The sequence below is a fragment of the Vibrio sp. D420a genome (genome assembly GCF_030248625.1).
Taxonomy (GTDB): domain Bacteria; phylum Pseudomonadota; class Gammaproteobacteria; order Enterobacterales; family Vibrionaceae; genus Vibrio; species Vibrio fortis_A.
Genome location: NZ_JAHGAN010000019.1, coordinates 1 through 57,671, shown reverse-complemented (window position 1 = coordinate 57,671; position 57,671 = coordinate 1). Strand labels below are relative to the sequence as shown.

46 protein-coding genes are annotated in these 57,671 nt (G+C 44.0%); 18 read left to right on the top strand and 28 right to left on the bottom strand.

Annotated elements, in window-relative coordinates:
* Positions 1-737: 737 nt before the first annotated feature.
* Positions 738-2,201, top strand: coding sequence for a hypothetical protein (locus tag KI743_RS13940; protein WP_285466864.1), 1,464 nt, complete (start codon positions 738-740; stop codon positions 2,199-2,201).
* A gap of 298 nt (positions 2,202-2,499) precedes the next feature.
* Here KI743_RS13940 and KI743_RS13935 read toward each other — a convergent pair whose 3' ends face one another.
* On the bottom strand, positions 2,500-4,716 hold the full coding sequence (locus tag KI743_RS13935) for an AAA family ATPase (protein WP_285466863.1): 2,217 nt from the start codon (positions 4,714-4,716) through the stop codon (positions 2,500-2,502).
* Positions 4,717-5,209: 493 nt separating this feature from the next.
* On the opposite strand from KI743_RS13935, the gene trxB reads away from it, so the two are divergent.
* From trxB to azu, 6 genes are all read left to right on the top strand, one after another.
* Positions 5,210-6,169 carry a thioredoxin-disulfide reductase gene (gene trxB, locus KI743_RS13930; protein WP_032549248.1) on the top strand — a complete coding sequence of 320 codons (960 nt, stop codon included), beginning with the start codon at positions 5,210-5,212 and terminating at the stop codon, positions 6,167-6,169.
* A gap of 154 nt (positions 6,170-6,323) precedes the next feature.
* Positions 6,324-8,108, top strand: coding sequence for a cysteine/glutathione ABC transporter permease/ATP-binding protein CydD (gene cydD, locus KI743_RS13925; RefSeq protein WP_285466861.1), 1,785 nt, complete (start codon positions 6,324-6,326; stop codon positions 8,106-8,108).
* Positions 8,101-9,822 carry a cysteine/glutathione ABC transporter ATP-binding protein/permease CydC gene (gene cydC / locus KI743_RS13920; protein ID WP_285466860.1) on the top strand — a complete coding sequence of 574 codons (1,722 nt, stop codon included), beginning with the start codon at positions 8,101-8,103 and terminating at the stop codon, positions 9,820-9,822. The genes cydD and cydC overlap by 8 nt, the downstream gene beginning before the upstream one ends.
* Positions 9,823-10,604: 782 nt before the next feature.
* Positions 10,605-11,297, top strand: a complete 693-nt coding sequence (locus KI743_RS13915; RefSeq protein WP_285466859.1) for a redoxin family protein — start codon at positions 10,605-10,607, stop codon at positions 11,295-11,297.
* 154 nt (positions 11,298-11,451) lie between these two features.
* Positions 11,452-12,870 (top strand): hypothetical protein, encoded by a 1,419-nt coding sequence (locus KI743_RS13910; protein WP_285466858.1) that lies wholly within the window; start codon positions 11,452-11,454, stop codon positions 12,868-12,870.
* Between the two features lie 246 nt (positions 12,871-13,116).
* Entirely contained in the window at positions 13,117-13,566 is a 450-nt protein-coding gene (gene azu, locus KI743_RS13905) for an azurin (RefSeq protein ID WP_032549254.1), read from the top strand.
* 84 nt (positions 13,567-13,650) lie between these two features.
* Here azu and KI743_RS13900 read toward each other — a convergent pair whose 3' ends face one another.
* The 8 genes from KI743_RS13900 to KI743_RS13865 form a co-directional block, all read right to left on the bottom strand.
* Positions 13,651-15,534: a methyl-accepting chemotaxis protein gene (locus KI743_RS13900; protein ID WP_032549255.1), complete on the bottom strand. Its 1,884-nt coding sequence runs from the start codon at positions 15,532-15,534 to the stop codon at positions 13,651-13,653.
* Positions 15,535-15,814: 280 nt separating this feature from the next.
* Entirely contained in the window at positions 15,815-17,386 is a 1,572-nt protein-coding gene (locus KI743_RS13895) for a BCCT family transporter (RefSeq protein WP_285466857.1), read from the bottom strand.
* Between the two features lie 327 nt (positions 17,387-17,713).
* Positions 17,714-18,352, bottom strand: coding sequence for a response regulator transcription factor (locus KI743_RS13890; protein ID WP_032549257.1), 639 nt, complete (start codon positions 18,350-18,352; stop codon positions 17,714-17,716).
* Positions 18,345-19,700: a cache domain-containing protein gene (locus tag KI743_RS13885; protein ID WP_150872097.1), complete on the bottom strand. Its 1,356-nt coding sequence runs from the start codon at positions 19,698-19,700 to the stop codon at positions 18,345-18,347. The genes KI743_RS13890 and KI743_RS13885 overlap by 8 nt, the downstream gene beginning before the upstream one ends.
* 151 nt (positions 19,701-19,851) lie before the next feature.
* Positions 19,852-21,135, bottom strand: a complete 1,284-nt coding sequence (locus KI743_RS13880) for a TRAP transporter large permease subunit (protein WP_032549260.1) — start codon at positions 21,133-21,135, stop codon at positions 19,852-19,854.
* Positions 21,136-21,145: 10 nt separating this feature from the next.
* Positions 21,146-21,679, bottom strand: a complete 534-nt coding sequence (locus KI743_RS13875) for a TRAP transporter small permease subunit (protein WP_032549261.1) — start codon at positions 21,677-21,679, stop codon at positions 21,146-21,148.
* 181 nt (positions 21,680-21,860) lie between these two features.
* Entirely contained in the window at positions 21,861-22,955 is a 1,095-nt protein-coding gene (locus KI743_RS13870) for a TRAP transporter substrate-binding protein (RefSeq protein ID WP_032549262.1), read from the bottom strand.
* Between the two features lie 454 nt (positions 22,956-23,409).
* Positions 23,410-23,802 (bottom strand): hypothetical protein, encoded by a 393-nt coding sequence (locus tag KI743_RS13865; RefSeq protein ID WP_032549263.1) that lies wholly within the window; start codon positions 23,800-23,802, stop codon positions 23,410-23,412.
* 221 nt (positions 23,803-24,023) lie between these two features.
* Here KI743_RS13865 and KI743_RS13860 point away from each other — a divergent pair, with 221 nt between their 5' ends.
* Positions 24,024-24,782 carry a DUF2982 domain-containing protein gene (locus tag KI743_RS13860; RefSeq protein ID WP_285466856.1) on the top strand — a complete coding sequence of 253 codons (759 nt, stop codon included), beginning with the start codon at positions 24,024-24,026 and terminating at the stop codon, positions 24,780-24,782.
* 53 nt (positions 24,783-24,835) lie between these two features.
* On the opposite strand, the gene KI743_RS13855 is transcribed toward KI743_RS13860, so the two are convergent.
* The 15 genes from KI743_RS13855 to nrfB form a co-directional block, all read right to left on the bottom strand.
* Positions 24,836-25,489 carry an MBL fold metallo-hydrolase gene (locus KI743_RS13855; RefSeq protein WP_032549265.1) on the bottom strand — a complete coding sequence of 218 codons (654 nt, stop codon included), beginning with the start codon at positions 25,487-25,489 and terminating at the stop codon, positions 24,836-24,838.
* Between the two features lie 138 nt (positions 25,490-25,627).
* A complete protein-coding gene (locus KI743_RS13850) occupies positions 25,628-26,176 on the bottom strand; it encodes a YcbK family protein (protein WP_150872082.1) in 549 nt (182 codons plus the stop codon).
* 173 nt (positions 26,177-26,349) lie between these two features.
* Complete coding sequence (locus KI743_RS13845) at positions 26,350-27,894, bottom strand: murein L,D-transpeptidase (RefSeq protein ID WP_285466855.1); 1,545 nt, start codon at positions 27,892-27,894, stop codon at positions 26,350-26,352.
* Between the two features lie 82 nt (positions 27,895-27,976).
* Positions 27,977-29,065, bottom strand: a complete 1,089-nt coding sequence (locus KI743_RS13840; RefSeq protein WP_285466901.1) for a DUF1513 domain-containing protein — start codon at positions 29,063-29,065, stop codon at positions 27,977-27,979.
* Complete coding sequence (locus tag KI743_RS13835) at positions 29,055-30,113, bottom strand: imelysin family protein (protein WP_285466900.1); 1,059 nt, start codon at positions 30,111-30,113, stop codon at positions 29,055-29,057. The genes KI743_RS13840 and KI743_RS13835 overlap by 11 nt, the downstream gene beginning before the upstream one ends.
* A gap of 145 nt (positions 30,114-30,258) precedes the next feature.
* The gene (locus KI743_RS13830) at positions 30,259-31,647 is read right to left on the bottom strand and encodes a di-heme oxidoredictase family protein (protein WP_285466854.1); all 1,389 of its coding nucleotides are present in this window, start codon (positions 31,645-31,647) and stop codon (positions 30,259-30,261) included.
* 226 nt (positions 31,648-31,873) lie between these two features.
* Positions 31,874-33,133, bottom strand: a complete 1,260-nt coding sequence (locus tag KI743_RS13825) for an imelysin family protein (protein ID WP_032549270.1) — start codon at positions 33,131-33,133, stop codon at positions 31,874-31,876.
* A 170-nt stretch (positions 33,134-33,303) separates the two neighbouring features.
* Entirely contained in the window at positions 33,304-33,903 is a 600-nt protein-coding gene (gene ribA, locus KI743_RS13820) for a GTP cyclohydrolase II (protein WP_032549271.1), read from the bottom strand.
* 227 nt (positions 33,904-34,130) lie between these two features.
* Positions 34,131-34,307: a hypothetical protein gene (locus KI743_RS13815; RefSeq protein WP_032549272.1), complete on the bottom strand. Its 177-nt coding sequence runs from the start codon at positions 34,305-34,307 to the stop codon at positions 34,131-34,133.
* Positions 34,308-34,397: 90 nt separating this feature from the next.
* Positions 34,398-34,832 carry a heme lyase NrfEFG subunit NrfF gene (gene nrfF / locus KI743_RS13810; RefSeq protein ID WP_032549273.1) on the bottom strand — a complete coding sequence of 145 codons (435 nt, stop codon included), beginning with the start codon at positions 34,830-34,832 and terminating at the stop codon, positions 34,398-34,400.
* Positions 34,829-35,398: a DsbE family thiol:disulfide interchange protein gene (locus KI743_RS13805; RefSeq protein ID WP_285466853.1), complete on the bottom strand. Its 570-nt coding sequence runs from the start codon at positions 35,396-35,398 to the stop codon at positions 34,829-34,831. Before KI743_RS13805 ends, nrfF begins: the two co-directional genes overlap by 4 nt.
* Positions 35,376-37,310: a heme lyase CcmF/NrfE family subunit gene (locus KI743_RS13800; RefSeq protein WP_285466852.1), complete on the bottom strand. Its 1,935-nt coding sequence runs from the start codon at positions 37,308-37,310 to the stop codon at positions 35,376-35,378. The genes KI743_RS13805 and KI743_RS13800 overlap by 23 nt, the downstream gene beginning before the upstream one ends.
* Positions 37,311-37,365: 55 nt before the next feature.
* On the bottom strand, positions 37,366-38,340 hold the full coding sequence (gene nrfD, locus KI743_RS13795; RefSeq protein ID WP_032549277.1) for a cytochrome c nitrite reductase subunit NrfD: 975 nt from the start codon (positions 38,338-38,340) through the stop codon (positions 37,366-37,368).
* Between the two features lie 2 nt (positions 38,341-38,342).
* Positions 38,343-39,029, bottom strand: a complete 687-nt coding sequence (gene nrfC, locus KI743_RS13790) for a cytochrome c nitrite reductase Fe-S protein (RefSeq protein ID WP_150872066.1) — start codon at positions 39,027-39,029, stop codon at positions 38,343-38,345.
* A gap of 3 nt (positions 39,030-39,032) precedes the next feature.
* Complete coding sequence (gene nrfB, locus KI743_RS13785; protein ID WP_032549279.1) at positions 39,033-39,617, bottom strand: cytochrome c nitrite reductase pentaheme subunit; 585 nt, start codon at positions 39,615-39,617, stop codon at positions 39,033-39,035.
* Between the two features lie 481 nt (positions 39,618-40,098).
* Here nrfB and nrfA point away from each other — a divergent pair, with 481 nt between their 5' ends.
* Both nrfA and KI743_RS13775 read left to right on the top strand, forming a co-directional pair.
* Positions 40,099-41,529, top strand: a complete 1,431-nt coding sequence (gene nrfA, locus KI743_RS13780) for an ammonia-forming nitrite reductase cytochrome c552 subunit (RefSeq protein WP_285466850.1) — start codon at positions 40,099-40,101, stop codon at positions 41,527-41,529.
* A gap of 171 nt (positions 41,530-41,700) precedes the next feature.
* Positions 41,701-42,045 (top strand): rhodanese-like domain-containing protein, encoded by a 345-nt coding sequence (locus KI743_RS13775; protein WP_285466849.1) that lies wholly within the window; start codon positions 41,701-41,703, stop codon positions 42,043-42,045.
* Between the two features lie 92 nt (positions 42,046-42,137).
* On the opposite strand, the gene KI743_RS13770 is transcribed toward KI743_RS13775, so the two are convergent.
* Both KI743_RS13770 and gyrA read right to left on the bottom strand, forming a co-directional pair.
* A complete protein-coding gene (locus KI743_RS13770) occupies positions 42,138-42,764 on the bottom strand; it encodes a tetratricopeptide repeat protein (RefSeq protein WP_285466848.1) in 627 nt (208 codons plus the stop codon).
* Positions 42,765-42,925: 161 nt separating this feature from the next.
* Positions 42,926-45,556, bottom strand: coding sequence for a DNA topoisomerase (ATP-hydrolyzing) subunit A (gyrA, locus tag KI743_RS13765; protein WP_285466847.1), 2,631 nt, complete (start codon positions 45,554-45,556; stop codon positions 42,926-42,928).
* A gap of 258 nt (positions 45,557-45,814) precedes the next feature.
* Between gyrA and ubiG the strand changes: the two genes are divergently transcribed.
* The 4 genes from ubiG (at position 45,815) to yfaE (ending at position 50,852) form a co-directional block, all read left to right on the top strand.
* Complete coding sequence (gene ubiG / locus KI743_RS13760; RefSeq protein WP_285466846.1) at positions 45,815-46,558, top strand: bifunctional 2-polyprenyl-6-hydroxyphenol methylase/3-demethylubiquinol 3-O-methyltransferase UbiG; 744 nt, start codon at positions 45,815-45,817, stop codon at positions 46,556-46,558.
* A gap of 505 nt (positions 46,559-47,063) precedes the next feature.
* Positions 47,064-49,340 carry a class 1a ribonucleoside-diphosphate reductase subunit alpha gene (nrdA, locus tag KI743_RS13755; RefSeq protein WP_152468531.1) on the top strand — a complete coding sequence of 759 codons (2,277 nt, stop codon included), beginning with the start codon at positions 47,064-47,066 and terminating at the stop codon, positions 49,338-49,340.
* A 100-nt stretch (positions 49,341-49,440) separates the two neighbouring features.
* Positions 49,441-50,574: a class Ia ribonucleoside-diphosphate reductase subunit beta gene (gene nrdB / locus KI743_RS13750; RefSeq protein WP_285466845.1), complete on the top strand. Its 1,134-nt coding sequence runs from the start codon at positions 49,441-49,443 to the stop codon at positions 50,572-50,574.
* Positions 50,574-50,852, top strand: coding sequence for a class I ribonucleotide reductase maintenance protein YfaE (yfaE, locus tag KI743_RS13745; protein ID WP_150872047.1), 279 nt, complete (start codon positions 50,574-50,576; stop codon positions 50,850-50,852). Before nrdB ends, yfaE begins: the two co-directional genes overlap by 1 nt.
* 101 nt (positions 50,853-50,953) lie before the next feature.
* Here yfaE and KI743_RS13740 read toward each other — a convergent pair whose 3' ends face one another.
* Positions 50,954-52,189 carry a CinA family nicotinamide mononucleotide deamidase-related protein gene (locus KI743_RS13740; protein ID WP_285466844.1) on the bottom strand — a complete coding sequence of 412 codons (1,236 nt, stop codon included), beginning with the start codon at positions 52,187-52,189 and terminating at the stop codon, positions 50,954-50,956.
* A 210-nt stretch (positions 52,190-52,399) separates the two neighbouring features.
* Between KI743_RS13740 and KI743_RS13735 the strand changes: the two genes are divergently transcribed.
* From KI743_RS13735 to KI743_RS13720, 4 genes are all read left to right on the top strand, one after another.
* Entirely contained in the window at positions 52,400-53,308 is a 909-nt protein-coding gene (locus KI743_RS13735) for a DUF3943 domain-containing protein (protein WP_152468529.1), read from the top strand.
* Between the two features lie 217 nt (positions 53,309-53,525).
* Positions 53,526-54,038 carry a glycine cleavage system protein R gene (locus KI743_RS13730; RefSeq protein ID WP_152468528.1) on the top strand — a complete coding sequence of 171 codons (513 nt, stop codon included), beginning with the start codon at positions 53,526-53,528 and terminating at the stop codon, positions 54,036-54,038.
* A gap of 221 nt (positions 54,039-54,259) precedes the next feature.
* The gene (locus KI743_RS13725) at positions 54,260-55,876 is read left to right on the top strand and encodes a Calx-beta domain-containing protein (RefSeq protein WP_285466843.1); all 1,617 of its coding nucleotides are present in this window, start codon (positions 54,260-54,262) and stop codon (positions 55,874-55,876) included.
* Complete coding sequence (locus KI743_RS13720) at positions 55,876-56,418, top strand: DUF1566 domain-containing protein (RefSeq protein ID WP_285466842.1); 543 nt, start codon at positions 55,876-55,878, stop codon at positions 56,416-56,418. Before KI743_RS13725 ends, KI743_RS13720 begins: the two co-directional genes overlap by 1 nt.
* Positions 56,419-56,474: 56 nt before the next feature.
* On the opposite strand, the gene nspC is transcribed toward KI743_RS13720, so the two are convergent.
* Positions 56,475-57,614 carry a carboxynorspermidine decarboxylase gene (gene nspC / locus KI743_RS13715; RefSeq protein WP_285466841.1) on the bottom strand — a complete coding sequence of 380 codons (1,140 nt, stop codon included), beginning with the start codon at positions 57,612-57,614 and terminating at the stop codon, positions 56,475-56,477.
* Positions 57,615-57,671: the final 57 nt, after the last annotated feature.

Sequence of the window (57,671 nt, the reverse complement as noted above, 5' to 3'; positions counted from 1 at the left end):
AAGATCTGGTTAAATCAACTTTAAACAACCATTTATTCTGCTGTAGAGATAAATTTAAAACTTAATACCAACTTGAATTCAAAAACCAGTGATTAAAACCAGTTCAAAAGTTGGGCACCTTTAAAATTCAGCACACTTCACTGGCTAGTTTTATTCACTATTTTTAATTAAAAAGGCAATGTTTAATTTGGCACGCTATTCTCAAATTTTCTGCGCAGCGTTGTGTTTTGAAGGGAATGGATGAAGAATTTGGATGAGCAGAAATGGACAAACATGATAATGATTGCCAACAAAAACGGTTACAGACTGAAATGCGACACACCTAAAGAAGCAGCAACTATTAACCATTTACACAGTGATAGCACATTGGTTAATTTATCAACTGTAAAGTATCCAAACGCCTTTGCTTGCGCGTCTGGAACAGGTCGAGTTCGGGGGGAACTCGGCCGCCCTAGCGTTACATTTACTTCCGTTGGGTATTGCTCGCTTTCCAATCTCGATAGCATTTGTCTCTTAGGCTGATATCGAGTCTGGTTGAATCAAAGCACTACCTTAAAACACCGCTAGATCACACATTTAAATTGTTGAATTTACTACGGAGTGACGATAGTAAAAGCTTCTGATAAGGTTAATTTTTTGGTTATAAAATTGTGATTAGATTTATAATTTGCCTGACTATAATATTTAGTCTTAGTGCGTGTAATAGCGTACCATTTCATGATTATTCTGACTGTTTGTTGCCTAAAGTTGCAACTAAGCCAAACTGGGCAAGTGTCCAACTCCCTGAAGATAATGAATATATATATTCTTATGGTATATCTGATGCTTTTAATAAAAGTTTCACTCAAGCTAGAAAAGAAAGTATAAATAATGCTCGTCATGAACTAGCAAATGTAATTAGTGCGAAAATTACAAGTGATTTTGTAAAGTCAACAACAGTGACAAATGTTGAAGATATTGAAATTATTAAAGAAAGTGTTAATGATACTGTCTTGGTCCAGAGCCATGTATATCTTCCGAATACATTTTCAGATGGATATTGGGTTGACTACGAATATTGCTTTTTATGGACAAGAATAAAGCTAAATAAAAAACACTATGCTGAAGCCAAAGAACAATCTGAGAAAAAGTCGTTAGATTTATTAGAAAAAAAGATTAACTCAGTAGACAAAAAAATTGATTCGGTAACTAAAAAAATATCTAAACTAAAAAAAGAAACAAGTGACAATCCAAAAAAGGAGTTAATGAATCTAGGTATTGAATACACTGATAGAAATTTATTGTTAGCTGTTCGGAGAGGCGACATACAAGCATTAACATTATTTTTAGACTCAGGAATGTCATTGGGTGATGTTGACTTACATAGCCCAATTAATAATATGTTAACAAGTCATCGGTTAGACAAGTTTGAAAGTCTATTACATTTATTAACATCTCACCCAAACTCTGATTACGATATTAATAATACTTTCTATTGGTACATATTTGAATCTTTGTCTAATTTAGAGCAAGATAAAATAAAAGCTTTGATAAAGTTTGGTGCGAAGCCTGATGTGAATTATTCCGGACTTGTGCTCTCTGAAAAGCATCCAAAGAAAAAAATGTTTCGACTATATGATGTAAACTCTTATTGTGCATTGTCAATGATTCGCCAAACCAACAACCTTCCTAAGCGAGAACAAAATATTAATAAAACGGAGAAGTTAATAAACTCCAAATTAAATTATGATTCTGATCGAATTGAGATATCTAGCTTTGATATGAAAAATTTAGGATATGATATATTTAGCTGCAAGGAAAATAAATTCATTAGAATAAATAGTGCTAAAATTGACATGAAAGAAAAATGCCTTAAACATGTTTCTAAGATTGATCATAGTTTAATGGCTGAGAAAATAATTCGTGATGCGAAGAGCAATGCTTACGATTACTCTTATCAAAATTCTGATGTGAAATTGGCATCAAAGTTCATGTCATTTAATAATCTTAGTGAAGCTGCATATTCTCATGTATATCCAGCTCTTTATGAAAATAAACAGTACAATCCGGAAATTGTCATTGAAATGTTAAAGCTTGGTTATGCAATGTCATGTGATATCTTTCAGTACTCTTTATGTTTAGAGCCCAAAAAAGATGGTGAATTTCCATTTTGTCATACATACGATAGGAATATGGTGCACCCAAATTTAAATAAAATATAGTGCATAACATATACCGTGCATTCATTTTGTTGTGGATATAAACATCTGAATTTGCTATAAATGTGCTGGGGCTACCTCCTACCAACAACAAATGCAACAGTTACAGCTTGTAAATGGTTTGCAAGAGTTGTCAGTGACTATCACTGTCGCAGATATGCGAGGTGGCTAACATGAAACCTAAAGTGGTCAACGTTAGAAAATATCAACGCTATCGCCTAGGAAAATGGGAAGATGTTTGTCAACATCTCCGCTCACTCCCTAGACGATAAGTGTCATCGGTAGCCCCATCCAACTTCAATTAAGCGGACTCTGCTTCTGCGACAATTTCAGCTGTGCTTTCAATCCCCATCATGCTGTTGTAGTGTTCTTCGAAACCAGTTTCTACAAATATCTGTTTAAATTTCTCAATGTATTTTTCTGCATTTATCTTTTCAAAATCAGCTAGGTTAATCGAATCAGAATGGGACTCCCTATTTATATACCTAAATAGAGGCTTAAAATCTGACTCCGTTTGCCCTAATTGCTTCAAGGTTTGCTTTAGCGACTCTTTCTTATGAACAAAATTGAAGTAGTGCTCCAGTATATTTCTCATTGCGTTGGGCAGCATGTGTGCGTAGCTTGGATTAGAAGTGCTGTCTTTGACGACTTGCCAATACATCTGGTAATCATTTTGAAGTTCATCCCTCTTTAAATCATGTACGAGGCTAAACCTCGATTTGGCAACTCTAAACAGTTTATATCCAGCAGGACATTTGTTAGATGCGTTCTTGAGCATCAGTAATTCGTGGAAAAAGAATAGGTTATGGGTCAATAGGAAAACTTGTTTGAAGTCTTCGCTAAAGACTTTGTGATGTATTAGGGCTGCAATGTCATAGACGTAGTTGTGTGACAAGCTTGAAATAGGATCATCAATTACAACGATTCGGTTGTTCAGCAAAACAGGAGAGGATTCGTTTGTTGAACCTGAAGCACACTCTAGGAAGTAAAGAAAGCTAATGAGTGTCTTTTCTCCTTCACTAAGAGTGTTATATACATCAACACTTTCACCTGTAGGACGGGCAATTTTGTAACGTTGCTGGTCGTCTGCTGCTTTAACAATTTTAAAACTGTGTATACCTAGCTCAGCAAGTTGTTGATTGATGTTGTTTATCGATGAATCAATGTTGGTTATTTTTTTCTGATTTTCAGTGATGATATTTCTTTGAGTATTCTTTTGGCTATGAAACAGCTTGATATCATCGGATATTTGTTTTACTTCACCTTGAAGGTCATTAACCTTTTGATCTGAAGCTGCGATAAGCGCACTAAACTGCCCATTCAGGTTTATCCAGAACTCCGAAGCTATTCGTTCCAAATGGCTTTTCTTGTTTCTAATTTTATCGTTGAATAAATCTATGTCTCTTTGTATTTCGGCTATCGCAATATTAACATCTGCCACTAGATCACTTGTATCGGTAAGCGAAACTACCGTACTCGGATTTCTGATTTTGAGGTCAATTTGAGACAAGTTGGTTGATAATTTTTCAAGTAGTAACTTTCGCTTATCTGCGAAGCCATATGTAATTACATCGTCTTCAAAAGTGTATTCTGGAGCCGATAATTTGCTCTCAATATCCTCAACTAAAGCTCTGTAACTGTTAGATAACCCTTCTATCTGGCTGACTTTTTGGGAGTATGTATCATCAAACAGTTGATTGATCGCTTCAGTAATCGATGAGCTTAACTCTTGCTGACAGAAAGGACACGGATTATCGGGCTTCATGTATTCTAGACCTGATTTTACCCAGTCAGAATTGCCCAGTTGTTCGACTAGGTCGGATAGATATGAGTCCGTAGATCCCACGATAACTTGAGTCAAAATCGGATCATTTTCAAAGTTACTGACATCAAAATTAATCTTGGGTACGCTTGGAAGTAGACTACCGTCTTGTCCAGATAACTCACGAGCCTCTTTTTGCAGTGATTCAATTGTAGATGTGACACTTCCACTACTTGATCTTACCTTTTTCAGAAAGCCAACTTTGTTTCTCCGTAAGCCATCTAAACAAAAATCTAGTGCACTATTTTCATATATGGTTTTTGCTTTCCAGACAGATTCCTTTAGTGAGGTCTCTTCATTCTCTATGTCATTTTTTTTGTGACTTATCTTTGTTTCGGAAACTTCGATGTTTTGACTTAAGTGAGATGTATTCTCTGCTGCTTCTTCAATCGCTTGTTCGGCTTCTTTGTTTTCTTCGCTCAGAGTGAAAACACCCTGAAAGTCGGGAATTTCATAGAAGTTGCTACGTATAAAGTCTTGATTGTAAACCAAGATATCTTCATCCAACTTATTAGGCTGAATGGAACAGTTTCGGTATTCTGGTAGTTCAGGAGAATGTAGAAATTTACCTATTGTAGACTTACCTGAACCATTTAAGCCATAGAGCAGGTTTATCTTCTTGCTGTCAGTTTGAATAACCACTGGCGAAGTTGGTGAGTAACTAGCTACACCTTTTAATGTTATGGTGTTAATCATTTTTAACTCTTTTATAATTTAACGCATATTTGCAATCAGTTGCATTCTTATGCTTCTCACCTCAAAAAGCCGTGACGTAGATCAGCTCCTGTGCTTTTGGTATTTACGCAGAATGAACGCAATATTTTATCTAGTCCATAACTAACTAAATTTAGTAAATTGCGTAATTAACTTTTGTCCAATTATACTCCATTAAACTCACATAGCCCCTCGCACGCTTCGCTACTTCGCTTTTACAGCACTGTAGTAAGGAATAATTTGGCTACCGTAATCTAAGTCCACTTAACGCACTAGCTATTGTCCTCCCCTGCCACACCTCAAAACTTGGGTTGTTCTCACCGTTCTCATGACTACGATAACGTTTGTCTCGGTTAAGTTCTAACCTATAACGATTAATTACATTTGCGCCCTTGTTAAAACTTTAATTGCCCTCATATTTTCCATACAATCATCAGCGATTATAAATAAAAACGAATTCAACCTCGGAGTCCTCATGAGCGACGTAAAGCATTGTAATTTATTGATTCTTGGTTCTGGCCCTGCCGGCTACACTGCTGCTGTTTACGCAGCTCGTGCTAACCTAAACCCAGTTCTTGTTACCGGTATGCAGCAAGGTGGTCAATTAACAACAACCACTGAAGTTGAAAACTGGCCTGGCGATGCAGAAGGCCTAACAGGTCCAGGGCTTATGGAGCGTATGAAAGAGCACGCCGAGCGATTTGAAACTGAAATCCTATTCGACCACATTAACGAAGTTGATCTATCAAAGCGTCCTTTCACACTAAAAGGTGACTCAGGTGAGTACACTTGTGACGCATTGATCATCTCTACGGGTGCTTCAGCGAAATACCTAGGTCTTGAATCTGAAGAAGCATTCAAAGGCCGTGGCGTATCAGCGTGTGCTACATGTGATGGTTTCTTCTACCGCAACCAGAAAGTTGCAGTAGTTGGTGGCGGTAACACAGCCGTTGAAGAGGCACTTTACCTTTCAAACATCGCGTCTGAAGTTCACCTAATCCACCGTCGTGACACATTCCGCGCAGAGAAGATCTTGGTTAAGCGTTTAATGGACAAAGTTGAGAACGGTAACATCGTACTTCACACAGACCGCACGCTAGACGAAGTTCTTGGTGACGATATGGGCGTTACAGGCGTTCGCATTAAAGATACTCAGTCTGACAAGACAGAAGATATCGACGTAATGGGCGCGTTTATCGCTATCGGCCACCAGCCAAATACTGGCATCTTCAAAGGCCAACTAGAAATGAAGGACGATTACATCATCGTACAATCTGGCCTAGAAGGTAACGCGACACAAACCAGTATCGAAGGTGTGTTTGCTGCGGGCGACGTAATGGATCACAACTACCGTCAAGCTATCACATCAGCGGGTACAGGCTGTATGGCGGCACTTGATGCGGAACGTTTCCTAGACGGACTGACCGATAAGTAAAACCTCAGTTTTCAATTTTGCCGATTGGCACGCTAAATACTGAGTTTAAATACACTTTGTTATAATTCCCTAGAACCCCGTGGTATATCCACGGGGTTTTCTTTTGTATACTAGCCGCCCTCAACCGAATAATAATTATCATTAAGCCTTCATAATGGATAAGAAAAAACAACGCAGCTTGAATAAATGGCTTAAGCAACAAAGCGGCCTCGCAAAGCGCTGGCTCATGATTGCTATTGGCCTTGGCGTACTTTCAAGCGTGTTCTTGGTGGCTCAAGCTGCCCTTCTCGCCTCTATTCTTCATCAACTGATTATCGAACATGTCGATAAATCTGAGTTAGTCGGCCATTTTGCTGGTCTGGCTCTGTCGGTTGTTGGTCGAGCTGGTTGTACTTGGGGGCGAGAGATCGCCGGTTACCGTTGTGGTGAGCAAGTTCGTGTTTATATCCGTCAGCTGATTCTCGATAAGCTTCGAGAGCTTGGCCCAGCCTACATCAAAGGCAAGCCAGCAGGCACATGGGCAACGCTGCTTCTAGAGCAAGTCGAAGACATGCAAGACTTCTTCTCGCGTTACCTGCCTCAGATGTCTCTTTCGGTGATGATTCCGTTCGTTATCTTGGTGGTGGTGTTCCCAGTGAACTGGGCAGCGGGTCTTATCTTCCTAATCACTGCACCACTGGTTCCAATCTTTATGGCACTGGTAGGTATGAAGGCAGCCGATGCCAACCGCAAGAACTTTAAGGCGCTGCAACGATTGTCTGGTCACTTTTATGACCGTCTTCAGTCAATGACCACGATTCGCCTATTTGACCGCACATCAGCGGAAACAGAAGTGCTACACGGTGCATCAGAAGTGTTCCGTACGCGCACTATGGATGTACTAAAGATCGCTTTCCTATCTTCTGCGGTTCTAGAATTCTTCACGTCGCTTTCTATCGCGATGACTGCGGTTTACTTCGGTTTCACTTACATTGGTGAGCTGAACTTCGGTCACTACGGTGCTGGGGTTACTCTATTCGCAGGTCTATTTATTTTGATTCTTGCGCCTGAGTTTTACCAACCTCTGCGCGATCTGGGTACCTTCTATCACGCGAAGCAGCAAGCTGTAGGTGCTGCAGAGAGCATTGTTGAGTTCCTAGAAACAGACATCAACAAAGTAAAATCGGGTGATACGCAGCTAAACAGCGACGCTGGAATATCCATTGAAGCTCAAGACCTTAAAGTGTTGAGTCCAGAAGGTGTTCAGTTAGTTGGTCCTATCAGCTTTGCGCTTAATACTCAGCAATCCACTGCCCTTGTAGGCCCAAGTGGTGCGGGTAAAACGAGTCTGATCAATGCCATTCTTGGTTTCATGCCATATGAAGGAAGCTTGAAAATCAATGGTGTTGAGTTGAGGGAGCTTGATCTTGCGTCTTGGCGTAAAGCAATTAGCTGGGTTGGTCAAAACCCACTGCTGCTGCACGGCACCATCCGTGACAATGTCACGCTAGGTAAACAGGACATCAGTGATCAAACTGTTCAACAAGCGCTAGAGCAATCTTTCGCGGATGAGTTTGTTCAAGAGCACGGACTAGATTACATGATCTCGGATCGCTCTGGAGGCTTGTCTGTCGGTCAGTCTCAGCGTTTGGCACTTGCTCGTGCGATGATTCAAAATGGTCAATTCTGGTTGCTGGATGAACCAACTGCCAGCCTAGATACGCGCAGTGAAAAACTGGTCATGCAAGGCATCAACAACCGCATCCAAAACAACACTGCCCTACTCGTGACGCACCAACTTGCGCCGCTGCAATCGGTAGACAACATCCTAGTTCTGCGCGACGGTACGCTCGTAGAGCAAGGCAACTTCAATGAACTGTCTCAGTCTGGCGGTCTGTTTGAAGAGATGCTAAACGCGAATTTGGCTCAACAAGATAATGAGGGTAATTTAGATGCGTGATTTACTGCCTTACCTGAAACTATATAAGAAACATTGGTTTGGGCTGTCTTTGGGCATGCTACTAGCCTTCTTAACCTTAGCCGCTTCTATCGGTTTGTTGACTCTGTCTGGTTGGTTCATTTCTGCTTCTGCGGTTGCTGGTCTGACGATCGCTCGTGAAACCTTTAACTACATGTTGCCAGGTGGTGGCGTGCGTGGTCTTGCAATGAGCCGTACCGCTGGCCGTTGGGGTGAGCGTGTGGTGAGCCACAATGCGACCTTCAAGCTGTTGACTGACCTACGTATCTTCTTCTTCAAAAAGCTAGCACCGCTGATCCCAGGTCGTATTTCAAACCTGCGTGATGCTGACCTGCTGAACCGCTTGGTTGCTGATGTGGATGCGATGGACCATGTCTACCTGCGACTAGTAAGCCCTGTGACTGTGGGTGTGTTGGGTATCTTCTTCCTAACAGCATTTTTAATGTGGTTTGATAGCTCTCTAGGCTTAATCTTAGGCTCTATCCTATTGATCATGTTGATCATCTGGCCGGTATTGTTCTACAAGCTGGGTCAACGCAACGGTGGCGAGCTAACTCAGAACAAAGCAGAGCTACGTGTTACAACATTGGATTGGATTGAAGGCTACAGCGAACTAACGCTATTTGGCGCTGAAGAACGCTACCGCAATGCGATTCTGAACACGCAACAAAAGCTCATGGCGAACCAGTTCGTTAATGCCAACCTAACGGGTATGGCTTCAGCGGCATTAATGCTGTTCAACGGTTTAACTTTAGTGTTGATGTTATGGCTTGCTGCAGACGGCGTTGGCGGCAACGCACCAGACCCACTGATCGCGTTGATGGCGTTCGCAACAATGGCGAGCTTTGAACTGCTAATGCCTATCGCTGGCGCGTTCCAACACTTGGGTCAAACATTAACTTCGGCGCGTCGCTTGAATGAAGTGATTTTGTCTGAACCAGAAGTACAGTTCAGCGATAACAGGCTTGATATTGACCAGCCGTTGGATATTCAATTCAACGCGGTTTCATTCCAGTATCCAGATTCTGAGCGCACGGTATTGAACTCGGTTGACCTATCGATTCCGGCGAACAACAAAGTAGCGATTGTCGGCCAAACAGGTTCAGGTAAGTCGACTTTGATTCAGTTGCTGACTCGCTATTGGGATCCAAAACGTGGCGTGATTTCTATTGCAGGTATCGACCTAACCCAATGGAATGAGAGCCAGCTACGTGAGTCGATTAGTGTGGTAAGCCAGCGTGTTGATATCCTCAACGGTAGCCTGCGTGACAACCTACTGATTGCCAAGCCGCAAGCTAGCGACGAAGAGCTACAAGGTATCTTGTCGAGCGTTGGCCTTGAGAAACTGCTTGAAGACAACGCACTCGATGCATGGCTCGGAGACGGAGGTCGTCAGCTTTCTGGTGGCGAGAAGCGTCGTATCGGCATTGCACGTGCCATTCTCCACGATGCCCCTATCCTACTGTTGGATGAGCCTACCGAAGGCTTAGATAAGCAGACAGAAAAAAGCATCATGGCGCTGTTTGAGCAGCACTTCGAAGGCAAGACGGTTATCTTCATTACTCACCGTTTGATTGGACTAGAGAAGATGGATTCTATCGTCTTGATTGAGCAAGGTGAGATTGTAGAACAAGGCTCCCATAGTGAGCTGCTATCGGGTGAAGGTCGTTACTTCCAACTTCGACAAGCTATCTAAAACAGCGTCTCTTTTCTCAAGATAAAACGACAAAGCCCGAGCACAATGTACTCGGGCTTTTTGTTACCTCTCATTTGACCATCCTGCGATGGCGTTTTCGCTCCCTAATCGTCGTTCCATTTTCACGAGAAAGTATAAAGATGCTTCTTAAAGCAACGACTGCAACGACATCGCCACGAATTGGGGTAACGCAATCGCTGCAATACCGTTCGTCTTACTCTTCTAAGCACACTCTCCAATCGACACTTTTCGCACACCCTCACGATATACATATTATGTTGATAAGGTCTCAAACCACTCTTTCTCACTCATATCTAAAGTCTTTCTACACGGTTGTTTTTCTAATTGTCACTTTAGGTATACAAGGTAAGGTGTTCTATTCAGACTCAGTCACGTCAGTATTCGCTGATGACTATCTCTGTTGACGGGTAAATTACAATGGCGCATTTCCCAAGTCCTAACAAAAACGACACCAATATAAAAAGTCTTTGGTCACTGAACATCGCCACCAAATATGATGATCGAGAAAAGGTAATCAAGGCGCTATTTCGAAAAAGAATGTTGATAATCAACCGCTTGAAACCGTTAATAGGAAATAAAGATATTAATAATTAGAACAACGAGTTAGGTATTCTTTTCCACAAAAAGAAACAAGCCTAATCGCTGTTTGAATTTGCGAGATGTGAATTATTTGGAATCAATTATATTTTTGTTTATATCGAAATTTTCGCGCTCACTACACTGGTGTTCTTCTACTGTTTATCAACCAAAGGAAAACCATTGTGAAATTCAACCGCACAACCATTGCTAACCTAAGCGACCTATTTAAGTCATCAAAAAACAAGCTCAAACTGACTAAACACAACGCTCTGTTTTTAATGAGTGCACTGGCTATATCATCAACAGTTGAAGCTGGCCAGTTCTCAACAACCAGCGATAATGCACCCACTGGTAGCAATCAGACATTAACTATGTTCCAAGACACCACCTTTAACTTAGTGGGCGAGTCACTGTCTGTAGGAGACAAACTTCCATCAGTAGCGTTAATGAGCAACACAAACCAAGCGTATGACACGTCTGCCGAGAACAAGAACGTTCGTATTTTTAGCGTGTTGGCTTCTGTCGATACCCCAGTTTGCGACCAGCAAATTCAAGATCTTTCAAAGTTCGTAGAGAGCAACAAGCAGCTGCTTGCCGACATTGATTTTGTTGGGTTAAGTGCTGACACGACTTTTGCGTTAGATCGCTTCAAGAAAGAAAAGAGCCTGTCTGATGACTTGTTGCTACTATCAGATGCAAAAGACCACGCATTTGGTTTTAAGACGGGTACACAAATTAACGAGTTAGGTTTACTTACAAGAACGACATTCGTTGTCGATAAGAACAACACCATCGTATACCTACAACGTGTTCCTGAACTGACAACCATTCCAGATCTTGAAAAAGCGGTTGAAGTAGCCAAAAAGCACCTATAAGCGCAGAACCCGATCAATTTGGCTGGCTCGCTGTTCAGTTGAGCTGGCCATCTTTGCTGACGTTTCATTACATTGTCATTACAACCCCTTACCGAAGGCGACTATAAATTCTTGTAGAGTTTAATTTCATCCCTATCAATAACGACAATGAATCATGAAATACGCTTCTGCTTTATCAACGCTTCTAATCCCGATGTTGCTCACAGCTTGTGGCAGCGAAGAAAGTAACAAAAACACACCAACTCCAGCACCCTCAAAGCAAATTGACGCTCGTGACCCAGTCGCAGTCGCTAAGCTTGGAAAGGATTACACCTTACAACTGGCTGTCAGTTCATTCCAATTGAACAGTAATAAAGACTTCAATATCGATATCACGCAGTATGCCGAGAAAACCAACACTACAGGCACGTTTGCTCAAGTTCATGGCATACCAGAGCGAAACTACAAAACGATGAGTGATGCCGATGTGTCATTCAATGTCACGGTCAAAACAGATAAAGGTGAAGAGTACCAACTGACTCATTTCAATCTGTATTACGAGAACTTTAACAGCACTTCAGTACCTGAAAAGTTAGCCCTGTCCACTGTTGAACAAGACGCGAAAAACGTGACACTATGGAAGCAGCAATCGAATATTCTGATCAACCAAGATTTCGTTGAAGCTAATATGGGTGTGATGTTTGACCTCGATTCAATGAGACCGATGAACTTATACGTACGATTGGGCGAAACTCTAAGTAATGGTGTTCAATTCTTGCCGTATTCTGCGGAGAATACAGAAACTGGCTATAGCAAGATCTCACATACCAACTGCACAGCGATTGAACCGACATCTAAAGTATTGAGCGATATTGGCATCCTTCAAAAAACTTGTGTTAACGCTCATGGCTACCAGATTCCGCTTATCATTGAAGACAAGTCTAAGATGCACACCGAATCAAAAGTGGCTCATGTGAAAGCGGTTATGAGCTTCTTCCTAGATAACATGAATAAAGAGATTGCAGAGGCGGTTTATCAAAGTAAAGCATCGATGGCTTTCTTCTATGATGAGTCTTGGGATGAGCGTTTAGACGCACACATGGATGAGTTGGAAGGCAACTACCGCTTCCAAGATCTGTTTGCGACCGAAACCACTGAGTCGACGAGTGAAGAGACCAAACCGAACCTAACTGGTCGTGATGCGGCATTTGAAGAAATCCTTCATTTTGTTCACGACTATGGTGTGATGAAAGTTGCTGTAAGCAAACCAACATCAGTTTGGGCAACTATGCAGAAAGAGTTGGACACCCTGAACGCAGCAGCAATTCGCAATGGCACTTACTACCCAAATCTTAAAGACGCAAACATCGTTGAAGCCGACCTAGATGCGGAGTCATACGACCAAGAGTACCTTGCTTATGCGCTTTACGCTTACTACGACATCAACCCGAAAGGTCACACGTCTCAAGAGTATAAGGCGTCTACTTACAGTGAGTTAGTGAGTCTTGATCCGGAAATGGTTAAGTTCTTAGAGAAGCACTTCCCTTCTAGAGCCGACTTCAAAACTCAATTCCCGGGTTACCCTAATAACTAATGGAATCGTGCACCAACCAATCCGAGCGCTCGTCGCTCGGATTTTTTCATCAAGCCGGTATTTAGCCACTTCAGCTCATCAGAAATCTACCCACCCTCAACGGATATTATTTGCTAACAAATATAAAGCAATGAGTTGCTTATAATTCTGGCTGTAGCACATTTCTATGATCAACTTTCGAAGATAATACGTATCGATCGTTTTTAAGGAATAACCTCCCCCAAAAACAATAATGGAGAACAACGTATGTCTTTACGATTAATCGCAACCACCGTCGCTCTTATTGGTGCGAGTTTTACTGCCCAAGCGTCTGAATGTGAAGTATCAATTGATGCTAGCGACCAAATGAAGTTTTCAACGGATACCCTAAGCGTTCCAGCTAGCTGTAAAGAGGTGACACTAACGCTAAACCACACGGGCTCTATGCCAGCACAATCAATGGGACACAACGTCGTAATCACTGATACAGCATCAGTTCAAGCCGTCGGCATTGATGGTATGTCTGCTGGTCTAGACAACAACTACGTAAAACCGGGCGATGATCGTGTATACGCGTTTACACGCATTATTGGTGGAGGCGAATCCGCTTCTGTCACCTTTAGCACAGAGAAAATGCAGGCTGGTGGTGACTACTCGTTTATCTGCTCTTTCCCAGGCCACTGGGCAATCATGAAAGGCAAGTTTGAGTTTAAGTAATCAGCTAACAAACCGATTCAGAAAGTAGATACTAAAAAGCCCCAACCTAAATCTAGGTTGGGGCTTTTATTTTATTGGGTTCGATTACAGCTTAAAGCGGCTGATTTCGTTCTCTAGTTCATGAGAAAGTTCAGACAGCTGAGCCGCTTGTTCTGCCGCTTGGTGTGCTTCGTCAGCTAGCTCGTTTGACACGTCACGGATGCCTTCAGTGTTACGAGTAATCTCAGACGTTACCGATGCTTGCTCTTCAGCAGCAGAAGCGATTTGCGTCGCCATATCACTGATACGTTCAACCGCTGCGTGAATCTGCGTTAGGCTCGCAGCCGCAGAGTTTGCGTCATCTACGCTGGTTTCAGCAAGAGAACGGCTATCGTTCATAATGCTAACCGCTTTACCCGTTGTGCCTTGTAGCAGTTCGATAGTTTGCTGGATTTCTTGCGTAGAGCCGTGTGTACGTTGGCTCAGAACACGTACTTCATCAGCTACCACAGCAAAACCACGGCCTTGCTCACCTGCACGTGCCGCTTCAATCGCTGCGTTCAATGCAAGAAGGTTCGTTTGCTCTGCGATGCCTTGAATGTTCGAAAGAATCGCGTTGATGCTGTTACCGTGCTCTTCTAGCTCAAGAATAACGTTAGTCGCTACTTGAACTTCTTGCGCAAGGTTTTGAATCGAGCTTTGAGTTTGAGTCACTTGGCCTGTGCCGTGCTCACACGCACCTACCGCTTCAGAAGAGTTCTGTGCCGTGTGGTCCGCGTTACCTGCGATCTCCTGAGTTGCTGCTGCCATTTCATTTACAGCGGTCGCAACCATGTTGATCTCGTCTTGTTGCATCTGGATACGAGCACTACGCTCTTCCGCTTGTGACGCTGTTTGACGAGCTTGATTCGCCAAAGAAGCCGATACTTCACTCAGTTTAAGCACCATGGTGTGCATGTTGCCCACAAAGCGGTTGAAGTTCTCAGCCAGTTGACCAATTTCATCATCGCTCTTAGGTTCAAGGCGTTGAGTTAAATCGCCTTCACCTGATGCAATTTCTTCTAGAGCAAGAGATACGCGGTTTAGATCGCGGAATAGGAAGCCCACTAACCAAGATACCAGTGCGATAACGACTAGAGTGATAACTACAGCAGTCGTGATCAGCTGAGTAAGTAGTGTTGAGTGGCTCGCTTCTTCAGTTGCGCGATCCATTTGAACAGCAAAGATCCAGTTCGTGTCTGGTACCTTAGTGAAGTAAAGCAGCTTCTCTTTACCACGCTCATTAATGATCTCGATGCTGCCCGTGCGAACTGCGTTCTCAATAGTCGACATAGAGATATCGTTAGACAGTTGGCTTACTGGCTTCAGGCTCAGTGCAGAATCCGGGTGTGCTAAGAATGTACCGTCTGTTGCATCGATCAACATTGCGTATGCGTTGTCACCCACATCAAGGCTAATTACGTCGCTAACCAGTTGATCAATCAGTACGTCAGCTCCAACAACACCAACAAATTGACCATTCTTACGTACAGGTTCAGCAATCGTTACTAGAAGCGCTTTAGTGATCGCATCTGTGTAAGCCGTTGTGATGATCTGCTTGCCTGCAGCGTTTGCTTCTTGATACCAAGGGCGCTGACGCGGATCATAACCTGCACGGTTACGCTCTGGGTGAGAGCGGTACATACCACCTTCTGGTGTACCAAGGAAAATATCGTCAAAGCCACCCGCTACGCGAGCTTGTTTTAGGTACGGGACTACATCGCTCTCTTGCGAAAAATCATTAAATGCAGATGCAATGTCTCTACGAATATCAATCCAATTTTTAATACCTTCAGAAGCCGCTTCCGATACGCTTTCTGCTCGCATGTAAATACCGCTGCGAGTTTGTTCAAATAGTTGGTTTGCAGAGAGCCATGTCAACGCAGTTGCCATAACTACCACTGCTGATAAGCTCGCGCCTATCAACTTTTGCTTTAATGTTAGTTTCATTCTTAGTACACAAGTGGTTGGAAAACCCGCGCATACTAACCAAATTAATAACTAAGTTCGAGTGGTTTTAACAAATAAATGCCTAAAATAACGCCACAAGATTCATAGCGTTATTTTATGACAAAAGCTTGTCACTTCGCCAAATTTATAACGCTCAAATCGGTCTTTTTTGTCCCATAAAGCCCTTATATTTTGTGTATAAAAAAGGCGAAAGAGCATCACTCTTTCGCCTCATATTTAGATCAAAAATCTATATTTCGTTACAGATTTACCAGATCAATTAACGTTTCTCCGTACGCATACCCATCAGTAGGCTTAAACACATCAGCAGTAGAATAAGCGTAAACGGAAGAGCCGTTGAAATCGCACCCGCTTGCAGTGCTTGTACCGCTTCTGTGCCACCAACCCAAAGTAGCGCCACCGCAATTGCACCCTCTAGGAACGCCCAGAACACACGCTGCGGTACCGGAGTATCAACTTTACCACCTGCAGTGATGCTATCGATTACTAACGAACCTGAATCCGACGACGTGATGAAGAACACAAGTACTAGAATCACGGCAATAATTGAAAGCAGCGTACCAAACGGCAGCACATCAAACATCTGGAACATCGCTAGTGAAATATCAGTTAGACCTTCTGTACCTAGTTGACCAATACCGTTCACAATTTGATCAATCGCTAAGCCACCAAATACTGACATCCAGATGATAGTTACTGTCGTCGGAACAATCAGTACTGCTGTGATAAATTCACGAACGGTACGACCTTTAGAAACACGTGCGATGAACATACCTACAAATGGTGACCAAGAGATCCACCAAGCCCAATAGAATACCGTCCAGCCATGTAGCCAAGCTTCATCTTCACGACCGTGTGGGTTACTCAGTGGAATGATGTTCTCAATGTACGCCATCAATGTAGTTGGAATAGAGCCGAGCGTTACTGCATAGCCAATCAGACCAACCAAAATCAATAGTAAGAACGCCACTAGCATGTTGACGTTACTGATGACTTTTACACCACCGTCGATACCACGCAGTACCGAAACAACGGCAAGCAGAGTCACGACGCTGATAACGATCACTTGCAGTGATAGTCCAGCTTCAATACCAAATACATGTTGGATACCTGATGCAGCTTGCTGCGCGCCTAAGCCAAGAGATGTAGCTAAACCAAACAGCGTTGCCAGTACCGCTAAGATATCAACGATGTGACCAGCCCAACCCCATGCGCGGTCGCCTAAAATCGGATAGAAGATAGAACGAATCGAAAGCGGAAGACCTTTGTTGTAGGTAAAGAATGCTAAAGACAGAGCAACCACACCGTAAATAGCCCATGGGTGAAGCCCCCAGTGGTACATAGTTGCACCCATCGCCAAGCGTGCTGCTTCTGGTGTATTAGGCTCAACGCCAAGCGGCGTCTCATACCAGCCAGTGAAGTATGCTGCTGGCTCTGCCACACTCCAGAACATTAGACCAATACCCATACCTGCGGCGAACAACATTGCCAGCCAAGACATGAATGAGTAATCAGCCGTTGCGTCGTTACCACCTAAACGAATCTTACCAAACGGAGAAACGATCAAGCCTAGGCAGAAAATAACGAAAATGTTGCCAGACCAGATGAATAGCCAATCGAACGAGTTGATGATTTGCCATTTAACACCGTCTAGTGCCGCCTTAGCCGACGCGGTATCCGTAACCAATATCCCAATTAAAAACAGCGCAATAAGACCTGCGCTAATACCAAAAACAGGGTTGTGAACATCAAAACCCCATTTTTGTACGTTATCTTGACCTACCGTGTAATCGGTACTGTCAATACTGTATTTATCTATACCTTTAGTCATTATCCCTCTCTACGGGGTACTACTAATTTAGTAATATCCCTAATCATATTGTGACTAAATAAAACAAACCAGAACACTCAATCCAAGCAGAACAAGTTCGTTGTCACAGCAATTCAAATACTTGGATGACTGAAGTTTAGCAGGTTAAGCTGTTGTTTTCAGTAAACCATAGGCAGTTCGCTGAGTTTTCACTCAAATGTAACCAATTTACTCGAGTTTATGACCAAAAAAAGACCGAACACGTCGGTCTATTGATTTAAATTACTTTCAGGTCAAAGTATTTTTATGCTTAAAAAGCACTTTATAAGCGCAATAATTAGGGAGCGATCATTCAACAAGACCGGAGTTAACCGCGAATTTCGCCAGCTCAGCGGTCGAATGAATGTCCAATTTGTGCTTTATGTTTTGCCTGTGCGTTTCGACCGTTCGATAGCTAATATCCAACGTCTTAGCGATGGCTTTACTGCTCTCCCCTTTCGCCACCAGCTTCAATACCGCCTCTTCTCGTCTACTCAACGGATTCTTTGCTGTTTGAGTTGGAGTGATAGGCTGAGTGAACAGAGTCTGAGTCACCTTCTCACAGAAATAGGTGGAGCCTTGATTAACGGTCTTAATCGCTTGCACCATTTTCTCAGCAGATATCTCTTTAAGCATGTAACCCACAGCACCCGACTGCATCACTTTCATGATGTATTCGCGGTTGTCGTGCATGGTTAACATCAGCACTTTGATATCCGGCGTCTCTTCTTTAATCAATCGAGTGGCGTCGATGCCATTCATAATCGGCATGCTGACGTCCATCAGCACCACATCGGGTTGTAGGTCTTTCACCACTTCAACCGCTTCTAAACCATTGCTTGCAGACCCAATCACTTCGATCTTAGGCTCTAAGTGCAAACGTGCGATAAATCCATCTAATACCACTTGATGATCATCGACGATCACCACTTTAATTGGTTTATCCATAAACTAATCCATCTAATTTCAATAATACGGTGATCTCTGTGCCGAAGCCCGGCTCACTTTCCAATTCAAATTCACCGCCAATAAACTCGACGCGTTCGCGCATATTGCGCAGTCCAATACCCGACTTGCGCAGTGTTGTGCTGACATCAAAACCAACGCCGTCATCGCGTATAATCAGCTGCAACATACTACCCAAAGGCTGAAGTGCCACTCTCACACTATTGGCACTCGCATGCTTCTCAATATTGGTCAATGACTCCTGAGCAACACGATAAAGTGTTGTTGTCACTTCTGATTTCAACTTTAAACCATTTAAACTGATTGCCGCTTCTGTCTCTATCTGAGAATGTGATTTGAAATCAATCAACAGCGAATTCAGTGCCGCTTCAAGCCCTAAATCATCCAAAGCACTTGGGCGAAGATTGTGAGAAATATGCCTAACTTCGTTAATTGCTGTCATTAACGAGTTCTGGCATTTCTCCAAATGTCTTTTTTGGGTGTCATCATCCAGTTTAGTCCCTAACAGCTCTAGGTGACATTTACTCGACACAAGTAATTGATTTATCCCATCATGAAGTTCGCGAGCTAGATGCTTTTTCTCGTCTTCTTGGAACATCACCGTCTTATGGGCAAGTTCTTTAAGGCTCTTATCTGCAATGCGATGTTCATGCAGGTTAACCGCGAGTGTCAGCACCACAATCACGGCCACGGTGACCGTTACAATAACCACCATAGTGAAGAAAGTGGTTTCGATATTGTTATTAACCGCAGACTGCATATTGGTGACCTCCTGAGAGACATCTTCAATATAGAGCCCGGTTCCTATCATCCAATTCCATTTACTTAGCCACGATGCATAACTCAGTTTAGGGACAATCTCATCGGTCGACGGTTTCTGCCACAGGTAATGGTGAAATCCACCACCACTTCTTGCTTGAGCTAACAAAGACTCAATCAAATAGTTGCCGTTTTCGTCTTGGATATGAAGAAGGTTCTCTCCCTGCAGTTCAGGCATAACAGGGTGAACAAGATTGGTGCCAAACTCATCATAAACAAAGAAATAACCATCTGTGCCGTAGCGCAGTTTGCTGATGATCGCTTTGACGGCGTGCTGAGCTTCGGCTTCGTCCATATCGGGATCGTTGTAGATGTGAGAGATAGCATCAAACGCCAGATCGACCAGGTCCTTTAATGCAGACTCTTTAGACTTAATCAAACTTGAATGGAACAGCTCCACCTCTTTTTCACCCAAGGTCTTGGCTTGGAAAACAGAGATCCAGCTGGTAAGAGCCATCACCAACAACAAGGGTAATAGGCTTAATAGAATCAGTTTCGCTTTTAGAGGCATTTCCACTCCTTGGATACGTCAGCTCTATATGCTTTCATTATTTCGCTCTTTGGCCGAAACAGCCAGTTTCCTTGCAGCTTAGTAAAAACAAAGCCGCCCCTAAGAGCAGCTTTACTTTATCAAGACTTGTTAATTTTATGTAATCAGGCGATCACATTCCGTAGAATTCAGGGAATACCAATAGCGATGCGAGCACCAGTATCTGAATCCCGATAAACGGCATTACACCACGGTAAATATCACGAGTCGTCACACCTTTAGGCGCTACACCTTTCAGGTAGAACAGGCTAAATCCGAATGGTGGTGTTAAGAAAGAGGTTTGTAGGTTCATTGCGATCAAGATTGCAAACCATGTCATGTTGATGCCCATGATCTCAGCAACGGGTGCAATGATTGGTACGATGATGAAACAGATCTCAACAAAGTCGATGAAGAAACCAAGAATCAAAATAACCAACATCGTGATAATCAGGAAGCCCCACTTCTCACCCGGAATTTGTAGCATCCACTCTTCAACTAGGTAGTCACCACCAGTGTAAGTAAACGCCATAGAGAAGGCCGTTGCACCCAACAGGATAGCAAATACCATTGCTGTCACTTTCACTGTCTCTTTTGACGCTTCGTATACCATTGTCCAGCTAAACTGACGGTAAAGTAGCGCTAATACGATAGCACCAGCACCACCAAGAGCGGCTGATTCCGTTGGCGTCGCAACACCCGCAAAGATTGAACCTAGTACCACAACAATCAGAGCTAGAGGCGGAATCACAGCTTTCAGAGCGGTAATAACTTCTTGCTTACGGCTGATGTTATCGTCACTTGGGATCGCTTGCGCTGCTTCAGGGTTCATTTTTGCGTAGATAAGGATGTACAACACATAAGCACCAACCAACACCAAACCCGGCCATACTGCCGCTTGGAAAAGGTCACCAACAGGTACACCAAGCACATCACCTAGCAGAATAAGTACGATAGAAGGTGGGATGATCTGCCCTAGAGTACCGGAAGCACAGATGGTGCCACACGCTAACCCTTTGTCGTAGTTGTACTTAAGCATAACAGGGAGTGAAATAAGACCCATTGCTACCACTGAAGCCCCTACTACACCTGTCGAGGCAGCAAGTAGTGCGCCTACCAAAACTGTCGAGATAGCGATACCGCCTCGTACACCACCAAACAGCTTACCCATGGATTCAAGCAACTGCTCAGCAAGACGAGTCTTCTGTAGAACCAAGCCCATGAACACGAACAGTGGCACCGCCATCAACACCGTGTTTTCCATGATGGATTGGATTCGATAAGGCATGAAGGCAAACATATCCATACCTTCGGCCCACACACCAAAAATCAACGCGATACCACCAAAGGTAAACGCAACCGGGAAGCCAAGTAGCAACGCAAACAAGGCTACAAAAAACATTACAATACCGATCATTTTTGTCTCCTTACTTTTGCTCGTGTGACTGAATCAGGTGTGGGTTAAATATCTTGTTCAGTGAGTGAAGCATCAGGCCAACACCACTGATTGCCATAAATAGGAATGACAATGGGATCATCGCTTTAATAATCCAGCGATACGGCAAGCCGCCCGGGTCTCCCGATGTTTCACCTAGTGAGTAACTCTCTTTGGCAAAATCGATACCGTACCAAGCTACCAACAAACAGAACGGGAACAGGAAGAATATTGTCCCTAGTAAATCGATAATGGCTTGAGCACGATTGGAAAGGCGCTCGTAGAACAGGTCAACACGTACGTGGCCACCCGCTTTGATAGCATAAGGAACGCCAAGTAGGAATACGGCCGAGAATAGGTGCCATTCCATCTCCTGAAACGCAATCGACACGTCGTTAAATACATAACGCATCACAACGTCATACACCACGTTGGCAAGCAACAAGATGAACAGGATGCTGGATAACCAGCCAAGGAAATCACCAAAACGATTAAAGGCTCGTTCGATATAAATTAGACTTCTCATTCCCTACTCCATGGAATTTGAAATGGCTCCGCTCAATGCAACAGCGGAGCTGTATTAGGGGCTCTTAGCGTTTCGTTATTATTTAAGGTGAAACTGCAAAGAGGTTTTCTTGGGCTTCTCGGTAGCTTAAGACTTGCCCAAGCTACCGATTTTTTGGATTACGCTTTAATACGCAAACCTATTATTGTGCTTGGCTGTTTAGGTAAGCACGGTGTGAGATGTTTGACCATGGACGAACTTGCTCGATGTAAGCCGCTTGCGAAGCTTGAATCTCTTTCGCTGTTGCGTCTTTGTCAGCATGCTCTTTCAATAGGCGGTCATTCGCTTCACGAAGTGCAGTCATTACTTCAACTGGGAAGTCTTTTACCTGAACATTTGGGTACTCAGACTGGATTGAAGCCCAGTTCTTACCACTTTCGTGCTTAGATTGCGTGTACATGTCGTAAGCAGCAGTCTTCATCGCTACTTGTAGGATCGCTTTCAGGTCATCTGGTAGCTTGTTCCAAGTACGCTTGTTGATTAGGAACTGAAGCTCTGTACCTGGCTCATGCCAACCTGTGTAGTAGTAAGGTGCGATTTTGTGGAAGCCCATACGTAAGTCTAGAGATGGACCTACCCACTCCAATGCATCAATCGTACGACGCTCTAGAGACGTGTATAGCTCGCCCGGTGCGATGTTTGTAGGCTTAGCACCTAGCTCTGCTAAGATTTCACCAGCGAAGCCTGGGATACGCATTTTAAGACCTTGTAGATCTTCTACTGAGTTGATCTCTTTCTGGAACCAACCACCCATCTGAGTATCTGTGTTACCACCTGGGAACGAAAGTAGGTTATGTGGAGAGTAAACCTTCTCCATCAGTTCCATACCGCCACCGTAGTAGAACCAAGCGTACTGCTCTGTTGGTAGCATACCGAAAGGCATCGAAGTGAAGTAAAGCGTGTTTGGCACCTTACCCTTCCAGTAATACGATGCAGAGTGACCCATATCGTACTGACCAGATTTCACCATATCGAATACACCTAGTGGTGCTTTGTGTTTATTCGCAGAGTCGATACGAATTTGTAGACGACCGTTCGACATCTCTTCAGCCATCTTGGCCATGTTCTTAGTGGTGTCACCGAAAATTGGGAAGTTTGGTCCCCAAGTTTCTGCCAGTTTCAAACGATAGACTTTGTCAGCAGCTGTCGCGCCTGTAGCAACCATTGCTAAACAAGCTGTCGCGGTAACCGCTACGTTTTTAAACACTCGAGTGAGGGAGTTAGAAATAAGACTCATGTTCACGTCCTTTGTTGGGTTCAATACTCTTTCTATGAGTACTTTATGATTCAAACAAAGAATGCATCGACGTCTGTTAATAAGAAATGGGAATGAGCACGCAGGCTACGCAGCCAATAAATTCAGTATTAGACCAAAGAACTAAGTAGTAATACGTAGGACTTTTACCCAAACAACGAAAATTAAAGAGATAGAGAAGCGATAAACGGGAGATCGTAAAGAAAAGTTCGTACGTAGTAATCTATGGCTAAAGTTAACAACATTTTACGAGAACGTGACAGACGTCGTGTAGAGTGCCAAGTTATTATGAACATAAGCACTTATAAAATATTGAAAAAGTCTTTGTAAGTTGGATGTGTTCAGGAGCAGTAGAGAGTTTGGCAGGCGCTAGATGTAAAAAAGCCTCGATAAGATCGAGGCTTAAAACTTAGAAAGCGAATTAACTCCAAAGGAATTAGATAGCTTTGTAGACAACCTTGTTACCTGCAAGCTGTTCTTTCGCTACTAGGTTTTCTTCAAGAAGTTTTTTCAATGCGCCCGTTGCCCATGAACCAGCTTTCGCATCTTCTTGACCAGCCGCTAGGCCGATACCTTTAGGGTTGATGCCGTCGGCATTGCTAGCAACGATGTCTAGAACTTGTTGCTGTTTAGGAGTCAGTGATACAGACGCCGCTTTTGGTGCTGCTACTGTTTTCTCTACCGCTGGTTTTGCTGCTACAGTTTTTTCTGCTACAACTTTCTCTGCGACAGGCTTTGCTGTTTTTGGCGTTGCTTCTACTTTTGCTACAGCCGCTTTAATGCGCTTTTGCAGCTTCGCCTGCACCTTACGCTTATGAGCAAGTCTCATTGAATATTTCTCCAGTTCACTGCTCTAACTCGCAGTGGTGAAAATTTGAAGCGCGATTTATACCAAAAAACGGGAGCTATTTGTAGAGTGGAGCGTCGAAAGTCGACGAAAAATAACGATATTGTCTATCAACGTCTATTATTTAGACAGGGCATTATTAATTTGAGGTCATATCTACTGGTTATCCATCCAGACCCAAAATATGAAACTTGGTGAACCCTATGGAAACACGTCATATTGCAAACTTTTCACTACCTAAATTCAAAAGTGCATATCGTTATGTCGCTGTGATCTTGGGCTTCGTTTGCTTATTGGTTGCCCTCTATTATGACGCCCCTCGCCTACTTTTTGTTGGCTCTTTTTTGGTTATTGTTTTACTTGTCGCTGGCTACTACTTGATGCTGCGTAGCAGAGTCCTGTTTACGCTAACGCCAACTCATTTTCAGCAACACTTCTATAAAGGTGGCTGGGTACTGAAATGGTCAAACATAGAAAAGATTGGCTTATGTACTTATCAACAAGATGGATGGCATCAACCTCTTCCTTGGATTGGTATCAAAATTCGAGACTACGCCCCTTACCTTGACTCCATCTGTCCTAAGATCACAACTGAACTGCTACTAAACCAACGCGCACTACTCTACCTTGGGGCTAAGCAGGCGGGGCATGAATCTAAGTTTGAAGACATCGTTTTGGACTCATCACAATTCAACGGCAAGATGCGTTTTAGCGACGATAACAGCGATATTTTTATCGACCAAGACGCGCTTAATGCCTCAAAGGCACAAGCCCTAACAAAAGGGAAAGACAAGCGTTGGCAATATTCAGGTTTACAAGCGATGCTGGCAAACCGGATGCGTTATCAGCGTGGCTATCATGGCTACGATATCTTTATATCAACCAATGACTTAAAAATGACTGGGGAAGAATTTGTGGGACTTGCTCGACGTTACCTTGCAGCGGCGGAACGTGAACAATAAACAGCTCTTGAGCGAGCTGTTTATTTAGATAGGAAGTAAGCTATATCGCTCGTTTAGTAAAGTGGCATTTCATCAGCAACGAACGGGTTAGATGCGCGCTCACGACCAAAAGTCGATTCAGGACCATGACCCGGCACAAACGTCACATCGCGACCTAGGGGCCAAAGCTTAGTCTTGATAGACGAGATTAGCGTGTTGAAGTCACCTTGAGGGAAGTCTGTACGACCAATCGCACCGTTGAACAGCACATCACCCACAAACGCCATACGCGCTTCTTCGCTAAATAGCACAACGTGACCTGGGGTGTGGCCTGGCGTGTGGATTACGTCGATCACTTGATTACCAAATGTCACCTTATCCCCTTCATCTAGCCATGCATTAGGTTCAAATGCTTTACACAAAGGGAAACCAAACATTTGGCTTTGGTTCTCTAGACCTTGAAGCCAAAAGTTATCCGCTTTGTGTGGACCGACAATCTCAACATTTAAGATTTCTGCCAGTGGAACTGTGCCACCTACGTGATCCAAGTGACCGTGAGTAAGCACCAAATTCACCACTTTTACGCCCAACTCTTCAATGATTGCTGCTAGCTGTGCAACGTCACCGCCAGGATCGACAACAATGCCTTCCATGGTTTCATCACACCACACAATCGAACAGTTTTGAGAGAAAGAGGTAACCGGTACAACTTGATACTTAAGAGACATATACAAACCTTAGAAAGCAAACTTAATAATGGCTAATTTAGCGTTCCATTACATAATCTGGCGCAAACTATGACATTGGATGTCTATTTTGACAAGTTTTGAACTTGGTACAACAGAACGCATTAAGCCGAGGCTTACTTACCAGCTGCGCACAGGACCAGTATCAATGTGAATGAAATTACTACGAGCGTAATAACCTACACCACCCGCTTTCAAACTTTTCGCAACGTCACGCAACTCTTTTAGGTCTACGCCATCGATACGGAAATCGATCGCTTTACCCAACATGTGATAGCTCTTTTTCGCCACACCGCTTGAGTTTGATCGAAGCGCTTCGTTAGTCGCTGGAGAGCGGTAACCAGAGATGATCTGTACTTCTTTTTGAATACCAAGGATATTTTGGATCTGAGTGATTTGGTCAAACAGATTCTTGTCCATTGGGTGAATTTCATTACGACGGAAATCGCGACACAACTTGCTCAAACGCGCCATTTCATCACCCACGTAATTCTTACCATCGAAGTAGCAGCTTTCCAATCGTTCACCGGTATGAAGATTATTCATGCTAATGACTCTAGGCTGGTCTGGGTACGAAGCAAACGCGATTGAAGGTGTGAGAGAAGCCGCGACCACAGAGCCACCAGCAAGAGTGAGAAACTGACGGCGAGAGAATACATTTTGAGACATACAGCAAAAAATCCCATTAAATCGAACAAAAAACGCACGATACATAATGGGTATAGCGACGTCAATGAGCAAAATTTGCTCAAAGACGTTATTTCTGATGCCTTAAAACTCTTAGTTATTGATAGGCATTATAATTTCATCAATAAAGTTTTGTTTGTAAATTTTGGTCAAGATCACCCTTCTCCGCCTTCCTTATCGTACTGGTAGACATCACCGCGATATTGGATCCCTTCCTCTTCAAACAGAACGGTTTGATAAATAATATGCACCGGGATTCGCTTTTTGAGCCTAACTTTGGTGTTTGGGCCTAGCGAACCATCTTGTTGTGGTGCCTTTCTAACTTTAGTTGCAAACAACAACTCTGCCAGCTCTTCAGCATGCTCTACGCGAATACACCCAGAGCTGTAGGCACGGAAGTCGTCATTGAATAAACCTTTACTCGGTGTGTCATGCAAATAGATGGCGCGGTTATTTGGCGTATTGAACTTATACAAGCCTAATGCGTTACGTGAGCCCGCTTCTTGTCTCATGCGATAAGGGAAGGAGTTAAAATTAATGCTCTGCCAATCGATGAGCTCAGGATCTATGGTCTCCATCGTTCTCCAGCCGTCAATCACTAGGAAATTGTTACTCGTTAAGTAACTCTCATCTTCTCGTACCTTAGGCAAAATATCTTTAACCATGATCTTCCACGGTACATTCCAAGTTGGATTGAGAATCACAGAGTCGAGATTGATCTCTAATAATGGAGTCTTACGTGACTTCCTACCCACAACAACCTTAGATTCAAAGACCTCTTTGCCGCCCTCCCAATACTTCATTTCAAAGCTAGGCACATTAACCACAATCAGAGAATCTTTGTCTTTCGGCCACAGGCGCGCACGCTCCGCATTCAATGCAATCGCTCGCAAGCGATCGTCAAATGGCATGTTGATCCACTTCATCGTATCGGGGCCTATGATCCCATCCGATTTTATTCCATGGATCTTCTGGAAGGATTTAACAGCGATCTCTAGCTCAAGATCGAAAATCGGAATATTTGGGTCTACGTGAGAGATATCGACACCCACCAAAGCCATTCTCTCTAATAAGATTGGCTTTTGTGTGATCTCATCTTCAAACCGTTTAAGGCCGATTTGATCGTACAGAGGGACTGTCTCATCCATCGCTTGAGACAATACTGCATAAGACTCTTTAAACTGATCGAAATTGCCCACAGGTGGCGCATAGGAAAGCACCAATTCCAACAGATAGCCGTTATCAATGCTGTCCCGTAGGCGTTCTATGGTCTCTGGGGCGGGTTCAGGTAACCTATCTTGCAATTTCTCTGAGAAATACCACTCTTTACCAATCAGCGGCGCATTCTCGACATAGCTCAAATAGTGAAGAAGTGCATCTGTGGTGAGGATATCCACTTTGTCCCATTCACCTGACGCTTTATGCTCTGCGATTTGCTTTAATTGCTCACTGAAAAGAGGCGCAAACTGAGCCTTATCAATGATCGATAATTGGAATTCAAAAGCGCTAGATGCTGCTGGTGAGGCCCAAACAACAGGGTAAGAGGTCTCTTGATAGACACGTTGGGTTAACTCTGGATACAGGAGCGAAAATGACAGGTCAGATCCAGGCTTAGTATCCTGTCTGATCTGATGACTGGCGGAGCCCCACGAATGCGAGGAGACCACCAGTAATATGGCGAAAATATACTTCACTAACATGCGATGCTCCTGATGCCAAATCATCTTTTAAGTATGGCAAAGAAATGGAGCAAGCATGTTATTTTTTAAAGATTTTTACGCATCAAGTTGCACTCCAGTGGTTATCCCATTGAATACCCGATTGAAGTGTCGATTTATCGTGTGGTCGAGACTGACTGATCACACCACCAGCACCTGAACTTAGTCGAAATTCATCTGCAAGTAGTACCACACCAGAAGCATCAGCAAGATACGAGAGCTCGACAAGTTCGCGTGTCTCTTTCGACCAAATTCCGTAGCAATTACCTCGCGGAGACGTCGCTAGTATCCATTCATCAGATGCCGCAATACTCGCAATATAGTGGTTAAACCTCGCCCACTGCTCAGGCTCAGCATTCAAGCTAATAAACTCACCGCCTTTGGTGTGCATCGCCAGCAGAGATGGGTACTCGTCCGGTTCACCACGGTATTGCTGTCCGCATAGAACCGTCTCTGCACCATCATGCGCAAGATGTCGAATACTTAACTTCTTATCAGGCAATCCAACTTGGTCGATAACCTGCCCCGTAGCAGAAAGGTAAGTGAGGCTTGGTTTCATGGTATCGAGGTTTTTCGGTGTTCGCCCATCTGTGTGTACACCACCAACACCAATCGCCAGATCACCACTCGGCATGATAATCACTTCATGAGGGCCAATACCAAAACCACTAAACTCTTTAACTTTGGCGTAGTTCTGCTCTACATCATAAACGCCAATCACCCCTTCACTGGTGTCACTCTTACCTTCGGTCGCATATAGGTAACGACCATCCAGTGAGTAAACTCCATGCCCATAGAAATGGCGATTGTTGCCTTTGACCATCATTTTGAGCTGTTGCCCAGTCATGTAATCAAACACGATAAAGAAGTTACCCGGACGACGCGCAAATACGACAGCGTGATTTTGCTTTGGACTTATTGCAACGCCGTGCCCGCGCTCTGGGATCGGCAACTGAGTAATAGGCTTTCCGAATTGATTGGCAACCACTGCTGAGAAGCGATCTCTGCCATTCAGTGCACAGCCAATCAGTTTAGGCGAACCATCTGTTACTTGATTCGATTGATTGGAAGCACAACCAAATGGCAATACTGGAACAGCAGCACAACCTAGTGCCGCCTTCAACAGGTTTCTACGTGTAGAATCAGTCACCATCAGTTGCATTAAACCCTATTACCACACCAAGCTCGATTGCCACTTCTTCGTGAATCAGATATTTCAGTTGTTCTAGTTTGTTATATTGAGACAAAACAAGGCGATAGCCTTCTTTGCTTTGCAACAACTCAAACAAGCTCTCTTGCTCTGGCCAAGTTTCAATGGTCTGTTCAAACTGAGCGAAAACACGATCAGCAAGGTCTTGATGTCCCTGCTCTCGTAGAATTGCATCTAAACCTTTACCATCTGCCAAATACAGCGCCTCTAGTGCAACAACATTCGCTTTTAGTTGAGCCAATGAGGTTTGCGCACGCCATGATTCAGAAAAGTATGGTCGTGGCTTACCGATTTTAGCCAATGGACGGCTCAACTTCTTCATGCTGTAGTCGAGTTGATTCGTCATAAGTGCAATGTATTCTGATTCCCATTGCTTCTCATCAAGAGACGTCCAAGGGTTAACCTGCCAAGCCGAAGCAATCGTCGAAGATTTCACAGCTAGGTTCTGCGCAATCGCTGTCACGCTCTGACAGCCAGACACCTTGTCAGCTAATAGCGGAGAAGCATTATCGTAGAAAGACCACTCAAGTGCACCAAGGCCTTGGACTGTCACACTCTGCATAGCGATATCTTGCTGCGTCCAACGCTTGTTCTTCTGGTTAAGCTGACTCATTTTCAGCCCAGTGGTGTTCTTTTTATCTGGCCAGAACTGTACATTCCAGCTCTCTTCAAGCGCTTTTGCAGGGCCACGCTCCTGCCCTTGCAACGCCATCCAAGCCGTCATAGTTTGTTGCCATTCCGACTTTAGCTGATCTAATGTCACTGCATCGCTTTGGCAATAAGATTCAACCGCCGCTTCTAGCTCAGACGCTTGCTTCGCGAAATTTACCGCTGAATTGAATTCAGTCAGATAAACATTTGTGCTCAGGTGTTGAGTTGTATCGGCAGAGTAACCAAGGTTTGTCTCTTGCGAAACGTTAGATTCACCTGAAGATTGACACCCCGCGACAACCAGAGCTGAAAGCGGAAGAGCCCACAATTTATTTTTCATGAATTGCTGATTTTTCATGTTGTTACCTAGTGTTGAGCATTGTTGCGCATTTGATTATAGATTTACTTAGCGCATAGCAAAGAAAATTCACAAGACATATTGAGCATTGTGAATTTCCGATAAAGATATAGAGCCTGAACGTCGATTATAACGAGTTTAGGAACGCAATAAGCGCGTCACGTTCAGACTTATTAAATTTGAGCACGTTCTGTTTAGCTTGCTCGGCTTCGCCACCGTGCCACAGTACCGCTTCCATCACGTTACGAGCTCGACCATCGTGCAATAGGAACGTATGGCCGTTAACTTCTTGCGTGTAGCCCAAACCCCAAAGTGGTGTCGTTCTCCACTCACGACCATTCGCCAAGTATTCTGGTCGGTTATCTGCCAGACCTTCACCCATATCATGTAAAAGCATATCGGTATACGGGCTAATAAGTTGCTTAGACAGTGCAGGCAGATCTTCTCGCTCCATAGTACGGATATTTGTTTGGTGACAGCTTTGACAACCCGATTGCGCAAACAGTGCCTGCCCCTTAACCACTTGTGGATCTTCTACATTTCGGCGAATTGGTACCGCTAAGTGTTGAGAATAGAACTCTACAAAGTCGAGAATGTTGTCACTCACTTCCGGCTTACCGCCATCAGGGAAATCAGTGCACGTTGATTGCGCCGAGGTGCAGTTTTCATTTGGGAACAGGTTACTTGTTAGACCTAAGTCACCATTAAACGCCGCGGCATTTTGCTGCATGAGATTGGGCTGTCCTGCTTTCCAACCGAAGCGACCGAGAGTCATATCGTTGGTGCGTACATCAAGCACTTGGTTCGCTTTACCTGACACTCCCCTGTTCTCTTGCTGTTGCTGCTTAGCAAAGCCTAGAATGGTCTCTTCAGGGATGCTTTCTAACAGACCAAGACCAATCATCGGTGGTGCGACACGTGCAGAGAACTGTGTTTTAGGATGCATCTCACCAAACGCTAGGTCAGTGATTGTCAGTGTTGGCTTGCGAAGTGTTACAACGCTGCCATCTGCAAAGGTCACAGGCACATCAGTGTAAGAGATATTGACCTTGCCTTCAGGCTGAACACCTTGAATCGCAAAATCTTGAAGTTGACCACCATACGTTGGCTCTGGAATCACGCCATCACGAATAAAAGCGGTTTTCTGCTCTGGTGTTTCTGCAGGGATGCTGAGGCGAACCAGCATCGAAACGGCATTCTCATCGCCTTTTTCAGGCGCGTGTCCACGTCCATCTTTGATGTGACAGTTTTGACAACCGTTAGTATTAAATAGTGGACCTAAGCCATCACGAGCATCTGTCGATGCAGGCGCAGGCACCCAAGGATTTCTAAAGAAGCTGTTACCTACGCTGAAATCTAGGCGTTTGGTCATAGGCAGGTTTGCTGCAGGAAGAGAGAATGCATTCGCTCCCTCTTTTTTGACAGTAGTCTTACCGCCTGAGTAAACATCATGGGCGTGTAATGGAGAAACGAAAAACAGAGCGGTTAAAATCGAGGCGGAAAGATACGACTTCATACATTGCCTTTGCTAAGTTAGTGAGTATTTAGCTTCGTTGTACTTTTTATTGGCTAATACTTAGGTTCATTAGATTGGGTTAGCTTTGATGACTAAGGTGAACAATCATCTTCGGTTGGACGCGAGAGTTTCTCTTCGAGCCACAACCTATATGCTCTCAACAGATATGGACTCAACAAATAAGGGCTCAAACGAGCCCTTATAAATATCGAGATATCACAAGAAATTAAAACTCGTGATCAGCTGTGTCTGGGTTTAGGCTATCAATGCCGATGATGCCCGCCGCACGCTCGATTGCTGCAGTTTGAGAGACTAGTGCAACGATAGTTTTGTTCACTAGTGCGTTACCCGCTGCGTTGTCTGCTGCGATTAGCTGATCGAAGTACTCGTTGTTCTTCTCTGCTGAAGATACAAGTTGACCAACTTGCGCACGTGCTAGGTCAAACTGCTTCTGGATCTCTTTTGCAGCTTGCTTGTCTTTCTGCTCAACAAGGTCGTAGATGCTTGGACCAGAAAGCAATGTGCCGTTTTCACGCTTGTACAGACCAGTGTAAACGTTGTAGATACCTTGCTCATTGTAGTAATGAGAGTTGTGCGTGTTGTCTGAGAAACAATCGTGCTCATCTTCAGTAGAGTTAGCTTCTAGTGCTACCTTCATACGCTCACCAGCAAGCTCACCTAGAGATAGTGAACCCATGCCGAATAGCATCTTACGAAGACCATTGTCACTAGATTCAGCTAGTAACTCTTGACGGTAGTTACCCTTCTCATCCGCAGACCACTGCTTTTCCATCCACTCTAGATCTTGAACTAGAAGTTCAGCAGCCGCTTTAAGGTAAGCACCACGACGCTCACAGTTACCATTTGTACACTCAGCACCAACAACAAAATCTGTGTATGCACGAGCACCAGCACCAGCACTTGTACCGTTTAGGTCTTGACCCCAAAGTAGGAATTCAATTGCGTGGTAACCTGACGCAACGTTCGCTTCAGAACCACCGATCTCATTTAGGTCAGCGATTAGCTCTGGTGTGATGTTTGATGCATCAACTTTAGTTTGACCAATTTGGAAGGTTTCGTTTGCAACGATATTTGCACTCGCGCCTTCGTTACCTAGCTCGTATTGGTAGTTAGTTGAAACGTAGTCGATTAGACCTTCATCTAGTGGCCATGCGTTTAGTTGACCTTCCCAATCATCAACCACTGCGTTACCGAAACGGAACACTTCAGACTGTTGGTAAGGAACACGAGACTCTAACCAAGCTTGTTTTACTTGTTCAAAGTTGCTCGCTGACGGCGAAGCTAAAAATGTGTCGATAGAAGAGTTAAGAGCTTTCGCTGTGATCACTGAGTCAGCAAATACCGCGTGAGCGATGTCAGCGTAGTGCTCGACAACTTGATCTTGAGTCACTGCCGCAAAAGATGAAGCAGAAGCAAAAATGAGTGACGAAGTAACCGCTTTAGTCACTAAAGATTTAATGGTCATGAAGCATCCTTGTTGAGCTTGAATTATTATATATTGGTAGTACAAACCATTATCATTTGCACTACGTGTTGCGATAATACAAAGTTACAATTTATTTGCAAGGCAAATACAAAAAAACCTCACATTTGTGAGGTTTTTGCTTCATTTTGTGCTAGTTGCAGCACGCTAAGTTACTCGATAGTTAAGTTGTGCTTACCGTGAGACACTTTTGCTTTTAGGTAGCTCTCATTACCCGACTTGATATGGGCAGCGGTGTTTACAACTTCTTCAATCTCGATACCGTAAGACTTCAGCTCTTTGATTTTCTTAGGGTTGTTAGTAACTAGACGAATTTTAGTCACGTCTAGCGCGCGTAACATCTCTGCGGCCTCCGTGAAATCACGTAAGTCATCACCAAAACCAAGGTGGTTATTGGCTTCATAGGTGTTCATGCCTTCGCTTTGCAAACGGTATGCATCAATCTTGTTGTAAAGACCGATACCTCGGCCCTCTTGACGAAGGTAAAGAATGATACCGCCCGACTCACCCATACGACGAATCGTCTCATCTAATTGTTCGCCACAATCACAACGTGACGAATGGAACACATCCCCAGTCAAACACTCTGAGTGCATACGAACTAGAGGGACATCCTGCGTTTTGTCTGCCGTTTTGAAAATGACAGCAACGTGTTCTTTATCTGTTTTTAAGCCGTGGAATGAAAGAAGCTCCGCATCAATGTTGCTGCTGGCCCCTACTTTAAAATCTACTCTGGCACGAACTTCCGCCATATCTACACTCACTTGCTATTCGTTGTATTTAACAGCGCTACGTTATTCATTTAAGTAATAATTTTGTAGCGAACAATCTAATGATAGACACTATGGCGCTGTTGATCACTTTTTTCAAGGCTCTGAACCAACAAAATGTTATAATATAACATTTTTTGTTAATGACATTAAAAAACCCCACATCAACCAGGTTGACATGGGGTTAAAAATTAGACAGTTAGCTCAGATTAACCAACCTGCTTCTGCTTCCAGATCACGAGTTGAATCCAAGCATTTTCCAACTCTGCCAGCTCTTCTTGCGTCAGAAGAGAGACTGTTGACTTAGCACTGTACTTGTCTGCCCACTGCTCAGATTGGACATGGCTATAAAACTCTTTTTTTAGATTTGAGATTCTGTTTTCCACCAATACGTCCTTATATTAGAGTGCTAAGTCATATACGAGTGGGATATGTTACAAAATACCGATCTTGAGGTAAACAATTAATTTAATTTTTTATGGACTCCCCTTAACACTTTTAATTAGTAAATATATAAATAGCACTAATAAGAGAATTGGAAATAGCCAAAGTAATCCATTTGTCATTTTGAACGCGGGTTTATATAGAACAAATTCCCCGTAACGCTCAGTCATATATTCAATGATTTGTGTATCGGTTTTTCCAGACTTAACCATTTTAAATACATGAAGTCGTAAATCTTTTGCTATTGGTGAATTCGACTCAATTAAATTTTGGTTTTGACACTGGGGGCAACGTAATGTTTTCGCTAATGATATTGCCTGTTGTTGTTGCGCTAAATTATCAAACTCAAATAGTTCAACTTCTACCGCTACCTGTTTGTTGTTAGAGACAAACACTTCATCAGCTTTTAATGATGGGCTTATAACTAGTACACTTAAAAAACACAATACCAAGACTAAGTGATTCATAGTGTTACCCTATTCTTAAAATAGTCAGCAAACTCCTCTTGCCACACTTCTTGTGTCATTGCACCCACTAGCTTTTTAACCACTCTCCCTTGCTGGTCAACTAAGTATGTCTCAGGCGTACCAATAACACCCAGATCCAACGCCAATTGACCATTCGGGTCGCTTATCACTTGATGGTACGGATTACCGGAAGTTTGAAGCTCCTTAATCGCCGCTGCGGCCGTGTCACGGTAGTTCAAACCAATGATAGGTACATCACTATCCGCAAGCTTTAATAAAACTGGGTGCTCTTGCTTACATATTCCGCACCACGAAGCCCACACATTCACCAATTGGTAAGGGTGTGCGGTCACATCTTCTCTCGTCAAAGTAACAGGAGCATTTCCACCTACTGTACTTCCTACGGGCATGGGTAGACTCGCAAGCGAAAACTCAGGGAAGTCTCTTGTATGTTGATCGGTGACACTGACTTGTTGTTTTTTACCTAAAGCCAAACCAAAGACGACCATCACTACAATAGCAATGGCAAACAGCATCACCATTTTATTGCGAACATTGGATTTCATAACCCGTCTCCTTGATTGGTCGCTGATACCTTTGCAAGACTAACACTAAACCTCCTAACATCATGAGTAATGCCCCCAACCAAATCCAGCGCACATACGCTTTGTACTGCACTCTAAATGCATAACCTTGACGATCGACCTTCTCTCCCATTGTGATGTAAATGTCGCCATGCCAGAACCACTTCATCGCAGGTTCACTCATATTCATCACCCGTACAGGATAATGGCGACGTTCGGGTGCGATAACGAAACGATGCGCTTCGTTTGAGACCTCAATAACGCCTCTCTCTGCTGTGTAGTTATTTCCTACATAAAGCTCTGTCTCTTGATAGGTCAACGTCCAGTCGATAAATTCAACTTGGCTCTGCGGTGCCAAACGGTAGCTGGCTTCGAAAGAGTGAAAGCTGTTCATCCCAGCCCCTACCGCGAGAGCAGCCACACCAAGATGTGCTATCGACATCCCAAACAACTTACGCTGATAACGTGTGTTTCGGGCACGCCACAGACCATAGCCATGGGTAAAAACGACCCAACACGCTAAGCACCAAGTAACCAATACCATCCATGAGATTGAGTACAAGTCACTGACTAACACTTGTGGTACGTATAGAAGCGCGCCACTTACCATGGAAACCACTGCCAACAGCATCGCCAACTTGAATGAACATTGTGGCTTACACACCATTAACGGTGCGATACCCATCATCACAAGAGCCAATAGCCACAATGGTGCAATCAACAGATTGAAATACGGCGCGCCAACAGAAATAGTCCCGAGGCCTAACAATTCGAAAACCATCGGGTAGAAAGTACCAAACAAAACGATCGACATCGCCAGTATCAACATCAATGCGGCGATCAACACCATAAAGCCTTTGCTTTTAAAACTAACAATCGCTTGCGATTCGAATTGCTCCCCTTTGATGATTAACAGGGAGAAAGAACTCAGTAATACCAAAACTAGGATCAAAAGTAATGACATCCCTTTGGTCGGATCAACCGCAAATGCATGTACTGAAGTAAGTACTCCAGAGCGAACAATGAAAGTGCCTAAGATACTTAGACTAAACGTGATAAAAGCTAAACTGAAAGACCACTTCAATAACTGTTTCTTCCCATTGGCAACGCCCAAAATATGCAGTAGCGCCGTTGCAGTTAGCCAAGGCAACAAGCTCGCATTTTCAACCGGGTCCCAGAACCACCAGCCGCCCCAACCAAGCTCGTAATAAGCCCACCAAGAGCCAAGCGCAATACCTGCGGTTAAGAAGCACCAAGCCACTAAGCACCATGTTCGGCAATGTCTTACCCAATCAAATTCAATAGGTTTGACCATCAAAGCCGCAACTGAAAACGCCAAAACAACAGAAAAACCGACATAGCCAAGGTAGAGTAATGGCGGATGAAAAATCAGCCCAACATCCTGCAACATAGGGTTGAGATCGCGCCCTTCAGAGACAAAAGTTGAGTTGAGTTCAAATGGATTGGATGCAAATAAGGTAAACCAGGCGAACACCGTGAGAAGTAGATTCATTACCCAAAGCACCGCATCGCGATAGTCCGCTCGGTAGTGGCTTTGTCTTGCAATAAGCCCTGCCCAACAGCTTAAGGTAAGCACCCAGAACAGCAACGACCCTTCATGCCCGGCCCATACGGCTGCTATTTTAAAGGCGCTCGGTAGTTGGGTATTTGAATGCTCAGCGACGTAGAGAATCGAAAAGTCGTCTTGATAGAAAGCCAAAGCGAGGATACTCACAGCAGCAATCGATAGAAGAGAAGCCGCTTGAGTCGCACTGCCAATGAAGGCTGAGTAGCACTTTGACTGAGTATACTTACCAGCCAAATAAACAATACTCACCAAACTGCTGAGGATTGCGACGCCAATGAGATTGAATAGCCCTAAAGAACCTAGCATATCACCTCGATATGGCCCCAACGAAGGGGCCGGATAGAACAAACATAACCCAGGCTTACGCTAGAGTTAATTGACCAGCATAAAGTACAAAGGTACGAAGCATTAAAACGCCCGCCAAACTTAAGCAAGTCACAGCAAAAATGTAGACTCCAGTATGACGAACCGCTTTAGGGGTAAAAGCATTGAGCAGCAAAGGTAAAACCATGCCGATACCAATCACTCCATACCAGAACCAACTCGCCCAGAACCCACTACCAATTGCATTCCACGCCGCTTGCTCGCTTTGACCACCAGCGAAGATCAAACCAGTGAAGAAGGTCACGAGAACGAACAGTTCAAACATCACCACTGGACGTTCGAAGCCATGGATCCAAGAGATACTCGGGCCTTGAGGAGACTCTTTAAACACCAGAACCCCAAACAAAATGCAGGCTGCAGCACCCGAAGATAAGCTAGAGAACAAGAACAGTATCGGTAATACTGGGTTGTTCAACATTGGGAATGTGTTTAGCGCTGATAGTAGGAAACCGGTATATGCCGCAAGCAAGAGTGCTAGCACTGCCAAAAAGATTTCTGTCGCGTTTTCAAGAGGTTCTAGTTTGCCAATGAGTTTCCCAACAAAATCTAAGCGCCCTTTAAGCCAGCTCTGCTCACTCAAAAACAGTGTGATCTGATCCCTAAAGATGATTCCGATCCACACGAATAAGATCGCCATGTAGACTTGGAATAGGATCACACCCATCGACATCACTGACGTTGGGTTATAGAAGATCATGATCTTCCAGAAAGAGAGTGGCTTCGTAAGGTGAAACACCAAAATAAGCAGGCCCGAAATGATGCCAAATGGCGCGAGAAAAGCCGTTGCCTTTAACACCCCATTCTTCGACGCGTCCCCTTCGATAACCTTCCTCTTGAGATAAATAGAGATCATCACTGCACCCGCTGACATACCCGCTAAAAACAAGTAGATAGCGATAATCCAATCCCATACCACGGTTCCAGATTGGAAAGCTGTATCCCATGCACTCATAATCAAATCTCCCCTTTCTGATGTGGCACTTTGTAAAGCTTAGGCTGCGTACCTAAATGCACTTTATCTCGGTAAACCACTTCGGATTTCAGCACTTGGTTGATCTTACTGTTTGGATCATTAAGATCGCCAAATATCAGTGCTGTTGTTGGACAAGACTCCACGCAAGCAGGCAGTTTTCCTTGTGCTAAGTTCGTATCGCGACAGAAATTACATTTGTCGGCCGAACCGTCTTTTGGATTGAAAAAGCGTACTTGATAAGGGCAAGCCAGTAGACAATAGCCACAACCAACACACTTCTCTTTATGTACGTCGACAATGCCAGTCTTCTCATCTTTATATGCTGCACCTGTTGGGCACACCATGACACACGGTGCGTTGTCGCAGTGTTGGCAGGAGTTTCGTGTAAAGCGATAATCGACATCAGGGTATTCACCTTGTGGCTCGCTGCGCACAATTTCCAACCTCGAAACGCCTTCAGGGACCTTATTCACTTCCCGACACGCTTCTGTACAAGCTGTACAACCGATACATGCCGTTTCATCGTGGATCATTCCATAGCGCTTAGTGCCATCAGTCTGTACGCTAGCCAGTGTTTTTCTGCTAGTAACAACCGATGTGCCAGCGATCCCGGTTGTCACAATCACTGCACCGGCACCAGCTAAAAAGTTTCTTCTAGAGCAGCTCATAGATTACTCCTCCTCTTTCTTCTGGTTAAAGTCTGAGTGACAATCAACACACAGTTTGATCGTTTGTTTCTTATCTAAACTCAGAACCTTAGATTTATTAGCGTGTACATCGTGACAATTTGAACAAGTTAGGTTTTTAGCGTGAACGTCATGTGTCCAGTTATCTTCTTGTAAATATTCTGGTTTATGACAATCTGTACATCCACTATTTGCCTGTAAGATCTTTTGAGGATCCAAAAATACCTTATTTGTTCCTTTTTGCGATTGTGCGGATCGATATTTGATCACCTCTGGTGCCCCTTCTCGGTGATCTGGACTTATATTACTGTGACAATCTGTACAGTTAATTTCTCGTCCAACAATATTATGTGCATCTATACCATGTGAACCCAATAATGTTTCTTTGGAATCTTTATGACATTGAACGCACTTATAATCTTTATCGCGAATTAATTCGACTGCATGCCTATTTGATTCCGTTGGCGTTATTTCAACGGATTCGGCAACAGCATGAATGGAATAACCATAGAGGCAGAATGCTAGAAGGGATTTAAGCATTATGACTATGGCCAATTTTATATTGCCCATTTTTCCTTTCCTTATATCGGATTTATTTAACTCTCAACTAAATAAAAATCCGATTAAACAAAAGTATCCTTAAACAGCACTATTACCGTCTAAATGATATCAATTCTTATTTTGGAAAAGCCACAACGCTTTCTATTAATAAGGATATACCCCTAATGGGTTAAGTTAAAATTTGCATTGATGATTATGTGAGCACAGTCACCACATTTTAGTTATGGTTATAGACTTAAGTTGTTGTTCTTTAATGAGAATAATTCTTATGATTAATCACTCAAAACACCCTCACCTACCCCTTTAGGGTTATTGTTAAACTAGCGTGATTTATATCACTAGTGATAATTGATCTAAAACAACAATGCTTCAACACGTAACAAAATGTGTTTGTTTATGAATTAATATAAACAGGAATTCTCCAATTCTTAATTTGAAATAGCAAACTCACAACGCTTGGTATAAAAATCAGTATATTGGAGATATCACTGTGAAAAAGCACTGGATACGTAATTCCGTCACAGCCTTATTGCTGGTCAGCACTTCATTAGTAAGTGCAGCTAGCTTCGCTGCGTCAGAACAAAAAACAATTGGTGACCCTCGTAACGACCAATTCGAGCAGAACCACCCCGACCAATATCATTCTTGGAGACAAACTTCAGAGAGTGAGCACATTGAAGACGCGCTACATGAAGACCCTAATATGGTGATCATGTGGGCGGGTTATGGTTTTGCAAAAGACTATAACAAGGCCAGAGGTCACTTCTATGCACTTGACGACGTGCGACAAACACTTCGTACGGGCGCACCAATGGACGAAGGATCTGGCCCTATGCCAATGGCGTGTTGGAGCTGTAAGAGCCCAGATGTAGCTCGTGTTATCGAAGAGCGTGGCGAAGATGGTTACTTCGAAGGCAAATGGGCACGCCTAGGCGAAGAGATCGTCAACCCAATTGGCTGCTCGGACTGTCATGATACACAAAGTGACGGCTTTAAAAACGGCGAACCCGCTTTGAAGGTGACTCGACCTTATGTTGAGCGTGCATTCGAAGCGATTGGCAAGAAGTTTGATGAGCAGAGCCGCCTCAATCAACAAGCTTCTGTGTGCGCGCAGTGCCACGTTGAATACTACTTCACGGGTCCAAACAAAAGCGTTAAGTTCCCATGGGATCAAGGTACGACCGTGGAAGACATGGAACGCTACTACGATGCACTTAACTTCAAAGACTGGACACACAAAGTCTCCAAGGCGCCAATGTTGAAAGCACAGCACCCTGGCTATGAAACATGGCGTGAAGGCATCCATGGTAAGAACAAAGTGGTTTGTGTCGACTGCCACATGCCTAAAGTGACTAAGGAAGATGGAACTGTGTATACCGATCATAAAGTCGGAAACCCATTCGACCGCTTTGAAGACACTTGTGCAAACTGTCATACACAAAGCAAAGAGACCATGCAGAACATTGTTTCTAGCCGTAAAGCGCAAGTGCTTAACATGAAGCTAACCGCAGAGAAGCAGATTGTGGCAGCGCACTTTGAAGCGGGCGCAGCCTGGGATGCTGGTGCGACTGAAGATGAAATGCAACCTATCCTACAAGATATTCGTCATGCCCAATGGCGCTGGGACTATGCGATTGCCTCTCATGGTGTACATATGCACGCTCCTGAAGTTGCACTAGAAGTGCTAGGCACAGCGGTTGATAGAGCAGCAGATGCACGTACCAAACTGGTTCGCCTGCTAGCGAAAAAAGGAATCACAGATCCTATCGAGATCCCAGATATCTCAACCAAAGCGGCTGCACAGAAAGCGCTAGGCATGGATATGGATAAGATGAACGCTGATAAGAAGCACTTCTTAGATACTGTCGTTCCAAAATGGGATGAAGCGGCTGAAAAACGCGAAGCGAATTACGACTATTAATCGTGACAGTCAAGGGCGGTAATTTCAGCCAAAACCGTGAGTATCCATACTCACTATGATCAAAGGCTGCTTTTTAACGCCCTGAAATAGACGTCACCATCAAATCAAGCCACACTCTACGTGTGGCTTTCTTTTATCTTATTCACCCACTCGAGAGCCAATGGAGAACCGATGAAAACAACATTAGTCATCACCGCATTGTGTGCAAGTTTAACCTATGGCATCGCTCAAGCCTCTGAGCGTGCAGAAACGGGATGGGAATGGATTGAGCAAGGCGCTTTGATTGTTGATGTAAGAACGCCTCAAGAATTCGCAGATGGTCATTTAGACAATGCGATTAACTATCCTCTCTCTGAGATAGAGCAGCATTTCGCGAAACTCGACAAGGACACTCAAATCGTTCTTTACTGTCGTAGTGGAAATCGCTCAGGCCAAGCCTATCAATGGTTAGAGAAGCAAGGCTTCACCAATTTGCACAACGCTGGTGGATTGGTAGAGATGCAGCAAAGTAAATAAGCTCTGAACTTGATTCGTCTTAATAGGAAAATAGAGCCTTTAAGCAAGATCGCAGGTTGATCCTAACAAGCTAATCAGTAGAAGGTGTTTTATTACAGCATCTGCTTAGCTTGATTGATCGAGTGGATGATTGAAACCCTATCAAGCCCTTGTTGGTTCGAGTCTAGCAGCTGAGTCCAAACCTCGATCGCTTGCTCATATCGCATGCTAATGAAGTGATCGCTCGCAATGAGCATTAACGCTGTACGATCGTTAGGATCAAGCTCCAAAGATCGTTTAAGAAGTGCATTGACCTCCTCTCCCATCGACTGCTTATTCGCATAGTATAACGCCGTAGCTTTTGCTGCAAACAGCCGTGCTACTGGCTTGCGCTCTAGTCGGATAGCATAATCGTAGCTTGTTACGGCGGCTGCAAACTCCCCTTGCTCAAGGTAGACACTGCCGAGTTTAAACCACAGTTCTGCTTGATTTGGATCTTGTTCAAGCTTGCTCTGCAGTTCACTTTGATAGTTAGCGAAGGTAACGGGTTGTGACTCAGAAGGGTCAGGCTGTGGCAGATCTTGTTTCATCAGATACCATAAAATGCCAGTCCCTAAAACAGCGAACACTGCCAAGCTTAAATTAAGGCGTCGTGCCTTTTCGCTGCGACTACTCATAAAGATCATTGAGATGATAAAGAGGCTTGTGAGTAAGATCGAGATCAACAACCAATTTTCCATGCATATCTCCTAGAGTAGAAGCCTTACTTTACCCCTTTCTTCAACAATATACTTTGATCGAGTTTACGAACTTTCCTGACTTTGGTGCTGAATTTGAAACATAAAAAAACCGAGCACTAAGGCTCGGTTTTTATTCGTAAAATCATGTTTAACGATAGATTTTATTCTGCGTCTTGCTCATCTGAAGATGCATCTGCAGCTGGCTGTTCAGCTGTTGCTTCTGGCGCTTCACCTTCTGCAACTTCACCGTCAACGATTTCTGCTTCTTCAACTTCATCGATGCGCTGTAGACCAACTACGTTTTCGTCTTCAGAAGTACGGATTAGCGTCACACCTTGCGTATTACGGCCAACTTGGCTCACTTCCGCTACGCGAGTACGTACTAATGTACCTGCGTCGGTGATCATCATCATCTCATCGCCTTCTTCAACTTGAACTGCGCCAACAACTGGACCGTTACGTTCAGAGACTTTGATAGATACAACACCTTGAGTTGCACGACCCTTAGTTGGGTACTCCGCAAGCTCAGTACGCTTACCGTAACCATTTTGAGTCACAGTTAGAATGTCACCTTCGTTAGAAGGAACAATCAACGACACAACTTGGTCATCTTCTGGAAGCTTCATACCGCGAACACCCGCCGCTGTACGACCCATCGGGCGAACTTTATCTTCGTTGAAACGAACCACTTTACCCGACTTCGAGAACAGCATGATATCGCTATCACCGTTCGTGATGTCTACGCCAATTAGCGAATCATCATCACGTAGGTTAACCGCGATTAGGCCGTTAGCACGTACGTTTGCGAACTGATCGAGTGATGTCTTCTTAACAGTACCGTCGCCAGTCGCCATGAAGATGAACTTATCTTCAGAGAACTCAGATACAGGTAGAATTGCCGTAATGCGCTCACCTTCTTCTAGAGGAAGAATGTTCACGATTGGCTTACCACGAGCAGTACGACTTGCTAGTGGTAGTTGGTAAACTTTCAGACGGTACGTCTTACCACGAGTAGAGAAACATAAGATGTTATCGTGAGTATTAGCAACAAGCAGACGCTCAATGTAATCCTCATCTTTCATCTTAGTCGCACTCTTACCTTTACCACCACGACGCTGTGCTTCGTAGTCGCTTAGGATTTGGTACTTAACGTAACCTTCGTGTGACAGCGTCACTACTACGTCTTCTTGAGCAATCAGCTCTTCCATGTCGATATCGTGGCTAGCTGCGGTGATCTCAGTGCGACGTGCGTCACCGTAGATATCGCGAACTGCTTCTAATTCTTCACGGATAACTTCCATTAGGCGCTCAGTGCTTGCAAGGATGTGCATTAGCTCAGCGATCTCATCAAGAAGTGCTTTGTATTCGTCTAGAATCTTCTCGTGCTCTAGACCGGTTAGACGGTGTAGACGAAGTTCTAGGATTGCTTGCGCTTGCGTTTCCGTTAGGAAGTACTGACCGTCACGGATGCCATATTGGTCTTCTAACCAATCTGGACGAGCCGCGTCAGTGCCTGCGCGCTCAAGCATTGAAGCAACATTACCTAGGTCCCAACCACGTGAAACTAGGCCAACTTTTGCTTCTGCTGGCGTTGGAGCGTTCTTGATAAGTTCAATAACTTCATCAATGTTCGCTAGAGCCAGAGATAACGCTTCTAAGATGTGTGCACGATCACGTGCTTTTCTTAGTTCGTAGATAGTACGACGAGTCACAACCTCACGGCGGTGGTCTACGAAGCACTTAAGCATGTCTTTCAGGTTGAACAACTGTGGTTGGCCGTTGTTTAGAGCAACCATATTGATACCGAAAGTTGTTTGCAGCTGAGTTTGTGCGTATAGGTTGTTTAGAACCACTTCGCCCACTGCATCACGCTTACATTCAATAACAATACGCATACCGTCTTTATCAGACTCGTCACGTAGTGCACTGATGCCTTCTACTTTCTTATCTTTAACCAGTTCAGCAATCTTCTCGATCAGGCGTGCTTTGTTTACTTGGTAAGGGATCTCAGTAACGATAATGGTCTCTTTACCACTCTTCTCTACTTCGATGTCCGCTTTTGAACGCATGTAAATCTTGCCGCGACCAGTCTTGTAAGCATCGACGATGCCTTTACGACCGCTGATTAGCGCTGCTGTTGGGAAATCAGGACCAGGAATGTAGTCCATTAGCTCATCAATCGTGATCTCTTCATTATTGATGTAAGCCAAACAGCCATCAACAACTTCACCTAGGTTATGAGGTGGGATGTTGGTCGCCATACCTACCGCGATACCAGAAGCACCGTTTACCAATAGGTTAGGAATTTTCGTTGGTAGAACCGCTGGGATCTGTTCAGTACCATCATAGTTAGGTACGTAGTCCACCGTTTCTTTATCAAGGTCAGCCAAAAGCTCGTGGGCAATTTTCGCCATACGAACTTCGGTATAACGCATTGCAGCCGCGGAGTCGCCATCGATAGAACCAAAGTTACCTTGGCCATCAACTAGCATGTAACGCAGTGAGAACGGCTGAGCCATACGAACAATAGTGTCGTATACAGCGCTATCACCGTGCGGGTGATATTTACCGATTACATCACCTACTACACGAGCAGATTTTTTATATGGTTTGTTCCAATCATTACCAAGTACATTCATCGCGAATAGAACGCGGCGGTGTACTGGCTTTAGGCCATCACGCACATCAGGAAGGGCACGACCAACGATGACGGACATCGCGTAGTCTAGGTATGAACCTCTAAGCTCATCTTCAATATTTACGGGCGTGATCTCTTTCGCTAGATCGCTCATAGAGCCATTTTCCCTCTATAGTCAGATCGTATTTTTGAATACGTATAAGACCGAAAAATATAACACAAATTTACCTTGTGAGGCATCACTTTCCCTATCCTTTTATCATCTTGTGAGCCTTGTAGCCAATCAATTGATGAGAAATTGCACGTCATCATCATATCTTGCTGAAAGATGGTTACTTTGCGTCCAACAAATTCGCAAAATTGTAGATCTTCTGGTCAGAGACAAAAGCCAAGTTATAATGCTCTCAATTTCATGGATGCATTATTTAACTTGGAAATGCCGATTATGACCAAATCACAGAACGTCGACCCAGCAGAAATCAAAAAATTCGAAGACATGGCGTCACGCTGGTGGGATCTCGAAGGTGAGTTTAAGCCTCTTCACCAAATCAACCCTTTACGCCTAAATTACGTGCTAGAGAAAACAGAAGGCCTGTTCGGAAAGAAAGTTCTCGACGTGGGTTGTGGCGGCGGCATTCTTGCTGAGAGCATGGCAAAAGAAGGCGCCGTTGTTACCGGTTTAGACATGGGTAAAGAGCCGCTGGAAGTTGCTCGTCTGCATGCATTAGAGACTGGCACCAAGCTTGAGTACATTCAGAGCACCATTGAAGATCACGCAGAGCAAAACCCACAAACGTATGATGTGGTGACTTGTATGGAGATGCTTGAGCACGTACCAGACCCGCAATCGGTGATCACAGCTTGCTCTAAGTTAGTGAAGCCTAACGGCCACGTCTTTTTCTCAACACTAAACCGCAACTTTAAGTCGTACTTGTTTGCGATTGTTGGCGCGGAGAAGCTATTGAAGATCGTTCCTGAAGGGACTCATGAGCACGAAAAGTTCATTCGCCCTGCTGAACTTATCAAGATGATCGATAACACGCCTCTACAGGAATTAGGCATTACTGGCTTGCATTACAGCCCACTGACGGACACCTACCGTCTGGGAAGTAACGTAGATGTTAACTACATTGTTCACACAAAGAATTTTGCGTAAATCCTACCAATAACCCCATAAAAAATAATTTAATTTAGACTAATGAAAAAGGTTGCAATTACCATAAGTTTGCGACTTTTTTCAGTCTAAATTTCGTGCTCCCGATTCCATTTTGACCATCTAGATTCAATTTTAACCTTTGAAAATCCGCCTCCTCTTTTGGCCAAAGATCAAGGAATTTTTTTTTATGAGCGCGCAAAATTAAACCATCATTAAAAAGCCAATTTTCTACAATCAAGTGAGAGCTATCCTCATCAGTTAGTGGTCACTTACAGTTTTTTTTCAATTTAGTAGTTATCCACAAGAACTCCCATTTCTTTGCCTTGAAAAATCTCCGGCCTAGCACTATCTTGTAACCCAACAAACAAATGACCCCTATATGTTGTGTTTGAACTACAATATATGGGTAGACCAAGATCACAAAGCCGACATGTAATTTACAAAAATTACACAGAAATAGACAAAAACACGGCTTTAATCAGTTTTGTTAGGGAAATTAAGCAGAATGAACCAACAACTTACTGTTACTAAGCGTAACGGTCGCAAAGAAACGATTGATCTAGAAAAGATCCACCGCGTGATCACATGGGCAGCAGAAGGCTTGCACAATGTTTCTGTATCACAAGTAGAATTGAAAGCTCACATTCAATTTTATGATGGCATCACCACAACTGACATCCATGAGACAATCATTAAGTCAGCTGCGGATCTGATCTCCGAAGAGACTCCTGATTACCAATACCTAGCTGCACGTCTAGCTGTATTCCACCTACGTAAGAAAGCGTACGGTCAATACGAGCCGCCTGCGCTGTTTGACCACGTTGCAAAACTGGTTGATATGGGTAAGTACGATAGTCACCTTCTGGAAGACTACACGCCAGCAGAGTTTGCAGAATTGGATCAATACATCGATCACAAACGCGACCTAGACTTCTCTTATGCAGCGGTTAAGCAGCTTGAAGGTAAATACTTCGTGCAAAACCGTGTAACGAAAGAGATCTACGAAAGTGCTCAGTTCCTGTACATCTTGGTTGCTGCTTGTCTGTTCGCTAAATACCCGAAAGAAACTCGTCTTGATTACATCAAGCGTTTCTACGATGCAGCGTCGACATTTAAGATTTCCCTACCTACGCCGATCATGTCTGGTGTACGTACTCCTACACGCCAATTCAGCTCTTGTGTACTGATTGAGTGTGGTGACAGCCTAGATTCAATTAACGCAACAGCAAGCTCAATCGTACGTTACGTTTCTCAACGTGCGGGTATTGGTATCAACGCTGGTCGTATCCGTGCTCTAGGTTCAGAGATTCGCGGTGGTGAAGCATTCCACACAGGTTGTATCCCATTCTACAAATACTTCCAAACTGCGGTTAAATGTTGTTCTCAAGGTGGCGTACGTGGCGGTGCTGCAACAGTATTCTACCCACTATGGCACGGTGAAGTTCAGTCTCTACTTGTACTGAAAAACAACCGTGGTGTAGAAGAGAACCGTGTTCGTCACATGGATTACGGTGTACAGCTGAACAAGCTTATGTACTCTCGTTTGGTTCAAGGCGGTAACATCAGCCTATTCTCGCCATCTGACGTACCTGGTCTATACGATGCGTTCTTCGAGAACCAAGAACGTTTTGAAGAGCTTTACGTTAAGTACGAGAACGATCCATCGATCAAGCGTGAAACAGTGAAAGCGGTAGAGCTATTCTCTCTACTAATGCAAGAGCGTGCTTCTACTGGTCGTATCTACATTCAAAACGTAGACCACTGTAACACTCACAGCCCATTTGATGCGGAAGTAGCACCGGTTCGCCAGTCAAACCTATGTCTTGAAATTGCGCTTCCAACGAAGCCGCTAACAAACGTAGAAGACGACGAAGGTGAGATTGCACTATGTACGCTTTCTGCATTCAACCTTGGCGCTATTGACTCTCTTGATGACCTAGCAGAACTGTCTGACCTAGTGGTTCGTGCACTTGATGCACTTCTTGATTACCAAGACTACCCACTGCCAGCGGCTTACAAATCAACAATGAACCGTCGTACTCTGGGTGTTGGTGTTATCAACTACGCATACTACTTAGCGAAAAACGGTGTTAAGTACTCTGATGGCAGCGCAAACGGTCTAACTCACCGTACATTCGAAGCTATCCAATACCACCTATTGAAAGCGTCGGTAGAGCTTGCGAAAGAACAAGGTAAGTGTCCTTCGTTCCACGAAACGAACTACGCGAAAGGCCTACTGCCAATCGACACTTACAAGAAAGACGTTGATCTAGTATGTGAAGAACCGCTTCACTACGACTGGGATGCACTACGTGCAGAGATCGTTGAACACGGTCTACGTAACTCAACACTAACAGCGCTAATGCCTTCTGAGACATCTTCTCAGATCTCTAACGCAACAAACGGTATTGAGCCGCCACGTGGTTTCGTTTCTGTAAAAGCATCGAAAGACGGTATTTTGAAGCAGGTTGTGCCTGACTTCCTAAATCTGAAAGACAACTACGAGCTACTTTGGAACATCGGTTCTAACGACGGTTACCTTCACCTAGTGGGTATCATGCAGAAGTTTGTAGACCAAGCGATTTCAGCAAACACTAACTATGATCCAAACGTATACGAAAGCGGTAAAGTACCAATGAAGAAACTTCTTCAAGACCTACTGACTGCATACAAATACGGTGTGAAGACGCTTTACTACCATAACACTCGTGATGGTGCGAAAGACGAACAGGGCGCAGTGGCACAAGAAGATGATTGTGCAGGCGGCGGTTGTAAGATCTAAGCACAAGTAACAAACATAAGAACCCAGAGAAGCCATCTTCTCTGGGTCTAAAGCATTAACGAGGCCTGTTATATAGGTCTGGAAAGGATTTGAGGCATTCATGGCTTACAGTACTTTTACTCAAACAAAAAATGACCAACTAAAAGAACCTATGTTTCTTGGTCAATCTGTAAACGTAGCGCGTTACGACCAACAGAAATTTGAAATCTTCGAAAAGCTTATCGAGAAGCAACTGTCTTTCTTCTGGCGTCCAGAAGAAGTTGACGTATCTAGCGACCGTATCGACTACAACAAGCTACCAGAGCACGAGAAGCACATCTTCATTTCAAACCTGAAGTACCAAACGCTTCTTGACTCAATTCAAGGCCGTAGCCCGAACGTAGCGCTACTTCCACTGGTATCACTACCAGAAGTTGAAACTTGGATCGAGACTTGGTCTTTCTCTGAAACGATCCACTCTCGTTCTTACACGCACATCATCCGCAACATCGTGAATGATCCAGGCGTTGTGTTCGATGACATCGTTGAAAATGAACACATCCTAGCGCGTGCGAAAGACATTGCACACTACTACGACGAGTTAATCAAACTGACGTCTGACTACCACCGCTACGGTGAAGGTACACACAACATCAACGGCGAAGAGATCAAAGTATCTCTATACGAGCTGAAGAAGAAACTGTACCTATGTCTGATGTCTGTTAACGCACTAGAAGCTATCCGTTTCTACGTAAGTTTTGCATGTTCATTTGCATTCGCTGAGCGTGAGCTAATGGAAGGTAATGCGAAAATCATCAAGCTAATCGCTCGTGATGAAGCGCTTCACCTAACTGGTACTCAGCACATGATTAACCTGCTGCGTAACGGTCAAGATGACTTCTCATTCATGCAGATCGCTGAAGAGTGTAAGCAAGAATGTTTCGACCTATTTAAAGATGCAGCAGAGCAAGAGAAAGAGTGGGCAGAATACCTATTCAAAGATGGCTCTATGATCGGTCTAAACAAAGACATCCTTTGCCAATACGTTGAGTACATTACGAACATTCGTATGCAGGCGGTTGGTCTAGGTACAGCTTACCCAGAAGCAACGTCTAACCCTATCCCGTGGATCAACGCTTGGTTATCTTCTGATAACGTTCAAGTAGCACCACAGGAAGCAGAAATTTCATCTTACCTAGTTGGTCAAATCGACAACGAAGTAAATGCTGATGACTTCGAAGGTTTCGAACTGTAATGCCAACGCTGAAGATCAACAAACTCATCACGATTGAATCTAACCCATCTAACACTCTGTTGGAGACCATGGAGCAGGCAGGACTTGAGCCTGAGTACAACTGCCGAGATGGTCACTGTGGTGCTTGTCGCTGCACGTTGGACTCAGGTGAAGTCGAGTACGTTGGTTTTGCTATGGCTTACACACAAAGCAACGAGATTTTGCCTTGTATTTGTAAAGCCAAAACAGAGTTGTCATTGAGTAACGTGATTCATCGCAACAAGCAGAAACGCGCTTAGCAGTGAAATAGTTCGATAAAGACATCAAAACACATAGGGCCCGATAATTAATATTATCGGGCCCTTTTTCATGTATTGATTCTAACGTTACAAGCCTGTTGTCATAAAACAGAATTAGGAATGAACAGCTCTTTGATGCGCTTAAGCGAAGTGAACTGACCAAACATAGGTTTATTTTCTAAGTGTCTTCGTAACATGTCTGCGGCAACCGTTTTGATTACCGTTCTAGAGTCTTCTCGGTTGTATGAGCGGTGAAACTCAAACACTTGCCCCCACTCACCTGCTGGCGTCGATAACGCTACACTGAAGGTCTTATCTTCAAGTTTGCCAGTCACAAGAGCGAGCTCAGTGGCACACTTCTCTCTTGTCGCTCCAGCTAACGCCAATGTTGCAGCCAAAGGATCGCTTTTATCGATATCGCTGCCTTTACTCTCCGCCATTACCCAAGAGTGGCCAAAACAGTTTTCAAGGTTTTCGTCCGACTGTAACCATGCAGATAGAGCTCCCTTGGTCGAGACTTCTGACACAGATAAGGTTTTGTGTTTTTCACTCAACAGATGGCCTAAATGCTCAACCATTGGCTCATCGACACTCACTACATTGCCTTCCAGCAGCTTATGAACCATCTGAAGCAGTTTTACACGAACCTCAAGGCCCGATTTAGGCCCGAATAGTTTCACTTCGATAAATGGTAAGTAAGAACGGTAACCTAATTCGTACCCTTCAGGTAACTTAAGCTGGTCTAGAATATCTGAAATACCGGATTCAGAGAGTCCGAAGGTGTAGAGCCTACTGCATTCAAAAGCACTGATTTCTGGGTAGCTTCGCGATAGGTCTGGTAGAATTTGATCTTTCACCATCTTTTTAAACTCACTCGGGACACCGGGTGTGAAGTAGAAGGTCGCGTCATTAATTTTAAGTTTGAAACCACAAGCCGTGCCGACAGGGTTATCGACGATCTGTGAACTTTCAGGCAGCATAGCTTGTTTCAGGTTACTGTCTGGCATTTTAGCGCCACGCGCTGCAAACATACTCTCCATACGTTGCAGCCAATCAGGAAAAAGAACCAGTTTTTGATCAGCCGCGCTTGCTGCTGCGGCGGCACTCATGTCGTCCGTCGTTGGCCCTAACCCACCATTAACGATGACCACATCGTAGTTAAAACTCAGCATCAAAAGCTCTTCCACCAGCGCACCCATTTGGTCACCGACAGTGGAACGTTTTGCCAATGCAAAGCCGTGTTGATAGAACTCAGCGGACATCCAAGCGGCATTCGTGTCTACAATGTCTCCGTGAAGAACTTCTTCACCTGTACTTAACATTGCGATTTTGGTCATATTTTCATCCCTTGCTGTCATATAAAGACGCTGCATTATTTTTAAAGTGGTCTATCTTCAATGTTTAGGCGTTTAAGTCATTTCACAAGTATTAATGATGTGAAATTTAAGATTATCTTTCAGAAAGCGCACAATTATTAGTTCCATAAATCAGGCAATTAATAGATAATTGTGACTTCGCTCAACCTATCAACTTTCATGGAGACCCTTGTGGCCAAATCACCGTTATTAGCAAAGGTTACTGCTGCATTTTCACTGTTAATGTCAGCGAACTCGGTTGCAAGCCAATACGATTTCGACCAACCATTCAACCTTTCATACTCGGATGATTGTACTCAAGAGTACTGCGTAAATGATAACTTGTATACCTACAAGCCGAGCACCAATTACGCGCTAAGTGAATCAAGCGACGAGTACGATTTCTCAATCCAACAACCTAAGCACTTCTTGGTAAGCGAAGAGAAAGACTGGGATTATCTAATGGGCCAAACTTATACCATTCTGGGTCTTAGTGTTGCGACTGTTGGTTTGATGACATTCCTTCCTGAATCCATCACCAAATGGGATGATGACCAGCGTGACCTAAGTAAGCTTGGTCAAAAATGGAAAGATAACGTCTCTGATGGCCCGGTATGGGACCGAGATGAGCACTTCCTAAACTATGTGATGCACCCTTACTTTGGTGGTGTTTACTACACGGCAGCTCGTCACGCTGGTTACAACGAGTTTGAGTCTTTCGTGTACTCTTGGACCATGTCGACCTTCTTCTGGGAATACGGTGTTGAAGCATTTGCTGAAGTGCCTTCTTGGCAAGACCTTTTCATTACTCCATTCTTCGGTGCGGTTGTTGGTGAAATGATGCTAGAAGCTGAGCAAGACATCCTAATGTCTGGTGGTGAAGTGATGGGCTCACAAACCATGGGTGATGTTTCTCTGTTCTTCTTGAACCCTGTTGGTCACATTCATTACTGGGTAAGTGATGCTTGGGGTGGCGATGCAGAAGTGAATCTGAACACTAACCCTTGGTGGGGCAACCAAGATGCAGCTAAATTCGCATACGATGCAGGTGCTGCATACGACTCGCAATTTGTCGGTATGAACTTCAAAGTGACCTTCTAAATCACTCAATAAATGCAAATTTCCCTAAAAAGCGACTTACGAGTCGCTTTTTTTGTGCCCTACTCTTCATTAACTTGTTTTGCGCCACGGCTTAGTTTCAAAAATTGACGCAGGTCAAATATTGTTCTAAACCAGCTTCTAAACTGTAAGTAAGACAGATTATCTCGTTATTTCAAACGCTTATTAGGGGCGTTCAATTGAATCTTTGGGGGCTGATATGAATAGTACATTTATCGTTAACTTTATTGGTAAGGCGTCACCTGCAACCATCAAGCAACTTGCGGCAGTCACCCACGAGAACGGGGGCAAGTGGCTAATCAGTAAAGTGAATTTCATTGAGGATCAAGTTGCCGGCGTAATCAAAATTGAGCTCCCAGCAATCAACGAGTCCACGGTTAAAGAGGCATTTAGCGCCAATATCGACTTAACCGTCCAATTTGTTGATGCCGACCACTCTCCACAAGTACAAGATACGATACATCATCTGCGCTTAGACTCGAATGATCGCGCCGGTATCGTCAACGAAGTGACCCACGTATTAGATGGTCAAGGTATAACAATTCTCGATATGGACTGTCACCGTGTGTTTATCGCAGGAGGCGGTGGTGTGAGTTCAAGTTTGTTTACCGCTAAGATTGCCGTAAAACTCCCTCTTGAGTTACCAATCCAAGACGTCGCCAACGAACTTGAGACACTGAGCGAAGATACGCGTGTGATGATTGAGAGTTAATTCACTTTCTCCTCCGGTGAAACAAATTGCCGGAGGAGAAAGCCATAACCAACCTTCCCTTTAACACATCCTATAAATCCCTTTCGATTCTTACATTACTTACAAAATTTCTATATAAATTCTACGTAAATCATAATTTTAGATAGTGAAACAGGACTACTTGGTTGCGTTTTTTGTTACCATACGGCTACTTTCATTAACTTAGTCACTTAGGTTCACATATGGATAGAAACAAGCCGAGTTGGCCGCTTAATGCCGTCTCAGTAATCCTTCTAACTTCACTTTTCACAGGCTGTCAAAGTGGCCATGAAGATAGTAGTGATGGTTCCACCAACCCGACAGCAGTCAGTATTTCCATCCCAGAGACGCTTAGCGTGACCGAGCCAAGTTCAGGTTCCAGTACAGAAGGCGTGACTGTTACACTTTCAGAAGCACTCACTAGCGATGTAAACCTAACTATTACGACTTCAAATGTCACTGCTCGTTCTACTGGTGACTTTAGAAATTACGACCCGCTAAGTAGCTCCGTCGTAACTATTCCAGCAGGTTCAACAACCGCAACGCTACCGCTTAATGTATTGCACAATAATGTCTTTGAAGGCGCTAAAACGCTCCAATACTCGATTACTGCTCCTTCAAGTTCGTCGTACACCATTACCAATAACCAAACTACCGTAACGATCAACGATGCGAACAACCAACCTACTATCGGGTTTAGCAATAGCCTAAGTACCGTCGTTGAGGGTGATAGCGTTGTACAACAAATGGTGCTAAGTAACTATTCAAGCCAAGACGTCACAATTACCTTGGTTCAAACCGGTATTGCGGCATCCGACGACTACACTGTTGATATGGCGAGCCTCAACGTTACGCTCTCTGCAGAAACCCTAACGTCAGACATTACTTTCTCTGCTAAAGATGATGGCTTTAACGAGGGCGGTGAATCCGTCATTTACACAATGACAGAAGTTGGGAATGCTACGATTGACTCTGCGAAAAACACGCTAGCCTTCTATATTCCAGGCCAGAAGAATTTCAATGATACTGGCTACGTAACCTATTACGACGGTACCGCTTTCGATAGCACTACCCCACCAGCCAGTCATCCAAATCAAGATGCGGACTATGGTTTAGATAAAACCAATGGTACCGAGCACTCGGATGGCGAGTATGGTTTTCGTTATACCAAAATCGATGCTCACGGCAACCCAATGGATCCAAGTGCAACAAGCTGGCGCTGTGTAAAGGATGAACACACTGGCCTTTACATCGAAGCAAAACAAGCTCCAACAGCTCTACCAAGCCAATCTGATATCGACACTTGGGTTGAAAACCATAAGAACGATCCAGACGCTTACCCTTACCCATATGGTGCTGAATCTTCAATGTGGCGTAGCTCATCGTATACGTATACTTGGTACGACGCAGATGGCACAACCAATGGAGGATACGCAGGGGCTCCCAACGATGCACTATATAGTGAAGGACCGATTTCGTCTGAATGCGCATACCCAAATGACAATTCAGGCACTCGCAACTGTAATACCAGCAGCTATATTTCAAGCTTAAATAGCTACGCGATATGTGGTATCACCGATTGGCGTTTACCTTCGCCAGTTGAGGCACGTTCATTCATTAACTTCAACGTTGGCACATCGCCGAGTGGCTCAGTGAATTTCTTCCCTAACCTTGGAGATCATCTGTTCACTCACTCGAGCTCTGTAAAGCAAGACGGTAGTGCGAGATGTATCGACTCTCAAACCGGTGAATTGGAACTGTGTAACAAGAACATCACAGGCTCCACAGGCATCGTCGCGGTAAGTGGAGGAATCGAGTAATGAAAATGAAATTATGCTTAGGCGCTATTGCCGCTCTACTAAGTGCAAATGCTATCGCTCAAACATGTGTCACGACGCAAACAGCTTCTCATCAAGACGGGCAGTTTATCGATCGCAAAGATGGCACTCTGCTGGACGTAACAACTAACTTGTTATGGTCAAAGTGTAACTTAGGCGAAACATACAATGCGTCTACAGATACTTGTGACGGAACTGCGCTAAAGTACCAAAACTGGAGCGATGCTTTGGTTGCCACACAAGACACCACGCTAACAACAATTGCGGGCCAACCCGGCTTTAGGCTTCCAAACATCAAAGAACTGAGCTCCATTGTGGATTACCGCTGCACTCGACCAGCGATCAACCTAACCTTCTTCCCAACGACGACCAATGAACCTTATTGGACCAATACACCAGATGCTCATAGCATCAATAGTCATTACGAAGGTCTGATCATCGATTTTGACGAAGCGTTGGAAGTGATTACAGATCCAGACAATGTTCCTTCCCCACTCGTCCGCTTGGTCAAAGAATTTAACTAAGACTTTGTAATCCCATACAAAAAGAGCAACCCATCGGTTGCTCTTTTTATTTCAATCTATTTTACAGACCATTGCGATAATGAGCGCTTAAAGTCTGAATAATCGAATTCGTTTAGCTTCTGTACTTCGCCACCTGAGCGCTCACAGTAGACAGAAGGCATACGTAAACCGTTAAACCAGTTTAGCTTCACCATTGTGTATCCAGCACTGTCTAAGATGTGTAGACGCTGACCAATCTCTAGTGGCTCATCAAAGCTTGCTTCACAGAACTGATCGCCCGCAAGACAAGAACATGAGCCAATTACGTAGTCATGCTTGCCACCCTCTGACGCTTCCAAGATAGACGCTGGCTCGTCGTAGATAAGCGTATCTAAGCGGTGTGCCTCTGTCGCAGAATCAACGATTGCTGTTTTCTTTACGTTCTCTACGATATCAACTACTGTCACTACAAGATCTGTAGTCTTAGTGATGATCGCTTCACCGGGTTCAAGGTACATTTGAACGCTGTGCTTCTCAGAAAATGCTTTTAGTGCAGCACCTAGCTTTTCAATGTCATAACCTGGCCACGTAAAGAAGACACCGCCACCCATGCTCACCCAATCCAGCTTATCAAGGTATTCACCGAACTGATCCGAAATTGAATCTAGCAAGCCAATAAACGCATCCACATCTTTGTTCTCGCAGTTCATGTGGAACATTACACCATCGATGCCATTAAAGATTTCTGGTTTGATGTGGTCTGCTTGCACGCCTAAACGAGAAAATTGACGCGCTGGGTTAGCCAAGTCTTGACCTGCGTAGCTGACACCCGGGTTCAAACGAAGACCAATTGACGCTTTCCCTTCGATAATGTGTCGGTAAGCCGCTAACTGAGACTGCGAGTTGAAGATCATCTTATCACAGATGTCCGCTACTTCACGTACATCATCCTCGCTGTAGCCCACACTGTATGCATGAGTTTCGCCACCAAAAGTCTCGTGGCCAAGTTTTACTTCGAACGGGCCAGAGCTTGTCGTGCCATCGAGGTAAGGCTTAATGATGTCAAATACACCCCACGTAGAGAAGCATTTCAAGGCCAACACAAGCTTAACGCCAGACAACTCTTTAAGCTGTTTTGCTTTCTCTAGATTCTCAATCAACTTATCTTCGTTGATCATAAAGTATGGGGTTTTAAGTTCTTCTTTCTTAAATGTCATTTTCTATACGCGCTCAAGCAATAACAATAAAGGGGTTACTATTTGGTATTTCTGATT

Excerpts from the sequence above, each read along its gene's own strand:
- KI743_RS13935 (WP_285466863.1), bottom strand. The coding sequence starts at position 4,716 with ATGATTAACACCATAACATTAAAAGGTGTAGCTAGTTACTCACCAACT.
- trxB (WP_032549248.1), top strand. The coding sequence starts at position 5,210 with ATGAGCGACGTAAAGCATTGTAATTTATTGATTCTTGGTTCTGGCCCT.
- cydD (WP_285466861.1), top strand. The coding sequence starts at position 6,324 with ATGGATAAGAAAAAACAACGCAGCTTGAATAAATGGCTTAAGCAACAA.
- cydC (WP_285466860.1), top strand. The coding sequence starts at position 8,101 with ATGCGTGATTTACTGCCTTACCTGAAACTATATAAGAAACATTGGTTT.
- KI743_RS13910 (WP_285466858.1), top strand. The coding sequence starts at position 11,452 with ATGAAATACGCTTCTGCTTTATCAACGCTTCTAATCCCGATGTTGCTC.
- azu (WP_032549254.1), top strand. The coding sequence starts at position 13,117 with ATGTCTTTACGATTAATCGCAACCACCGTCGCTCTTATTGGTGCGAGT.
- KI743_RS13900 (WP_032549255.1), bottom strand. The coding sequence starts at position 15,534 with ATGAAACTAACATTAAAGCAAAAGTTGATAGGCGCGAGCTTATCAGCA.
- KI743_RS13895 (WP_285466857.1), bottom strand. The coding sequence starts at position 17,386 with ATGACTAAAGGTATAGATAAATACAGTATTGACAGTACCGATTACACG.
- KI743_RS13890 (WP_032549257.1), bottom strand. The coding sequence starts at position 18,352 with ATGGATAAACCAATTAAAGTGGTGATCGTCGATGATCATCAAGTGGTA.
- KI743_RS13885 (WP_150872097.1), bottom strand. The coding sequence starts at position 19,700 with ATGCCTCTAAAAGCGAAACTGATTCTATTAAGCCTATTACCCTTGTTG.
- KI743_RS13880 (WP_032549260.1), bottom strand. The coding sequence starts at position 21,135 with ATGATCGGTATTGTAATGTTTTTTGTAGCCTTGTTTGCGTTGCTACTT.
- KI743_RS13875 (WP_032549261.1), bottom strand. The coding sequence starts at position 21,679 with ATGAGAAGTCTAATTTATATCGAACGAGCCTTTAATCGTTTTGGTGAT.
- KI743_RS13870 (WP_032549262.1), bottom strand. The coding sequence starts at position 22,955 with ATGAGTCTTATTTCTAACTCCCTCACTCGAGTGTTTAAAAACGTAGCG.
- KI743_RS13865 (WP_032549263.1), bottom strand. The coding sequence starts at position 23,802 with ATGAGACTTGCTCATAAGCGTAAGGTGCAGGCGAAGCTGCAAAAGCGC.
- KI743_RS13860 (WP_285466856.1), top strand. The coding sequence starts at position 24,024 with ATGGAAACACGTCATATTGCAAACTTTTCACTACCTAAATTCAAAAGT.
- KI743_RS13855 (WP_032549265.1), bottom strand. The coding sequence starts at position 25,489 with ATGTCTCTTAAGTATCAAGTTGTACCGGTTACCTCTTTCTCTCAAAAC.
- KI743_RS13850 (WP_150872082.1), bottom strand. The coding sequence starts at position 26,176 with ATGTCTCAAAATGTATTCTCTCGCCGTCAGTTTCTCACTCTTGCTGGT.
- KI743_RS13845 (WP_285466855.1), bottom strand. The coding sequence starts at position 27,894 with ATGTTAGTGAAGTATATTTTCGCCATATTACTGGTGGTCTCCTCGCAT.
- KI743_RS13840 (WP_285466901.1), bottom strand. The coding sequence starts at position 29,065 with ATGGTGACTGATTCTACACGTAGAAACCTGTTGAAGGCGGCACTAGGT.
- KI743_RS13835 (WP_285466900.1), bottom strand. The coding sequence starts at position 30,113 with ATGAAAAATAAATTGTGGGCTCTTCCGCTTTCAGCTCTGGTTGTCGCG.
- KI743_RS13830 (WP_285466854.1), bottom strand. The coding sequence starts at position 31,647 with ATGAAGTCGTATCTTTCCGCCTCGATTTTAACCGCTCTGTTTTTCGTT.
- KI743_RS13825 (WP_032549270.1), bottom strand. The coding sequence starts at position 33,133 with ATGACCATTAAATCTTTAGTGACTAAAGCGGTTACTTCGTCACTCATT.
- ribA (WP_032549271.1), bottom strand. The coding sequence starts at position 33,903 with ATGGCGGAAGTTCGTGCCAGAGTAGATTTTAAAGTAGGGGCCAGCAGC.
- nrfF (WP_032549273.1), bottom strand. The coding sequence starts at position 34,832 with ATGAATCACTTAGTCTTGGTATTGTGTTTTTTAAGTGTACTAGTTATA.
- KI743_RS13805 (WP_285466853.1), bottom strand. The coding sequence starts at position 35,398 with ATGAAATCCAATGTTCGCAATAAAATGGTGATGCTGTTTGCCATTGCT.
- KI743_RS13800 (WP_285466852.1), bottom strand. The coding sequence starts at position 37,310 with ATGCTAGGTTCTTTAGGGCTATTCAATCTCATTGGCGTCGCAATCCTC.
- nrfD (WP_032549277.1), bottom strand. The coding sequence starts at position 38,340 with ATGAGTGCATGGGATACAGCTTTCCAATCTGGAACCGTGGTATGGGAT.
- nrfC (WP_150872066.1), bottom strand. The coding sequence starts at position 39,029 with ATGAGCTGCTCTAGAAGAAACTTTTTAGCTGGTGCCGGTGCAGTGATT.
- nrfB (WP_032549279.1), bottom strand. The coding sequence starts at position 39,617 with ATGGGCAATATAAAATTGGCCATAGTCATAATGCTTAAATCCCTTCTA.
- KI743_RS13775 (WP_285466849.1), top strand. The coding sequence starts at position 41,701 with ATGAAAACAACATTAGTCATCACCGCATTGTGTGCAAGTTTAACCTAT.
- KI743_RS13770 (WP_285466848.1), bottom strand. The coding sequence starts at position 42,764 with ATGGAAAATTGGTTGTTGATCTCGATCTTACTCACAAGCCTCTTTATC.
- gyrA (WP_285466847.1), bottom strand. The coding sequence starts at position 45,556 with ATGAGCGATCTAGCGAAAGAGATCACGCCCGTAAATATTGAAGATGAG.
- ubiG (WP_285466846.1), top strand. The coding sequence starts at position 45,815 with ATGGATGCATTATTTAACTTGGAAATGCCGATTATGACCAAATCACAG.
- nrdA (WP_152468531.1), top strand. The coding sequence starts at position 47,064 with ATGAACCAACAACTTACTGTTACTAAGCGTAACGGTCGCAAAGAAACG.
- nrdB (WP_285466845.1), top strand. The coding sequence starts at position 49,441 with ATGGCTTACAGTACTTTTACTCAAACAAAAAATGACCAACTAAAAGAA.
- yfaE (WP_150872047.1), top strand. The coding sequence starts at position 50,574 with ATGCCAACGCTGAAGATCAACAAACTCATCACGATTGAATCTAACCCA.
- KI743_RS13740 (WP_285466844.1), bottom strand. The coding sequence starts at position 52,189 with ATGACCAAAATCGCAATGTTAAGTACAGGTGAAGAAGTTCTTCACGGA.
- KI743_RS13730 (WP_152468528.1), top strand. The coding sequence starts at position 53,526 with ATGAATAGTACATTTATCGTTAACTTTATTGGTAAGGCGTCACCTGCA.
- KI743_RS13725 (WP_285466843.1), top strand. The coding sequence starts at position 54,260 with ATGGATAGAAACAAGCCGAGTTGGCCGCTTAATGCCGTCTCAGTAATC.
- KI743_RS13720 (WP_285466842.1), top strand. The coding sequence starts at position 55,876 with ATGAAAATGAAATTATGCTTAGGCGCTATTGCCGCTCTACTAAGTGCA.
- nspC (WP_285466841.1), bottom strand. The coding sequence starts at position 57,614 with ATGACATTTAAGAAAGAAGAACTTAAAACCCCATACTTTATGATCAAC.